We start from the raw sequence: 57671 nt of genomic DNA, 5'->3' as shown, positions 1-57671 counted from the left end.
ACCTCTGCTTTACGCATTTTTACCCCGCCTGCCCGAGTCGCCCGGTGCTTTCAGTGAGGCTCAGCTCAGGTTTATCAACGGCCATTACCCGGAGGATTTTGCCGCAGTCTGCAGACAACAGCTAAAACAACTCTGACAGAAGAGCCTTTTAAATACCTTCCATTATCATGGTATTGACCCGGGGACGTTGAATCACTTTCTGGATACCAAGACGTTTCTTCGGGTTAATAATTATAGGCCCCCGAATATTGGCATTAAGACTGGAACTTCCGGTACGCCCGTCTTCTTTTTTGGAAAGAACCATAAAAATGCCGAGGTCGTCAACCGTATCGGCCTGCAGTGTTGCGGCCTCCTCGTCACTTAACTCCAGCTCATAGCTGAGGCCATATTGTTCTGGAGCCACAAGGGTAAAGGTAATTCCAGGGTCATCGCAGGATTCGAGCCAATACGCCCCCACCCCATTTTCTTGCTTGTGATAAACGACATAAGTAGTGTACTTTTCAAAACCCGGTATCCCATGAGGAAAAGTTACGATCTTATCGGCATTGACTGAAGGGCTGTCTTTAACATCTGCATCTCTTTTCATTCGATCCTCCCTAACCAGAATTTTATTACTTTCTGGTAGCTTATCAAACTTTCCTGCAGAGATACAAGTGATTATTAGATAAACTATGCAGTAACCCTTGCATACAAGAGAACATTCCCTGCAAGCACAACCCACGGAGTAGATAATGGACACAAAAGGTTATTTTGGAAATTGGGGGGGCGCATTCATCCCCGAAATCCTCCACGAAACGTTTGAACAACTTAAAATCAGCTATGCTGCCGCCAGAAAAGATCCCGCATTCTGGCAAGAATATGTGGATATCATGTGTTCCTATTCCTGCAGGCCAACCCCTCTTACCTATGCTGAAAACCTCACCAGACATTTTGGTGGCGCAAAAATCTTCATCAAACGTGAGGACCTCAACCACACAGGCGCCCATAAGGCAAACAACGTCATGGGCCAGGGCCTGCTTGTAAAAAAAATGGGAAAGAAACGGGTTATAGCAGAAACAGGTGCCGGGCAACACGGGGTGGCCACAGCCACCATGGCCGCCAAATTCGGCTTTGACTGTACGGTTTACATGGGGGAAGTAGACGTAAAAAGACAGCGCCCCAATGTATTCTGGATGGAGAAAATGGGTGCCACCGTCATCCCCGTAAAAGATGGTTCAAGAACCCTCAAAGACGCAATAAACGAAGCCTTTCGGGACTGGGTAACCAATATCGACTCCACCCACTACGTGTTCGGTACCGCTTGTGGTCCCGCACCATTTCCCGAGATGGTTTCCTGGTTTCAATCAATCATAGGCCAGGAGGCCAGAAAACAGATTGTGGCAAGCCACGGAAAACTGCCGGCTAAGGTTTACGCCTGCGTCGGCGGAGGTTCCAATGCCATGGGAATTTTTCAGGGATTCTTAGATGAGCAGGCGGTTGAACTCATTGGCGTTGAGGCCGGAGGCAAAGGCCTGCAGTCCGGTCTGCATGCCTCACGACTCTGCGGCACCGATGCAACCCCAGGAGTGGCCCAAGGGTACAAGACCATGTTTTTGCAAAATGATGAAGGCCAGATGCTTGAGACCCATTCGGTATCCGCCGGGCTCGATTACGTGGGGGTAAGCCCGATCCTTGCCGATCTCTGGGAAAAAAAGAAAGTCCGGTTTGAATCAGCAACCGACGACGAGGTCATGGAAACTCTCGATCTCACTATGAAAATGGAGGGTATCATCCCAGCTCTCGAATCTACCCATGCCTTTGTCCAGGCCTTTAAAGAGGTTCCTCACCTGAGCCCCGACGATGCCATTATCATCAACCAGTCAGGACGGGGAGATAAAGATATTTTCACCATCGCCCATGCTTTTAAAGACCCCTCATGGCAGGAATTTATCATCGAACGGGCTAAAGAATACGAAAAATAGTTCAAAGGTTGTTTTAATAGATAAACGACAAAACCTGTTACAAATCAGGAAAAGATCCTATGCAACTTGAAGAAACACTACGCCACAAGCGTCAAGAAAAAGATATCCTGCTCATGACCCACATCGTGCTCGGTTACCCCTCCTTTGAAACCAACAGAAAGGTAGTCTCTCAAATGGTTGAAAACGGCGTCGACTGCATTGAAATGCAGATTCCATTTTCCGAGCCCATGGCGGACGGTCCCGTCATCTTAAAAGCAAATCAGGACAGCCTTGCCTTTGGCACAACGGTTAAGGAATGCATGGCCTTTGGTGCCGAAATGGCGGCTACCCACAACATTCCTTTTCTGTTTATGACTTATTACAACATTATATATAAATATGGTGAGGAAAGGTTTTTTAAGGACTGCAGGGCCGCAAAGATTCAAGGACTCATTGTCCCTGATCTCTCGCCTGAGATGGGAGAAAACTTCTTTACACTTGCAACCACCTATCAGGTTGCACCGATTCTCATCTACGCGCCGACCTCAACAGACAAACGGATGGAGACACTCAATAATTTTGCCGATGGCTTTATCTACTGCGTTGCAAGGCGGGGCGTTACCGGTAAAAAATCATCTTTTGATCAGGACTTTGATTCCTATCTCGCCCGCTGCACCTCAGCGACTTCCCTGCCGATAGCAGTGGGCTTTGGAATCCAGGATGCTGAAGATGTAGCCTGCCTGAAAGGCAAAGCGGACATAGCGGTAATTGGCTCTCAAACCATTCGTCTTGTTGACGAGAAAGGACCTGAGGCAGTCGGCCCATTTATTGCCAGCCTGCGCTGAACTTATAACAAAGAATATCGGATTTCACATGCAATGGAGACTGTAATGACGGAGACAAATCCACTCAATGAGCAACTCGGCACAACAGATATTACCTGGAATCTCGGGGACCTGTTCAGTGGGCCGAAAGATCCGGCAATCGATGTTGATATCACCTGGTGTGAGACGGAGGCCGTTTCCATTCGCCGACAATACTATCAAAAAATGGAAACACTTCATCCTGTTGATTTTCTGGACCTTGTCACCAGGATTGAAGCGCTGGACTGTAAGATTTCAAAACTTGCAACCTATTCCTTTCTCAACTTCACCACCCAGATGGCAAACGCCGAGGCCGGAGCCCTTGACCAGAGAATCAGGGAAGTGGATTCTAAATGCGGAACGGAGACCGTTTTTTTTGAGCTTGAGTGGAATATGCTGACAGACGAAAAGGCTGATTTCTTTCTTGCCGACAGTCTGCTTGCAAAATACAAGCACTACCTTCTCGCCCTGAGAAAACATCGCCCCCATCAACTCAGCGAAGCCGAAGAAAAAATACTCCTTGAAAAAGAGGTCTCAGGACGAAGATCATGGACGACACTTTTTAACAAGGTGCTCAGCAGTTACAAATTTGGCGAAAATCAACGGACAGAAGAAGAAGTGCTCACAGACCTCTACAGTGAGTCACGGGATACCCGAAAAACGGCAGCAGATGAGCTGACTGAAGGGCTCAAAGCCAACAGCCATATCTTAACCCATATTTTCAACACCCTCGCCGCAGACAAAATGGTGACAGATAAACTCCGTCACCATAGCAGCTGGGTGAGCTCCATGAATCTTGACAATGAACTTCAGGATGATACGGTTGCAACCTTAGTTGATGCGGTAACATCCCGCTACGACATCGTCCAGCGATACTACAGGGTGAAAAAGGATATTCTCGGCGTCGATATGCTGGAGGATTTTGACCGTTACGCTCCGCTGCCCTCGTTGCCATCCACCAAAATTGGCTGGGATCCCTGCAAGGATATCGTTTTATCATCGTTTGCAGCTTTTTCACCTGATATGGCAGAGATTGCTGCTGATTTTTTCAACAAAAACTGGATACACGCGCCAATTGGCCAGGGAAAACGTGGCGGTGCCTTTGCCCATCCCTGTGTCCCCGACGTTCACCCTTATGTCCTGGTCAATTACACTGGAAACTTGCGGGATGTCTCAACTGTAGCCCATGAACTCGGCCATGGTATACACCAGGTGCTCGCTTCCGCCAAAGGCCACTTCAACAGCAACACACCACTTCCTCTTGCTGAAACTGCATCTGTTTTTGCTGAACTTCTGGTCTTCAACAGCCAGCTGAATCTTCTACAAAACAAAGACGAACGTCGCGCCTTTATCTGTCAGAAACTGGAATCAATCTTTGCCACAGTTTTCCGACAGACAGCAATGAATCGCTTTGAAGAGTTGATGCACAATGGCCGCCGCACCCAGGGTGAGTTGAGTTGTGACCAGCTCAGTGAATACTGGCTGTCCACTCAGAGGGCCATGTTTGGCGACTCGGTTCTGCTGCGGGAAGATTATGGAATCTGGTGGTCTTACATTCCACATTTCCTCTCAACCCCAGGATATGTCTATTCATACGCCTTTGGCGAATTACTCGTCCTGGCACTCTATGGTATTTACAAAAAAGAGGGTGAAGCTTTTGTTAAAAAGTATCTGGATCTGCTGGCAGCTGGAGGTTCTCTGTCACCGTACACACTGATGCAACCATTTGGTATAGATCTTGATCAATCTGAATTCTGGCAGGGTGGGCTTGATGTTATTGAACAGCTTCTCATCGAGGTGGAATAAGTTCATGAGAGTTGGCTGAGAGCTTCTGAGATATCCGATGAGGCCGGTGACTTGGCTGGCATGAAAACCAGCCAAAGTTTTTTGTATGACAACCCCAGACAGAAAACTTAGACGGAACGCTTATTACGCCGCCAGTGCGGATGGGTTATCCCAAGCTTATTGATTTTATAATTCAACGCTCTGGGACTTACACCAAGCTTTAAAGCGGCATTCTTCTGCACCCAAAGACACTCCTCCAGAACACGTAAGATGAGTTCCTTTTCCTGGCCGGCAAGAGAACCATCAAGCGCTCCTTCCTGCAGTTCCCCGTTATCCGCATCCACATTACTGTTTGCAGAGCCTTTGGATCTGGCAACTGTTACCGGCAGAGCAAGATTTTCGGCGTGGATGTACTTACCATCCTCAAGGATCACAGCACGTTCTATGGTGTTTGCCAGTTGGCGGATATTACCCGGCCAGTCATACTCCTGGATTTTCTTTGTTGAATTTTCGGTAAAGCCTACAATCTCACGGTGCATTGAGGTACAACATTTATTGAGCAGCAATTCCGCAAGGGGCAGTAGACAATCCTGACGTTCCTTGAGTGACGGCAAGGTCACGGGTAGAACGTTAATGCGGTAATAAAGATCTTCTCTAAAAAGGCCATCGGCCACCTGCTGCACCAGATCTTTATTGGTGGCCGCTATGATTCGCACATCCGAGTATATGGTTTTGTTTCCACCTACTCTCTCAAAAGATTTTTCTTCGAGTACCCGGAGCAATTTTGTTTGAAGGCTCAGGTTCATTTCACCAATTTCATCAAGAAAAATGGTTCCCCCGCTTGCCTGCTCAAAACGACCGATTCTCTGCTTATCTGCGCCCGTAAAGGCCCCTTTTTCATGGCCAAACAGCTCAGACTCGAGAAGATCTTCAGGAATATTGGCACAGTTGATTTTAACGAATGGTTTTTTGCGTCTTGGTGAATTGAAATGAACCGTCCCCGAGAGAAAGGATTTGCCTGTACCGGTATCTCCGGTAATAAGGATGGTTGAATCGGTTTTGGCAAACCGCTCGAGACTCACAAGAATAGCCTTCATCTTTGGACTGAAGGCTACAACATCCTTAAAATCATAAACGACATCCTGCTTTCTTCTATGGTAGGCAATCTCAAAGCGTTGATCACGTATCTCAATAGCTTTGTCAAAAGATATATTTACCCTGGTAGGAGAAATCGGATGGACGAGATAATCGCTGGCCCCGCTGTTCATGGCCTGCACAATCATCTCCGCTTTTTCCGTCTCACTTGTCATGATAATTGGCAGGTAAGGGTCTTTTGAGCGCATGTTTTCAAGAATTTTCACCGCCCGACCGTTGATTGAGTCATTATCGAGAAAAATCAAATCGAACTGTTTAGATTTTATCTCTTCCTGAAACTCAGTTTCAGTCGCAATACTGGTAAAATTAGCACGATCTTCCAAGGCAGAAGTCAGCGTTGGTCTGGTTTTACCGGTACGGTCAAATATGAGTATTTTATACATAGGCTTCGTATTACAAGACGGTAAATGTTATTTCAATATTGTAACTAGCTACCTCTGTTATACGAAAAATTCACATCTATTACAAACAAATATCGACACAAGACATAAATGGATATTGAGATACTTTACGCACTTTCACTTCTAATATATGCTCATTACAGGCAGAAAAACCCCCTTAGATCCAGAAAAATATTGAGATTACAATTACTTCCTGTAATTATTTTTCTTTCACGGTAAGGCAATCGGTTTTTGAAAAGCTCCGGCACCCAGGCCATAAATGATGACCCTAAAGAGTATTCCCCGAGCATGCCTGTTCCTTTCCGCTGAATACTGAGGTATAAAAGGACACAGGGAGCCCTTAAAAAAGCAAACAGCACCAGGTGTGACGTGAAGAAGCAGATCCACAGTATAAATAAAGCAAAATTTTCTTTTTACAGCACCAGAGATGACAACACCCATAGACAACATACAAGAGACAGTTTCTGTAAATGATGAACAATGGATGGCCCAGGCCCTTGAGCTTGCAAGGCTTGCTGCCCAGAAAGGTGAGGTCCCGGTTGGAGCTGTTATAGTAAAAGACAATTCTCTTATCGGTGCAGGCGGCAATAGCCCAATTGGCCACAACGACCCAACAGCCCATGCGGAAATCAACGCGCTGAGAAGGGCGGCTGACTCACAGAAAAATTACCGGCTCCCCGGAACAACACTTTACGTCACCCTTGAGCCATGTTTGATGTGCATTGGAGCGATTATACACGCACGCATCCAACGCCTTGTCATAGGGGCAAGCGACCCTAAGAGTGGTGCTGTATACTCGATATATAATATTGGTAACGACAACCTCCTCAACCACTCTCTGCAGATTGAAAAAGGCGTTCTCGCTCAAGAATGCCAGGATTTACTCAAAAGCTTTTTCAAGAAGAGGCGAGCAGAGCACAAGGTAAACATTTAAAAGAAAATGGCATTTTTTTCAGCTATGCTTATTTTTTTGATTGCTTTATGGTCGGTGAAGGTTTACATAGTACCTCACATTTTTTAGAGCATACCTGCGGAGAGGTGGCCGAGTGGCTTAAGGCGCACGCTTGGAAAGCGTGTGTACGCAAGTACCGTGAGTTCGAATCTCACCTTCTCCGCCAGTTATTGAGTTCGACTTTGATAGCCGGGCCCTGTGCAACAAGGAATCGCGAACCCCGCCAGGTCCGGAAGGAAGCAACGGTAGCGACACTCTTTGTGTGCCAGGTAACCCGGCTATCATTTTTTCTCCAGTTCGTTAGACATTTTTCTCACTTCCAGCCCCGGTGCAGCATGTCTTACCTCGTTCTAGCCAGGAAATCCCGGCCCCAGACATTTGATCAGGTCGTCGGTCAGCGTCCTGTTGTCAAAACCCTGCGAAACAGCATCATACGAGACCGGGTGGCCCATGCGATTCTTTTCTCCGGCGTCAGAGGTGTAGGTAAAACGACCCTTGCCCGAATCATGGCAAAAGCCATCAACTGCTCTGATGAAACTGCCCATCGGCCCTGTGACAAGTGCCCATCCTGCAAAGAGATAAGCAGCGGCTCATCGCTTGACCTCTATGAAATAGATGGCGCCTCCAACAGAGGCATACAGGAAATCCGCGAACTCAAAGAAAAAATTCGTTTCCTGCCCAGTTCTGCAAAATATAAAGTTATCATCATTGATGAAGTTCACATGCTCACCACAGAAGCCTTTAACGCGCTGTTAAAGACTCTCGAAGAACCACCAGCGCATGTCTATTTCATGTTTGCAACAACTGAAATCCACAAAATTCCCATCACCATTCTTTCTCGCTGCCAGCAGTACGAGTTACAAAGAATCTCAGCGAAAGAACTGTACGACCACTTTGCCAAGCTGGCTACCAGCGAAGGCTTTCAGATCGAGCCTTCGGCACTTGCCCTGATAGTTCGGGAAGCTGCCGGTTCCGTTCGTGATGGCCTCAGTCTTTTAGATCAGATGTTTTCTTTTGGTGATACAACCATTAAGGCATCTGACGTGGCCGAAGTTCTGGGGCTTGTTGACCGCGAGGTACTTGGTACACTCACCAGGGGGCTTCTTGAAGGTGACAAAACCGCCGTATTTACTTCACTGGAAACGGTTTTCAGCTTTGGAATGGATATCAAGAGATTTACAGCAGATCTCCTGAACCAATTCCGCAACCTCCTCCTTTGTAAGATAGACGGTTGCACCGAGCTGTTAGACCTTCCCGAAGAAGAACTTCGACAAATCCAGTCAATGGCTGCAGACTACACCAGCGAGACGATTCACCTAAAACTCTCACTGCTCATGCAGATGACCGAGCAGCTCAAACAGTCCAGCCAGGCACGAATCGCCATTGAGACCTCTTTTTTAAAAATTATTGAAGCAACCAACGTTGTGCCCCTTTCTTCGCTTCTGGGGCATCTACAGGAGATTATGCCAGGCCTGCCGGTTACCGCTACTCTTCAGAAACAGGCCGTTGCACCGCAGTCTACAGAAAGTAAAAAAAAAACTGATATTGCCGTAAAGACCGCCCCGAACCAAAACCTCAAACCAGCGCTGCCTCAAACACAAGGTGGCCCAGCAGACCCACATAACCCAAGCAACAATAAGGTGAAACAGGATTCAACTCAATCTCCTGCACCCTCTTATTTACAAGAACAAGCCCCTCTTCCTCCTGAGCCTGAGGAATTAACAAGAGCAACCCCCCCCGCTAACAGTTCTCCTGCAGATAAGTCCGGCAAAAACTGGACGGGTTTTATCGACTATATTAAAGAAGACACGGTTTGGATGGCCACTAACCTGCAGCGAGCAGATTCCGTCTACGAGGAGATAGATGGTGTCATCACGGTTATCTTTTCTGATGGTATGAACTGTTCTCTCCTCTGCCAGAAGGAAAACCAGCAGCACCTTGATGAATTTGCATTAGCATTTTTTAAAAGACCAATAAAAATAAAAATAGTAGTACCGGAGATTGATGACAATCCGGATACAAATAGCGGCGAATCTCCACAGAAGAAACGGCAACAGCTCATCAACGACCCTCTGGTTACCATGGCCGCCGAGATCTTCAATGGCCAGATCGGCGATGTACGCATAATCTCGAAATAACAAAAATCTTTACAAATACACACAAGACAATGGATATTAACAACATAATGCAGCAGGCCAAGTCCATGCAGGAAAAAATGGCAAAGATTCAGGAAGATTTGAGCAAGAAAACCCTCACAGGAAGCGCCGGTGGAGGCATGGTAGAAGTGACCGTAAACGGCCAGGGAGAAGTGCTCAAAGTCTCTATTGAAAAAATAGTTATTGATCCCAGTGAAGCAGAAATGCTTCAGGACCTTATTGTCGCTGCAACCAACGATGCCATCAGACGGGCAAAAGAACTCAGCCAGCAGGAACTGGGGCAGCTCACCGGTGGCCTGAATATACCCGGGCTCACCAATTTAATGAGGCCTTAATCTATAATGCAAGTCATCCCACCGGCTCTTGAGAAACTCATAGAACAACTTTCCCGCTTACCAGGTATTGGGAAAAAGACAGCTACAAGACTGGCCCTGAGTATCCTGCGCAAACCTCGCGGCCTTGCTCAGGATTTAGGTACGGCCCTTCTTGACCTTCACGCTGCGATTCAGCTTTGCTCCTGCTGCTTCACCTTTTCCGACTCAGACCCATGTGCCATATGCGCTGATCCGAAACGTAACGGTGAAATTGTTTGTGTGGTTGAACAATCAGGCGACCTCATGGCAATTGAGAAAACAGCATCATTCAGAGGCCATTATCACGTACTTCATGGAGTACTATCCCCCATTGATGGCATTGGTCCTGATGAAATTAAAGTTGCTGAACTCATGGCCCGGGTGAGAAGTGGTCGGGTTTCAGAAGTCATCATTGCCACTAGTTCGACGGTTCCGGGTGAAGCCACAGCCTCCTATCTTGCCGACCGGATTAAAAAAGAAAACATTATTCTTACCCGCCTAGCCTGCGGAATTCCAATGGGGATGGACATCAAATACGCTGATAAGTACACCCTTGCAAAGGCAATTGAAGCCCGATACATAACCAAATAATTTTTATTTACCCTTGAAACCGTCGGTCAACGAATTAAGATAACCACTGAGACGCTGATAAGGTTCAAAGAAAAAGAACCATTTTTCGCAATAAAATCATTAAAAAATTATTGCACTGCGTTTCAAATCGTGTTAATAAATGTCTCTTGCGAACAGCGGACATGTTCTTTTACATGGTCCTTAAGGTTCGTTTTTACTATAGTATTTTCAGGCGCGTAGCTCAGTGGGAGAGCGCCACCTTGACGTGGTGGATGTCGTCGGTTCAATCCCGTCCGTGCCTACCAAGATAAGAGGCTAAAGTTAAACACTTTTACCAAAGTGTTGGTTCTTTAGCCTTTATTTTTATATAGAAGAACAACATGGCCGACATAACCGTATCCGTAAAAGACGGAGAATCTGTCCAAGTATCTGCGGGAAGCAGCGTTCAGGAAGCTCTTCTCCAACTTCTTTCCAACAAGCAGAGAAAACAGACTGTTGCCGCCAGAATCGGTGACAGGCTCGTGGATTTCACGACCACACTCAACGAGGACACCGTTCTTGTACCCGTTCAGATCGGTTCCGATGATGCATTAGATGTGCTGCGTCATTCTACAGCCCACATTATGGCCCTTGCTGTACGTGATGTGTTCGGCACCAATGTCAAGGTTGCCATCGGTCCTTCTATTGAAAACGGTTTCTATTATGATTTCCTAAGAGATGAAGCATTTACCCCTGAGGATTTTGAAAAAATAGAGGCCCGCATGAGCGAACTGGTTCGTGCTGCCCTGCCATTTAACCGAACTGAGATGTCAAGCGGCGACGCCATCGAAAAGTTCAAGGCAGAAAACGAAAAATTCAAGGTTGAACTGATCGAAGACCTTGGAGCAGAGACCGTATCTTTTTATCATGTTGGTGAGTTCACCGACCTCTGTCGGGGCCCTCACCTGCCAAACAGCTCTTTTATCAAATCCTTCAAACTTCTGCGTGTCGCCGGAGCATACTGGCGAGGTGATGAGAAAAGAGACGTTCTACAGAGAATTTACGGGACTGCTTTTTACGATCAGAAAGATCTGAAGAAATATCTTAACAGTCTTGAAGAAGCCAAAAAAAGAGATCATCGCAAACTAGGCAAAGAGCTCGAACTGTTCACCATAAAAGATGAAATCGGCCCTGGACTTATTCTCTGGCAGCCAAAGGGTGCTCAACTCAGAAGACTGATTGAAGACTTCTGGAAAGATGAGCACTATCGTCATGACTATGAATTGCTGTACACTCCACATATAGCACGGCAGGATCTGTGGAAGACTTCGGGTCATCTCGATTTTTATAGCGAAAACATGTACTCATCAATGGCAATTGATGAGGTGGAATACCAACTCAAGCCAATGAACTGTCCTTTTCATATTGGGGTGTTCAACAGCTTAAAGCGGAGCTATAAAGATCTTCCAATCCGTTGGTGTGAACTCGGAACTGTATACCGCTACGAACGTGCAGGCGCACTTCACGGATTATTTCGGGTACGCGGATTTACCCAGGACGATGCGCATATTTTCTGCATGCCCGAACAGCTTGAAGAAGAGATTTTTAACATTCTTGACCTCAATCTTCACATTCTCAAAACTTTTGGGTTTGACGATTATGACATCTATCTGTCTACCAGGCCTGAAAAGTCTGTAGGTACGGATGACCACTGGAATAAATCAACCGAAGCCCTCAAGCTTGCTCTTGAGAAAAAGGGTCTGGGTTATGTGATTGATCCGGGTGAAGGCGTCTTCTACGGTCCCAAAATTGATATCAAGATCAAAGACCAGATTGGCCGGTCCTGGCAGTGCTCCACCATACAGGTCGATTTCAACCTTCCCGAAAGGTTTGAGATGGAGTATACAGGTACGGACAACAGTGAACATCAACCAATCATGATCCACAGGGCTCTCATGGGATCCCTTGAACGGTTCATCGGGGTTCTGATTGAGCACTATGCTGGTGCCTTTCCGCTTTGGTTTGCTCCGGTCCAGGCGCGTATTCTGAACATCACTGATGATCAGGCTGGTTACGCTGAAGAGGTGTTTAAACAGCTCCGCATGCTTGGTCTTCGCATAGAAAAAGATCTTCGTAACGAAAAGCTGAACTACAAAATCAGAGAAGCTCAGGTGGCTAAAATCCCCTATATGCTTATTATTGGTGACAAAGAAAAAGACGATGGTACAGTTACGGTCCGTCTTAGAAATGGAAAAAACCTGCCACCGATGTCCATAAAAGATTTCGCCGACATGATTGACGCTGAAGTCAAAGAAGGTCGTGGTTACTAAAGAGTTATTTACATTTTTATCCCTGTCTGATATAGACCGGAATTAAAAACACATTAAGCTCGTAGAAACGAGGAGGTAAAGCTATTAACAGAAGAGGAAGAGGTGCTCCGGTACAACGCGAAGTAAAGGCACTAACGAATGAGGCTATTCGTTTCCCCAAGGTCAGATTAATCGATCATGAAGGGGAACAGAGAGGCGTAGTTTCCACTGAAGAGGCTCGCCGCATCGCCGATGACGCTGGACTTGATCTGGTCGTCGTCTCTGAAAATGCAGATCCTCCTGTTTGTCGGGTTATGAACTACGACAAGTTCCGCTACGAGCAGAAAAAAAAGACGCAGGAAGCAAAAAAGAAACAAACCATTGTTGAGACCAAAGAAATTAAATTTCGTCCAAAAACAGACGATCACGATCTCGACTTCAAAATTAAGAATGTTAAGAAATTTCTCGCTCAAAAGCACAAGGTGAAACTCACGATGCGCTTTCGTGGACGGGAAATTGTTTACTGTGAGACTATAGGTCTTGAGGCAATGAATAAAATCGCAGCCACCCTTGAAACTGATGCGATAATATTGCAGCCACCAAAAATGGAAGGTCGTCAGTTGGTTATGTTTGTCGGCCCGAAAGCATAATTAGTTTTTTTGTAGTTAGAGCCCCGTTAAGCTCATTTTTTATATAGATAATCGCTGTTGAATGGTGTACCCCTTCTCCAGCTGATACTTGAAACCACTTGAAAAAAGTGGATGATATTGAAGGTAAAGGAGTACCACCATGCCAAAAATGAAAACAAACAGAGGTGCTGCAAAGCGCTTTAAGCTTACTGGTTCCGGTAAAATTAAAAGAAGCAAAGCTTTTACAAGCCATATTCTTACCAAGAAATCCACCAAGCGCAAGCGTGGTTTACGACAGACTGGTACTGTGGATGCAAGCGATGTTAAGGGAATCAAGCGTATCTTACCTTACGCTTAATAAGATAAAGTATATTACTGTACATCTCTTAGTCTGATAGAACATAAATCCTGCTGAAACCACAAGCAGGCTGTAAAGGAGTTTACGATGCCACGCGTTACCAGAGGCTTTAAAGCCCGTAGAAGAAGAAATAAAGTTCTGAAACTTGCAAAAGGTTTCAGAGGAGGACGTTCACGTCTTTACAAAACTGCTACTGAAGCAGTTGACCGCGCCTTAGTTTACGGTTACCGGGATAGACGGACAAAGAAAAGAGATTTTCGTCGATTGTGGATTGCCAGAATCAGTGCTGGTGCCAAAATGAACGAGATCAACTACAGCCAATTGATGGGTGGCCTCAAAAAAGCTAATATCGATCTCGATCGCAAGGTGCTCTCTAACCTTGCTATTCTTGATGCCGGTGCTTTTACCAAAGTAGTTCAGATGGCAAAAGCAGCAAACGCATAACTGGTCGACCTCTCAATATTTTTTTTATCATCGTGCCGGTTTTGGTTCTTGTAACCAACAACCGGCATGCTGTTTCTTACTGTATATACTTTCGCATACGACATGGAAAAAGAGTTAGAAAAGCTGGAAGCTGAGGCTAAAGAATTTCTCTCAAACCTCGAAGAGACCAGTCAAATTGAGGATTTCAGAGTTCGATTTCTTGGCCGTAAGGGACAATTCAGTACCATTATGCGATCCCTCGGCTCTGTACCTGCTGAGGACAAGCCTCGGCTTGGCCAACTTGCCAATACTATAAAAGCAGAAATTGAACAGCTTTTTGAGGAGAAAACAAAAGATCTCCAATCACAAAGTGCTCATCTCGGCAAGAAAAACCTGCCCGATCTCACCCTGCCTGGACGACGTCCAGCCCAAGGAACCTTGCACCCTGTAACTCAGGTCATGCAGGAGACATGTTCCATATTTGAAAGTCTTGGTTTTTCTGTAGCGGAAGGCCCTGACGTCGAAGTGGATTATTACAATTTTGAAGCCCTCAATATCCCTGCCCATCATCCAGCAAGGGACATGCATGATACTTTTTATGTCAGCGACTCCGTTCTTCTCAGAACCCACACCTCACCCATGCAGGCAAGAGTCATGGAGGCTCAGGACCCACCGCTGCGAGTTATTGCTCCCGGAAAAGTCTATCGGTGTGACTCTGATATCACTCATACTCCCATGTTCCACCAGGTGGAAGGAGTACTTGTAGATAAAAACATCTCATTTGCTGATTTAAAAGGCATCTTAACCGTCTTTACTCAGAAAATGTTTGAGAAAGATCTGCCACTTCGATTTCGTCCATCCTTCTTCCCATTTACAGAACCCAGCGCCGAAGTAGATATTGCCTGTGTCATGTGCAATGGTGTCGGCTGTCGTGTCTGTAAAAAGACGGGATGGCTTGAGATCCTCGGATCTGGCATGATTGATCCGGAGGTTTTTAAAATGGTTGGCTATGATCCCAAGGTGTATAGCGGTTTTGCCTTTGGCCTTGGTATCGAGCGTATTGCCATGCTAAAATACGGAATTGATGACATCAGACTTTTTTACGAAAACGATCAACGTTTTCTTTCTCAATTTTAGATCTACCCTACACATAAATACATGTTATGAAGTTTACACTCAACTGGTTAAAAAACTACATAGACACAGGTGATCTTACTCCGGAACAACTCTCTGATGAGCTCACCATGCTCGGGCTTGAGGTTGACTCCGTCACCCCACTCTTCCAGGATCTCGCAGCCCTGAAAACCGGTCTTGTGGTCTCACGGGAAAATCATCCTGATGCAGACAAACTCAGTCTTTGCCAGGTTCAGATTGGGGAAGAAACTCACCAGATCGTCTGTGGCGCTCCCAATGTCCGTGAAGGCCTTTGCGTGGTTGTTGCCCTTCCGGGTGCAGTCCTTCCTGGCAACTTTAAGATTGGCAAGTCAAAGATTCGGGGAGTTCAATCCTTTGGGATGATCTGCTCGGAGCGAGAACTGGGCCTCAGCAACGAACATGATGGTATCATGGAACTTCCAGAGGGTACCCGGCACGGTCAAAGTTTTATCGATTCCATGGAACTCAGTGATATCTGTGTTGATGTGGACCTTACCCCTAACCGGCCAGATTGCGCCTCTGTCATCGGTGTAGCCCGGGAACTCGCAAGTGTCGTCAAAAACCCCCTTTCGTTGCCTGTATCCGGGGCTACAATTCCAACAAACAGTTCACAGTTCAGTGTGGAAATTTTAAACCCGGATCTTTGTCCACGATATGCCGGTAAACTCATCCGCAAGGTTAAGATCGGGCCATCACCATGGTGGTTGCGTAAACTTCTGATCAGCGTCGGTCAGCGTCCCATCAATAATGTCGTTGATATCACCAACTTTGTCATGCTTGAGTTTGGGCAGCCTCTTCATGCTTTTGACTTTGACAATCTTGATGGTGGCAAAATCATTGTTCGCACTCCCCGTGAAAATGAACTCAAGTTCTCCACTCTGGACGAGACAGAACGTAATCTCGATCCAGAGATGCTCATGATCTGTGATGGAAAGCAACCCGTTGCTGTCGCTGGCGTCATGGGTGGATTAAACTCAGAGGTGTCTCCTGAGACCACGACTGTTCTACTCGAAAGTGCCTGTTTTAACCCGGTATCTGTTCGAAAAACCGCCCGTAAACTCAATCTCTCAACAGATGCTTCTTACAGATTCGAACGTGGCGTTGATCCCGAGGGAACCATTAATGCCTTGAACCGTGCAGCCCAACTGATCTGCGAACTTGCAGGCGGCGAAATAGTCGATGACGGCATTGACTGTTATCCAGGAAAAGTAGAGGTCCCCGCGATTACCTTAAGTGTTGACCGAACCAACACCCTGCTTGGTTTAGAATTGACCAGTAAACAGGTCTCCGCTCTACTCGAATCTATCGGTATTTTGTGTGCGGCATCTGACAACAATAGTTTGATCGTCACCATACCTTCGTTTCGTGTCGACATTGAAAGAGAGGCGGATCTCGTCGAAGAGGTTGCACGGCTGTACGGATATAATAATATCCCCACCACGCTTCCAGCAGTTAACCTCAGTTATCCCGAACAGGACCCAAGCCGCCTCAAGCGTTTAGCCATATGCAAAAAGTTGACGACACTTGGTTACACCGAGGCTATCAACTACAGTTTTATAGCAGATAAACACATTGCAATGCTTGGCATCCAGGAAGGTGATAAACGTTTTGCGTCACTGCCCCTTCTCAATCCTCTCAGTGAAGACCAGGCTGTCATGCGCACAAGCCTACTGCCCGGACTACTTGAGAATGTTAAACGAAATATCAATTTTCAACGCCCCGCGGTCAAACTCTTTGAACTCGGCAAGGTATTCTTCCCTCAAGGCGAGAACGAACAACCCGTTGAAGAAAACAGGCTTGCTGGGGTACTTTCGGGTAATCTTTATGGTGAAGGGGCTCCTCTTTACTATAAACATACCCCGGTTGATATTTTCGACGCTAAAGGTTGTGTCGAATTTATTATTGCTGAAATGAATCTTGGTAAAGTATCTGTTGATTGTGAGCTCCATTTCAGGGTTCCGGAAGCTGGGCAGGGAGATGTCTACGCGTCTGAAGGATACTCACTTGACCTCTTTTATAATGATACCAAAGTCGGATCTCTTGGTAGCCTTAAAAACGAGGTCCTGCGTACATTTGCCATAAAAAACAAAGTCTACTATTTTGATCTTGATTTTGATGCACTTTGCGGGTTACAAACAAAAAATATAAAATTCAGCTCGCTTCCGGTGTACCCATCTGTTAAAAGAGACATCGCGCTCGTTGTTGGAGAACAGGTTTCCGCCGGACAACTATTGACCGCAGTACAAACCAGTAATGATCAACTCATTGAAAAATCAGAAATATTCGACGTTTTTCAAGGTGAAAAAATTCCAGCTGGGTACAAGAGCGTAGCTTTGACAATTACTTATAGATCACAATCAAAAACGCTTACGGAAAAGAATGTGGAGAAGTCACACTCGAAAATAGTACGTATGCTTACAGAGAAATTCGGGGGTAGCTTCCGCAATGCATAACAACAATAACAATCTTACCAGAAAAGAGCTCACTGAAACCCTTGCCAACCAGCTCGGTTTTTCCCAGTCCAGCTGTTCGCTCATTGTCGATTGTTTTCTGGATAATATGAAACAGTCCATGATGGAAGGCGAGTCGATTAAACTAGTACATTTTGGAACCTTTACCGTCCGCAATAAATCTCCCCGTCGAGGTAGAAACCCTCGTACTGGTGAGACTATTACCATAAAAAAACGTCAGGCTGTTAGTTTCAGGCCGAGTAAAAAGCTCAGAGAGCAGGTCAACGTCTAACAGTCTGGCACATCACTGAAAGGGGGTAAGGCTGGCATATGACGATCACAATACCAGATAAACTCTACTTCAAAATCGGTGAAGTTGCCCAAATGGCCGAGGTACCTACTCATGTTCTCCGCTACTGGGAATCTGAATTTTCAGCAATTAAGCCCAAGAGAGCGAGTTCAAAACAACGGCTCTACAGACGTCAGGATGTAGAGCTCATTTTAAAGATTAAAGTCCTTCTGCATGAAAAGGGTTACACAATTGCAGGAGCAAGAAAACTGCTCCAGAGTGGCGCAGCAATGCCCGTCAGAGGGCAGAAGAAAAAAAAGCATTTACAAAAAACGGTGAATAGTCCTCTTACTAAAATTAAAGAAGAACTCATTCATCTACAAAATCTTTTAAACGCCAAAAAAGATTAACACATGCTGCCAGAGACGTTGACAGCATTTTCAACAAATGGTAGATAGACATCACATGTCGGAATGTAGCGCAGCTTGGTAGCGCACTTGTCTGGGGGACAAGGGGTCGTAGGTTCAAATCCTATCATTCCGACCATTGATTTTAAAAGGGTTACGGTGCTTCCGTAACCCTTTTTTTGTGCTCAATATTCATCGGAATACGAATTATGTAATCACAATTGACAAAAATTACTTTTTTGTCTAACTTGGTTTGTATACGAAGGATAACGCTATGTCTCAGATCAACCCAAACATACCTGATTGCACCATATTCCTCCTTGCCAAGGCGTATCAAAAAGCGCACGGCCAGTTCAAGGCCAAATTGCGCCCTTACAACCTGACTAATCTGCAACACCTTGTTCTGGAAGGGTTATGGCTCGAAGAAGGCGTAACTGCAGCAGACCTTGGAAAGTTGCTTATCATGGATAAAGCTACCATTTCAGGAGTATTAGATCGTCTGCTCGACTCTGAATGGATCAGAAAAGAAACTGATCCTGAAGATGGCAGGGTATTGCGTCTTTATACCACTAAAAAGGCGGCAGCACTGAAAGAAGAACTGATAGCTCTCAGAGTTTCTGCCAATGAGGAGTTACTCAGTAGCTTTAGTCACGAAGAACAGGTACTCTTCAAGCGACTTTTGCGAGATCTTGCTTGAACATATGAGAGCAGCAAACCGCCAGTCTGCCTGGCAATATTTTACGTTGAATTGTGAATTTTTAGTTTTTAGCTGTTAGTGTGCGAACCATGCAATGACATATAGTTTACACATCAATGGCTATAGTAGGTGGTTCCCTGTTGTTTGCAGATAGGCTTTAGAAGCCGCGGCCTCAGTTGAAATTGTTTTTAATGTTTTTGACAGTTTTTATTCATACCTGATACGCGTTACATATCACCATTCACACTCTTAGGATGGAGAGAGCTCATGTTCACTTATGACAAGCCAGACAATCTCGTTGAAATGTTTGAACTCAGCCTTGCACGCCACGCTGAACGGCCGCTGTTTGGCACCCCTGATCAAAATGGAACCTATACCTGGGCAAGCTATAAAGACATAGGGAAAAGAATCGATAATCTCCGAGCAGCTCTGGCACAGCAAGGCGTGACAGCGGGTGATGCCGTGGGTATCATTGCCAACAACCGAACGGAGTGGGCTGTGGCCGCCTTTGCCACCTTTGGTCTTGGGGCCAGGTTTGTCCCCATGTATGAAAAGGAATTACCCAAGATCTGGAAGCATATCATAAAAGATAGCAGCCTGAAGGTTCTCTTTGTCGCAAACAACTCCATATATAAGGCAATAACAGAGATTCGTGCGGAAGTTCCAGAACTTCTTCATCTTTTTGTAATCGACGGAGACGGCGAAACCAGCATGAAATATCTGGAACAGCAGGGAGAAAAGTCTCCAGTCACAGCAATCACTCCCCAACCGACTGATACTGCTGTTCTTATTTACACTTCCGGCACAACCGGTGACCCTAAAGGTGTATTGTTATCCCACGGAAATTTTACCAGCAATGTCATAGCCGGAGGCAAACTTTTTCCTGAATTTAGTCATGAAGACCGAAGTCTTTCCATTTTGCCATGGGCACACTCCTATGGCCAGACTGCAGAATTGTATAACTTCATTTATTTTGGTGGTTCCATGGGGTTTATCCGCGAGGTAAGCACCATTGTTCAGGATATGAAAAATGTCGCACCAACCTTCCTCATAGCCGTTCCCCGGGTGTTCAATAAGATCTATGATGGAATCTGGTCTAAAATGAAGGAGACGGGAGGCCTGGCGTTAAAAATCTTCACCATGGGGCTTGAAAGTGCCGCATCCCTTAGAAATTGCGCCACTCAAGGAAAACCACCACTGCTGGCCCAGGTTAAATATGCAATTGCTGATGGTATTGTTTTCAAAAAAATACGCCAGGGTTTTGGTGGGCATCTGTCAGGCGCCTTGACCGCAAGTGCCATGATGAATCAAGAAGTTGCGCAATTTTTCGTCGATATTGGCATCCCGGTCTTCGATGCCTATGGTCTCAGTGAGACAAGCCCGGCGGTCACCATGAACTGCAGAAATGCCAACAAGCCTGGCAGCGTAGGCCGGCCACTCGACAAGGTTCGGGTTGTCATTGATCGTGAATTCATGGAAGACGACGAGAAAGGTGCAGGTGAAATTGTGGTGTATGGCCCCAATGTCATGCAGGGGTATCACAACAAACCCGAGGCAACCAAGGCCGTCATGACAGATGACGGTGGCTTTCGCACGGGGGATCTGGGCTATATAGACGAAGATGGCTTTCTCTTTATCACCGGTCGCATCAAGGAACAATACAAGCTGGAAAACGGCAAGTATGTCTTTCCCGCATCCATAGAGGAAGAAATCCAGCTATCTCCATGGGTTGAGAATGTTTTTGTCTACGGTGAGGGCCGAAGTCACAATATCTGTATCATTGCCCCTGATTTTAAAAAATTATCGGCCTGGGCAGCAGAAAAGGGTCTTGAGGCGGCAAGCTCAACTGAACTTGTTGCACTTCCGGAAACCGAAGCAATGATCAGGGAATCGATTACTGCGCAGTTAAAAGGAAAATTTGGTGGATACGAAATTCCCCGACAATTTATCCTGGTTGAAGAACCTTTCAGTGTCGATAACGGTATGCTCACCCACACCATGAAGCTCAAACGCCGTAAGGTGCTGGATCGTTATAAAGAAAATGTCGATCTTGCATACGGACTGTGATGAAAATAAGGCCTGTTTAAATTGGCCTTTACCCCTTTTTTGCCTTTACTACAGGAGTATATTTCCAAAGTTTTTTTTGCGGTAACTCACTAATTGTATTTAATAACAGCTCAAAAGACATATTCACGTATAACCACACAAGTCCCTGAATGACCGTGGGATCAGGTTCAAACCTCTGCCGTTTCAATTCTTAATATTTAGCACCTGCAGGTGGTACTGCAGGTGCTTTTTTGTTTCAACTCCTCATAGCAAGGGCTACGATATAAAAGAACGTATCTCTGAATCTTTCTTTGCCCAAAAGCCCGGATAATTTCGACAAAAAGATTATGAACCAAAAAATCAAACGCACAGCCACAAAGTCGGTAACAGGCGTACTGCTCTCTATTATTATCTTTTCTTTTTCTGGTGTTCATCTCCCTGTTCTCGACTCGACAGCGGACTCTTATTTTAAAGAGTCTATAACTAAGGCCGGGGTAAGTTATGGGGTTTGCCGGATTATTAACGCCACTGTTTCTGTCATTAAAGAATCAAGCCTGGAAGTTGAACCTGCCGGAATTGGGTTGTCGCTTGCTATCGGTCAAATTGTTGACCCTATAAATGATATGGTTGAGCGCCTCTCAAATGTACTGGTCATGTCGATTACATCACTGGGTGTACAAGAGTTGGTCTACGAAATCAGTGTCACCCTGGTGCCATCAATTATGGCTGTTGTTCTCCTTCTCTTATCACTCCTCGTGTGGCTGGAAAATGACAGACTTGTGAAGGTCCAGAATGTACTCATCAATATCCTGATCATTGCTTCAATTGCACGCTTCTGCCTTCCAATATCCTCTATTGCCAATCAATTTCTCCAAGAACATTTCTTTGAAGATAAAATAGTAAAGGCGAACGCTGAACTGGCTCGAGGAACGGTGGATCTTGGTCAGCTAAACGATGTTCAGCTGCCAAAATACGATGGAATTATAGGAACAATTGAAAACGGCACTTCGTACCTGAAACAAAAAACAATAGACTTCAAAAAAGCCATAGAAATCACCATTGAAAACAATGGTCTCATAATAGAGACTCTGCTGCGATTGACTTTTCTTTACCTTGGAATTTTTATAATTCAAGTGCTTGTCTTACCGCTGCTCATCTTCTGGTTCATGATAAAAATTGTGAACATTCTCTTTACCTCAGCGGCTCTGACAGCCGTATGAGATGGCAGATACAGTACAAAGCAATCCACTTACAGCCAACAGCTGGTGTTGCCCTGGGGATATTACACCACAAACATCAGAGATATTACCTGCTGGGCACCCCACTATAGGCCTGGAATACCCAAGGCCTGGATTGAAAGTGCGTTTTTACCCTCCGCATAGGGCAGAAGCCTCCCCTCTTTTCGATATATCCTGAAGGCAAGGGCGTAGGAGAGAACACGCGTCGGATAGTGACGGGGCAGCTGTAAGAGATAGGGCTGAATGGTGGTAAAATCAGTCACACCATATTTTTGCATGATAAATCGTAGCCCCCCATTGGCGGGACCAATATTATATGCAAGAAGGCCGAGGAAAAGGTCATCATTCATCTCGGCAAGATAATAACGAAGGGTAGCCGCCCCGAGAAACGCATTGTAACGTGGTTCACTGAGATCACGGCTTTTTGTCGGAAATCGTTTACTTATTTCTTCCGTCACCGAAGTCGGAACTCTGGTTATCTGAAAGAGACCATGCCCACCATCAGCACTTTTACGAGGCAGGTAAGAAGATTCTGTGGCGGCCAGTCCTTTGAGGAGGTCAGGATCGAGTTCATAGGCCGCTGCGGCTGCATCGATTGCCGTTGAAAACGGTTCAGCCCGAGCAATCATCTTCTCCAATGGAGCCGTATCGAGACGCCGATAGGCGGCATATACCTGATGAGCAAGAACCACGCGACCGGCCTCCTCCTTGCCACCAACCAGTGTACGATAATAGCCAAAGGCCCGGGTGAAATATTGATGAGGAATGAATCCGCAAACCATAAGAGTTAAACCAAGCACAATGGATACGGGCAAATATTGCGATCTCCCCTGCAGCCACCTCCGCACTCTCTTCCAGACACTCAACAGAATTGAAACAAGAACCACAATGGCGAAGATACCCCCGGCAAATGGCAGAAGGCTGTGGATAAAATCGGTACCGGAAAAACGGTTGCTCACATAGCCAAGTAACAGGATAATAAAGGCTATGACCATTATCGTAAGCCCGAGACCCTCGAGGCAAAAGAGCGAGAAATCACGCAGAAGGTTTTTCTGCGGTTTCTTCTTCCGGCTCGTCTTCTTCCTCTTGCCGGAGGAAGATGATTTGGGACGTTTCGGGGCTGGTCGTCGTTTTACGGATGATTGTTGCAATGGCAATAAAGGACTGTCCAACGGGTGAAATAAATAGGAGTACCTTACAGCATACACACAGAAGGTGTTCCGAAAATCAGACAAACAAAGAAGTGCACCATATATGACGATGGTTTTATGGTCAATTATAATCTTTTATGGAGCGTCATATCTTTGTGATATATTTTCACTATTGTTCGCTAAAACATGCAACATTTTAGCACATTCAGTTTATGGGTGGGACGGATACAATACTTCAATTCTCATGGCCGAGGTTTTATTCCTACTACAAGCCTTCTATTGTTGGAGATTTTATTCATATTGGCGACCAGTTCGCTAGAGTATCTGAGCGTGGGGTATTTGAAACTGAGATTTTCAGATAAAACTACTTTTTCCCCAAAATACAGTTTCTGAGACGCCAATCTCCTCCTTGAAGGACTCTGCTCTACATCCTGAGACGAAAGGGTTGACACTTAACAATTAACACTCTTCAATGATACAGAATCTATCGATACATTTTTCTAAACATCTGAGTCTTTCTTACGTTTTGAGTATATTCGTTGAAAGATCTGCTTAATTACTGGTAATTTTTCAAATTCTTCCCCGGAAATTCTACGCAGCACCACATCGGTATTCGCAATAATTGTTGCATTTCTTCTTCGCCGATCAGAAAAATAGGCCATTTCACCAAAAACATTACCCGCAGTAAGCGTAGTGATAAGGTTTCCTTCTCTATCCAAAGCATTAACACTGCCACTATCAATGTAGTAGATGCCGTCAGGTGGATCATTTCTTTTGACAATAACTTCATTCTTTTTCTTCCACACCAGCTTGAAAAGACTCTCCCACTCAGTATTAACGACAAGGGTTTGATAACAATCTACATCCATGGCTTTGAGCAGTTCATTGGAGAGATGCAGCAGGTGGATTCCCAACGACTCTGATGTAGTTTGTCTGATTTTCATGCCAACAGCCTGGAAATCTTCACTGGGATACGAAAATTGACGTATATATTCCAGTAATCTCTCAGTGGGAACATCCTTTTTACCTGTCATACGAATAAAAAGATCCTGGCTTTTATTGAGCTTTTCCCGGGCCGTTGGATAATCAGGCTGGATACCCTGCAATCTGTTACCACAAAACAGTTCTACTGCCCTGTTTTTCTCTTCGATAAACTGAGAGAGCAGTTCTCTGTCCACATCTTTGGGGCATTGATTAATACCTGGCTTGTATATTGAGAAAACATGAATGGGATGAGTAATGTTTTTCGGCGTAATCTTGCCAATGGAGACTAGGTATTCTTTTTCCTCCTTTTGCCACAAAGCGACCTCCCGATCCATTAAAAAACTCACACCAAAATAACCGCAGAGTTCTTCCAACCTGCTTGCAACCGAAAAACATGAGCCAAACTGCATCGTTCTTTTGCCGATCTGAGCCTCAATGATGTCGCCTGCAAAAAGTCCTATTCGTGTCTGCGGTATAATTTGATTTTCAACGGCAATACTAATATTTACAGCGGCTCTTATGGCTCTGTCACACAGTTCCGTCTTTCCTTCCCTTTTTTGTTTTTCAAAAACAGCTAAAGCACCATCCCCAGCAGACGGTTCAATCTCTTGAAAGATTTTACTGTCCGCATTGATAATTTCCTGGAGATTTTTATGGTAAGCCACAATAAAGTCTCTGACCTCAACAGGACGCATGTCAGCTGTTTTTTGGGAATAACCAACCATATCAGAGAGCAGAATAATCACCTTTTTTTCGGTATTCTCTGCCCCCGAAATATCCTGATCTACAATAGAGCGAACCATTTTTGTACTCACTGTCTGTTGAAATTATCTGATTTTAAAAAAAGTGATCTGTTCAATAGAGTATACAGTTATCTTTGCTTAAATAGTAGGCCATGAATTAAACTGTCCTCCATGAAATGTTTCGATCCTGGGGCTATTCTTTTCATTCCTGGCAGTTGAGACGATGTAAAGTTGCTCAAAAGTTACTACAGTTGATGATCAAGATACAAACTGATTTAAGAAAGAAGATAAGCCAAATGTCTTTCCCAGCAACTCTTCAACGTTAAGTTTCTGATACAAGTTAAAATGAACATATGAATCTAAAGATATTTTTTCTTACACTGGCTTTCTTGTCTCATAGCTCGTGGGTTTTCTCTACAGATAAGGTTGTGAAAATTGCAACCTTAGAAGATTATGCTCCATATTGCCTTACCGTTGAGGGCTATGAGACAGACGGAATATTCCCCCCAAACAGTGATTCCATGGGGCTTAGAGGATATAGTTGGGACGTTGTACGGGAAAGCTTTCATGAAATGGGTTACACAATAGACCTAACAGTAAGCCCCTGGGCAAGGGCCATGTTGTATCTGAAAAATGGACAGACAGATTTGCTCTTTCCAACCGGTAAGAACACGCAACGTCAGAAAACTTTCTACTACTCACAAGAACCGGTCAACCACGCAGATTTCTTAATCTACGTCTTAAAAGACAGTCCTATTGAATGGAATGGCCTGGAATCACTCAAAGGATTGAAAATTGGGCTCAAACGTGGATTTAATTACGGGGACAAATGGGCAGCGGCAGCGAATATTATCAAGCTTGATATCGGTACAATTTCTAATGGCTTCAAAATGCTCGATTTACGGCGTATTGACGGGTTTGTAGGATATGAAATAAATTGGGATTACTTCTTACAGAAAGCTGGCTGGGAAACAAAATACAGAAAACTTCCTGTTTTTGACTCAACAATGGAACATGTCGTCGCCCTCAAGAGCAATCCTCGCGCCCTTGAATTATTAAATTCATTTGACGCAGGAAAAAGAAAAATAATTCAGAATGGCACGTTACAAAAAATCAAGGAGAAATGGTTAGGAAATAAACCCGAGTAAAGGCATCACAAACCAGATCTCACGCCTGCTGCAAACCAACCCTGCAAGCCACTTTAAATTAAGTAAAACACACCTCGTAATAAAAAATAATCCATTTATTTCGATTGTTTAATGACTGGCATGTCACAGTCCGTGCTATTACCCCTCCCGGATTGTCTTTCTTAACCCTTCTATTTGAAAGTCCCTTAACTTCCCAGCCAACCGTAGCGTGTCAAAATTTCGACAAATCAAATATTACCTTTCATGGCCAGGGGCGCATAATTCTCCTTTCAATCAGACTTTAAACCTCGAAGTATAAAGAAGACTGGTCTTTCTGCCGATATTAATATGATGCTACAATTTCAGTTGGTCCAATTATTGCTATTCTTAAAGAAATTGGTCTTTAATTTAGAATATTCCACATGAGCATATGAATACCATAATATCCTCTACCTTCAGCCAGCTCAAAGAGATTGCTCACCCTACCGTTTCAAAATCGGATGCCACCGGATCTTTTCATGACCTCATGAGGCAATATACTGACACAGACAACTCCACAGGCCCTGACACTCCTGCATCGACCGAACCCCTGCTGGTAGGTGAAATCACTGCTCAAAATCCTACAGTTTCAGAATTACTGATGCAGCACGATGAACTCCGCTCATCTACCTGGAACATTCTCGAAGCTGAGCAAAATAAAAATCGGGATTATACCAAGATACAACCCGGTACCCGCATCTACTATAATCAGGAAGATGGTGAGCTTTCCTGGTCAAACGACACAACTGAGACAGCTGTTGCAAGCCAGATCAGCCCGCAACCGGTCCTTGCTGCTCCCTACCCACCATATCAACCGGCTGATCTAACTCAACAGCAACCAGAGGAAGGGACACAGTTCACCCTTGGAAGAACCAGCGAACGTTTTCCTACCGTCTCCCATCTTCTCAAAAATCACCCAGAGCTTCGCGATAAAACCTGGGAACTCATTGCAAATGACGTGAATGCAGATAAACCGTTTCACGCCATTCCATCAGGAACTGAAATTTATTTCAATAATGACACCATGGAAATTAGCTGGAAAGGTGAACAGACAACAGTGGCTGCAACCTCTTCCCAGCCCAATACCGAATCAGCAACCTCTCTGTCTCCCCCTTCTGCACCCCAGAACCATACCACCCCTGCAACGGACCTGAGCCAAGCAGTCCAGCAATACCTTGGAACTCCATATGAAAAAATTAACTGCTATGAGTTGATCGTAAAAGGCTTAGGCCAGATGAACATTCCCTATTCCGGAAAAGGCGGCCTCTACACTGAACTGACTAAAATGGCCAAAGACCATGGAATGGCCTCCAATGCTTACCTGAACGGTGAAGGCATTGTCAAAGCGGCAGGGACTCTTGTGTTATCACAAAAATATTCAGGAAAAGGTAACTGGGAGGATGAGGCAGCTTCCCTTATCAGTACCGTTGAACCTCTTCTGGATAACGGCCAGATTCTCTCTTTTTCCACAAGAAAAAGAGGACATACCGGTATCGTATCCCGGCAAAACGATCAGTGGACTTTTATTAATTCGGGACGATTAGACAATTCTGTCACCACGGACAGTGTCGGTAAAGGCGTCGGGGAAGAGGTTCTCAAGGAAGAAATCCGTAACTGGTTTAAGCTGGCACACGCTAACAATGAGAGCCTGAGTGTGACCCTTGGACAACTGGAACATGAAAAAATTCGCACCACCCTTCATGTCCCAGACACTTTTCAAAATCCAAAACGGACCTGAACCAGCTCAACCCGATGCATTTACCTCTATAATACTGCAACATAAAAGAGAGGCTTTGCCTCGCTACCATACGTGTACTCCCACGCACCAGTCAATATATTCCTCTGAAATTGCTGAGTTAATCGGAAATGGTTACCAGCACCCCACTGATCATCCTGTCTCTATCATACGGTTGGTCACAACACTCTCCAATTGATAGTTTTTATTAGTACTAATCTACTAAGTCGCCTCCATTGATTATCACCGGCAAGATCCTATTTTTTAAAAACAAGCCAGTCACTTACTTCACATTGCAAGAAAAATTGAGCCCGTAACTCTAATGGAGGAGATGTGATGAAAAGATTTAACAAATTACTCTACATCATTGATAGAACCACTATCAGACAAAGGAGTACCGCTGAAAAAGTTGCAACCCTTGCTCGACTCAACGATGCTGATCTGACCGTAATGCTTGCCGATGAGACTTCAATTTTTGATGAATTCAGCCTTAAAATCAGTGGTCGGTACAAGGCTATACAACAGGAAATCCAGGAACAGAAGGCAAAAGAACTGGAAAGCTTTCTCCGTGATAGCCATTGGAACGGTATTAAAATTGTAGCAGACCAGTCACAGCATACCGATTTTATTTCAATTATTCGAAAGGTACAGCAAAACAACTATGACCTCGTGATAAAAGAGGAGGCACTTACTGAGGGACTCGATCAGCTGGCTATGCGTCTTGTTCGAAAATGCCCCTGTCCTGTGTGGGTGCTGAAAAGTGGGGCTGGAGATTTTAAACGCATCCTTGCTGCAATTGATGTCGGCACAGATAATCGTGAATCTCAGGCTCTCAATCAGAAAATTATTGAGCTCACTTATTCTCTTGCTCAGCGTGAAAAAGGTGAAGCTCACTACCTGCACGTCTGGAGATTAGAGCACGAAGTGATGATGCGAGGCCCTCGATTTAATGTAACAGATGAAGAAATCACTTCTATAAAACAGGAACTCTACAATAAGCGATTATCGCAACTGCAGGATCTGCTGGATTCCCGTCATATCTCCTATCAGACAGCTCATATACACATGAAAGAGGGCAAGACAGAGGAAGTCATCAAAAAAGTGATCAGTGATTTTGGAATTGATGTTGTTGTGATGGGATCCGTCGCCAGATCAGGTATTCCAGGCCTGTTGATCGGCAATAAAGCAGAAAAAATATTAACAACAATTAGCTGTACAGTACTTACCGTAAAACCTGATGGTTTTATCTCACCAATTACCCTCACTTAAATATTATGAAACTTGTAAATAAAGAAGAAAATCATTTTCTCTGGCTACTCAAAAAAACCATACATCTCTGTCTCAAGTCGCTGGCTGTACTAATGGTACTCGTTATACTGTTTGGTGTGGTTGATGTTGGCTGGACTATCTACCAGCGCCTTATGTCGGCACCGCATTTTATCCTGACCATGAATGACATTCTTCTTACATTTGGTGCATTTATGGTTGTGCTGATTGCAATAGAGATTTTCCAGAATATTATTCTCTATCTTCGCGATGATGTCATACATGTGAAAATCGTTTTAGCCACAGCCCTGATGGCCATCGCACGAAAAGTCATTATTCTTGATTACGACGAGCTGGCACCTCTGTATATTGCTGCAACCGGTTTTGTACTGGTAGCAACGGGCATTGCCTACTATCTGGTGCACAAACTGCCTGATGAGTATCAACTCGACTCCTCAGATTAATCTCCTTGCGAAACCCGATCCCAACCTTACCCCATCGAAACGACGGGCTCTCTCGTTAGAATTTTTGTAATTATCAGTGTCTATTGGCTCTCCTCTCCTGAGATGATCCGCCCTCTCCTTCTGATGTTCATTAAATACCCCGTGCTCACCTCCTCGCTTAAGAACAGCCCTGCTGGGTAAAATAATCTTTCAATCTGGAGAATTAGACATTTTGTCCCCCTACAAATGCAACAAATACAAAGTGTATATGGTATAAGGAAGGATTGGTTGAAAAACAGCAGTGAAGCAGGATAACCAAGAGGTGTGAAAATGGAGTCTGACATCAACCCCAGAGAAAGATCAAGTAAACTTGATAAAAACGCAGTTCCCGGACAACTCGGCACCTTTGCAGGAGTTTTCACTCCGAGTATCCTGACGATCCTTGGCATCATTCTTTTTCTTCGACTCGGTTATGTCACAGGCAGCGGAGGTATTGCCAAAGCCCTCATCATTTTAGCAATTGCAAATCTTGTAACCATTATAACCAGCCAGTCACTTGCAGCAGTAGCCACAAACCTCACAGTAAAAGGTGGAGGCGATTATTATCTCATTTCGAGAACCCTTGGTTACAAATTCGGCGGAGCTATCGGGGTTGTGCTTTACCTCGCCCAATCTGTATCCGTTGCTTTTTACTGCATTGGCTTTGCCGAAGCACTGGCGCAAATACTTGGGACGTCTTTTCCACCATCAATTATTGCGGCCATGGCGATCTCCGCCCTTTTTCTGCTCGCCTGGCTGGGCGCCGACTGGGCCACAAAATTCCAGTATATTGTCATGATCCTGCTGGTTCTTGCCTTGGGCTCTTTTTATCTTGGTGGTATCAGCCATTGGCAAGAATCCGTTTTTATAGCGAACTGGCAGGCCCCTGATGGGGCACCACCCTTCTGGATTCTCTTTGCCATCTTTTTCCCGGCAGTAACAGGCTTTACTCAGGGTGTGAGCATGTCCGGGGATTTGAAGGATCCCGGGAAAAGTCTGCCAATGGGCACCTTTGCAGCCGTTGGTGTCTCCATCGCTGTCTATGTCTCGGTTATCCTTATCTTTGCGGGCTCACTGCCCAATAAAGATTTGATGACCGATTACCAGGCCATGCAGCGTATAGCCAAATACGGTTTTCTCATTGATGCCGGTGTGATAGCCGCAACCCTGTCTTCTGCCATGGCCTCTTTTATGGGTGGCCCGCGCATTCTCCAGTCCCTTGCCCTTGACCGGATTTTTCCACTACTGACCTTCTTTGCCAAAGGTTCCGGAGCGTCTAATAATCCACGACGGGGGGCAGTCCTTACCGGACTTATTGCACTGTTCACCATAAATCTTGGTCAACTCAATCTTATCGCCCAGGTCGTTTCGATGTTCTTTCTCATCTCCTACGGTCTGCTCAACTACGCCACCTACTTTGAGGCAGACACAGGGTCCACCTCGTTTCGCCCCCGCTTTCGATTTTTCAACAAATATGTAAGCCTTGCTGGCGCCCTGCTCTGTATTGCTATCCTCCTGGCCCTGGATGTCTACAACGGAATCATCGCCCTTGCCATTATGTTTGGCATTTACCTCTATCTTAAACACAGCTCCAAACCTTCAAGATGGGCTGACTCAAGCAGGTCCCACGCATTTAGCCGGGTTCGGAAGAATCTGCAGCAGATGGCGGCAATACCTGAGCACCAGAACGACTGGTATCCTCACATTCTCGCGTTTACCAACCACCGTGAGTCGAGGGAAAAGCTCCTGCGCCTGGGAGACTGGATCTCTGACGACTCAGGTCTCATGACCGCAGTTCAAATCGTTAAAGGAGTAGACAAGCCGTGGAGGGCAGCAAATAAAATAATCAGAAAGGAACTCGCAGAAGATATAGCTGAGATGGATATTTTCTGTTTTGCCAAAGTCATTCACGGTGAAGATTTCCCGACTGTCCTGCCAATTTTCCTTGAAGCTCAAGGGCTTGGACCACTTTCTGCCAATACCATCCTCGTGAACTGGTACAACAAACCGGATCAACACACACTTGGTATGGAACGTCTCAAATACGGACATAACCTCCGCATCTGTTACAAAAAGGGCTACAACCTGGTTGTCTTTCATTGTGACAAATCCAAATGGCAGAATACAGTCAAAGAAGATGGTAAAAGAGACCGGATTGATATCTGGTGGCAGGGCGAGAACAACAACAGCAGACTTATGCTGCTCTTTTCTTACCTTGTGACCAAAAACAAAACATGGAAAAAAGCGGAGATACGTGTACTCACCAAGAGTGATGAATCATATTTTTCCAGGGCCAAGGTGGAATTGATGCAATTCTTTGATGAGGCCAGAATACCTGCAGAACCTCAACTGGTAGAAGATTTTAAGCCGGAAACGGTTCTTGCACACTCAAAGGAAAGTAGTCTCGTTTTTCTGCCGTTTAAAATACAGCAGTCCCGTTTGACTGATATTACAGGATACAGCCTTGAACGTATCCTTCCTCAACTCCCTCCTACTGCACTGGTAATGGCAGCTGAAGAGATAGACCTTGATGCGGAACCAGAGGAAGGGATGGCAGGAGAACTGGCTCAGGCCATAGATGATTTAAGTGAACATGAAAAACTTCTGCGCCTTGCCGAACGTCAGGAGAAAAAAGCAAAGGAGGAAGTGGAGGATATTCGCGAGCAGCTGAGAAAGGAAGCGGGGGTTCAGGTGGATGGTGAGTCAATTTCAGATGAAATAGTACGGCTGCAAAAAATCCTTTATGAGGCAGAGCTGGCCGCAGAAGAGGCATTTAGAAAAACAGCGAAGAACAGAACAAAATACAAGACTGCTCTAGAGGATGTTGTAGCCCTTGGTGGCAACATTGAGGATGAAACCAGAAAAATCTAGTTGGTCATATCTGTACGTGCCGTTAAACACAGAAATAAAGGCATTTTTCGAGGACTATAATTGCGGAAACTTGTCGGCCAAATCTCTCTGGGATTCATAAACCAGTCTTTTCCAGAGTTTGTCTTTATGGTCTGCATCAATATCGTCAAATTCCACCCCGAATCTGTCATCTTCCACCCAGCTCACCTTGGCTTTCAACTCAAAACGGTCAGGAATGTCTTCATGCGCGTTAAAGGTTACAGTCAAACTTATTCGTGCACCTTCCTGAGGCAATAACGTCGCAGAATGTATATCACACCCGTTCACCGACAAACAGGTAATCACACCTTCTCCGGGCTGGCCGCGATCGGTGTACGCAACAGACCGTTCGTAGAGTCTGATGGGCAGGGCAACCTTGTCTTCGGTGGCAGAGAGAAATTCCTCCGCCTCCTCAAGACTATTCAATGTTTCAGCTTTATACCCCTGGCTTCTGGCCGTATAGTTAAAAAACTGTTTTTGAATGACTTTCGTCTCATCAATGACTCTTACAACCCGACCAACCTTACTCGCAATAAGGTGATTGGAGATTTTTCTAAAGGTGGGAAGGCCGCTCAGTACTCCAATTGTGCAGGCGGAAAAATCGGTAATCACATCAAAACCAGGTTGCAGGTCCACCACACAAAATCGAATCTCGGTGTAGAGACTGTCAATTTCCTTCTTCGACAATCTATCAGCGACCGTGATATAGAGCCTGTTTTTCTTGATATTTGCGACAACCTTTGACTTTTTTACTGACATATTCACGAGGTAACTATAAATAAATGTGCCCAATTTCGAAATCGACTGTTTTGCAATGGTATCATGAAAAATTCTATAAACAAAAGGAAATTACAATCCGCCTACCTCGAATCCATTCCTGAAAGAACTGCCCAAGTATAATATTTTATTGATAATATCCGCATTTTTCCAGAAAAAACGATATCTGTTATGCACCCATTGCCCTCACCTCCTTATATCTATAACAACCAACAAGATGATCGTTAACCATGCCAATGGATTGCATGAGAGCATAGCAAATCGTAGGTCCGACAAATTTAAAGCCTCTTTTTTTCAAATCCCTGCTCATCTGCTCTGAAACTGCAGTGGACGATGGCAGCTCTGAAGTCATTGTCCAACTGTTTTGTATGGGAGTCCCGTCCACATATTTCCATAAAAAACTCTCAAGACTCTCCCCTTGTTCGTACAACTCGAGCAAAGATTGGGCATTTTTAATCACCGACTCAATTTTCAATCTGTTCCGGACTATTCGTATATCATTTTTCAGCCGCTCTATATCGGTTTCAGTATAGCCTGCGATTTTTACTGTATCGAAATTATCAAATGCCTCCCGGTAACCATCTCTCTTTTTCAAAATAGTAATCCAGCTCAAACCGGCCTGTGCTCCCTCAAGACAAAGCAACTCAAAAAGCCTGCGCTCATCATGCAGAGGAACACCCCATTCTCTGTCGTGATAATTGATATAGATGGGCTCATCACCACACCAGGTGCATCTGTTCGTCATATTTTTCTCCAAATCACGCTTACCTTCAGTCAATGGGCCTTACTTATTTCGACCCCACCATTTTTTCAGATCTATCGTATCTTCCTTGTGTAGCAAATTTTCATCCATGCACCCCCAGCTATTTCCGCTTGCATATATTTGCCAGGAAAACGAATTCTATGCGCATTTTTGATTATTGATTATAGTTTACTGAGCAATATCAGCAATACGAAGGTGTTTACTGACCACGTCCATTACCAGAGGAGTCACATGCAATCACAGCTAAAAATTACTCTTTTGGATACACTGTTAAACAGCGCCAATGACGATATTTTTATTAAGCAAGTTCATGCATTAAGCAAGACATATGGGCCCACCTCAATTCAGCAGACTTTCGAGATGCTCGCAGGTATTATTCTGCCCCTTGATACATGTGCCTCCCACTGGGAAAACCTGATCAAATACCGCGCTCAGATGATGGAAAAACTGGATCGTCCCATTGGCCTGACTACAGCTCTATGTGACTACCTGCAAAATGAAACGAACTATCTAAAAACCCCCCGAATTGTCGAGACAGCGGAGTATGAAAACACCCTGGAAAAAAGTCACTATGACAAACTGACAGGGCTGTTCAACAGGTGCTATTTTGATGAGGCCTACAATCAACAGGTGGCCCTGGCCAAAAGATATAAAGAAGATTTCACAGTACTGTTTTTCGACATCGACAATTTCAAGCGGGTTAACGATACCCACGGTCACAAAGCAGGAGACAAGGTTCTGCAAAACATTGCAAATGTGATTCTGTCTGAAAAGCGTGACAGTGACATAGCAGCCCGTTTTGGAGGTGAAGAGTTTATTCTTCTTCTCACCCACTCAGACAATGTAAGTTCTTATTTTTTTGCTGAACGGCTGCGTCAGAAAATTGCCGACCTCGAATTTACCTTCCTGGGTAAACCATGCCGTGTAACCATCAGCGGTGGTATTGCCTCCTACCCATTTAACAGTGAAAATCCGCAGGATTTAGTAGAAATGGCCGACAGCGCCATGTACCTTGCCAAAGGCGCCGGGAAAAACAGAATTTCTCACTATAAAAAAGAAAAGCGCCGCTACCTCAGGGTCAAGATTGACGAGCAGATACGTACAAAAGAGTTAAACTTCTCAGATGGCCCCACACTCGATGCAACCAGCAAGGATATCTGTGTCGGAGGCATCCTGTTTGAAAATGACAGTTCACTTCCACTTGGCTCTCTTATTTCCGTACAGATACAGCTTGCATCGGGCAAGAAACCTGTCATCCTTATCGGTTACGTCGTTCGTGTTGAGCTCCTTGAGTCCGGCCGGTATGATATTGGTATGACCACCTCATTTAAAGAGCTTGATGAGATCGTCAACAAAGAGATTGCCTCCATCATCCTAGCTCAAAAATAACTGTGCCATATACACCTCGATAATTTTGCATACTCGTGCAGAAAACAGTGCATTGAAAGCGAGGTAGTAGCCAGGTTGTTTCTGACTGTTTTGCAGCGTTGAAATACGGCAAACAGATAGGTCCGGACCAGCCGACGAGGACTCCATCCCCCTGGATACGGCTGTCTCCGGACTCTGTTGCACTTTTTATTTCAACAAGGTATAAATCTCGACATTTTTACAATCAAGAAATCATACAGCGGTTTTAGACCATATCAGACTTCAACTGCCAGTTTCTTTTTCTGTGAGCATTTATCACCGGTAATATCTTTTTCAAAGAGTGAAAAGCCTCGTTCCATGGCACAGAAATCACCGCACATCGTACATGTGGACTCGTTTTCAGGTTTTCTGCTATTACGCACCTCTGTCATCTTTTCCGGAAACATTGAAAGCCGGAAGTACTCTTCGAAGTTGCTGTCCCGACGGGCGATGGCGGCTCTCTTTTCCACCTCTCTTTTTTCCGGATATTTAGCAATATCACCAATGCGGGCAGCGAGCCTTGTCGCCCTCACCCCTTCACGGACATCATCTTCAGTGGGCAGGGCGAGATGCTCTGCCGGGGTGATATAACAGATAAGGTCAGCTCCATGCCAGGCGGACTGGGCAGCGCCAATTGCTGCGGTAATATGGTCATAACCTGCCCCGGTGTCGGCGGGCAACGGCCCAAGCACATAATAGGGAGCACCGCCACTCATCGCCTTTTCCAGCATGATATTACCCTGGATTTCATCCATGGGGACGTGCCCCGGACCCTCAACCATCATCTGGCAGCCCATATTTCTGCCAAGCTCTGCAAGTTCACAGTTAATGATCATCTCCGCCATCTGAGCCCGGTCATGGCTGTCATGAATCGCACCGGCACGGATACCATTGCCAAGAGACAACACCGCGTCGTATTGTTTCATCAGGTCGCAGACCCTGTCAAACTGCTCATAGAGTGGATTTTCCTGGTTGTTGTACTCCATCCATGAGACCATAAAAGTGCCGCCTTTAGAGACAAGGCCACCATAACGGAATCCCTGCTTGCGCAGCCGTTCGATGGAAAACCTGTTGATACCACAGTGGATCGCCATAAAACTGATACCATCCTGCAGTTGACGCTCTATGAGCTCAAAGAGATATTCAGGGTCGAGTTTATTGGGATTTCTATACTTTCTGGTGGCTTCTGCAAAGGCCTGATACAAAGGGACATTCCCCACAGGCAAGGAGCAACTGGCGAGCACTGCTCTGCGGATGGCATCAAGATCCCCGCCTGTTGAAAGCTCCATCAGGGTGTCGACCTTTTCATGCTCGGCAATTTTCGCCTTTCGTATTTCAAGTTCAACATCAGATATGTCTGACGATGTACCTATTGATGCGTTTATTTTTGTCCTTAACCCCTTACCGATTCCTACAACTTTTTGCTGGGGGCGGACCTGAGAACCCGGGATGACAATATGCCCTTTGGCAACCCGCATTCTGATCTCTTCTCCGGTATACCCTTCATCGTCTGCTACCTGCTGCATTTGAGAGGTGACCATTCCTTCATTTGCCCATTCAATCTGTGTTTTCATTTCATTCTCCATTGTATTCACCTGCCCACGGGCAATAAAAAAGTCCGCATCACGGCCAAGCGTGATACGGACTTTTTTACGGACAGGAAAGTCTATTTCTTACAGGCAGGTCTTCTGACTTACGGATCATTCTCAGACGGCACCTTCCCGTTCCAAAACAACCGGAACAGTGGTATCTTGCTGTCGTTGTCCCCGCTTACAGCGCTGGCCCCACGTTACGGATTTTCACCGCATTCCCTTTTCAGTAACGGAGTATACGTTACCACCTGTGAGTTATGTCGTGTTACTGGAGAAAAATTACAAGAGATTTCTGCTATTGTAAATCCCTAATCTCTTTTTTGTCGGAAGTGCTCTTTTCGAAAATATGCTGTAACGTATTCCCGTAGCACGATAGATCTTCAAGGTGGCCTTCGTGAACCGATCTTGATCCAAGGCTCGATTCGCACAGCAGACGATACTGACTGACCCATTAACACTAAAGCAGCACAAGCCAATAAAAACCAATATACAATACGTTACCAAGAAAACATAACACACCTTCAAGATAAAATGTTCCCACAGTCAATTCTCTCCTCCGCCCCTCACAGTCCCGGGGTATATATCATGCAGGACACAAAATCCACCGTACTCTATGTGGGTAAGGCCAAGGATCTTCACAAACGCCTCTCATCCTACGCCAGGTTCTCAGCAGCGGAACACAACAAGACAAGCATCCTGCTGCAAAAGATCAGCAAGGTTGACATATTACTCACCAATACAGAAAAAGAGGCGTTAATTCTCGAAGCGTCACTCATCAAAAAACACAAACCAAAATACAATATCATCCTGCGTGATGATAAAAACTATCCCTACATCAGAGTAACCACCCAGGAAGAATGGCCAAGAGTTCACATGGCACGAAGAAAGACAAGAGACAAGGCGAGATACTTTGGACCCTACTCGTCATCAAGTGCCATGTGGTCAACCCTGAGGCTCATTTCTTCACTGTTTCCCCTCAGAAACTGCAAAGGAAGCCAGCTCAAAAAAAGAGACCGCCCCTGCCTGAACCGCCAGATCGGCAAATGCCTTGCCCCCTGTGCCGGAAATGCTGACCGCCAACTGTACATGGAACATGTAAAGAAAATCATTATGCTCCTTGAGGGGCGTAACCGGGATTTGATCCAATCCCTGCAGAGCCAGATGCAGGAGGCTGCCGACATTCTTGACTTTGAAAAGGCGGCATCTTTGAGAGATCAAGTATCGGCCCTTTCCAGAACCCTCGAAAAACAGGTTATTTCCGCCAGCCACACTAAAGACCAGGACGTTTTTGGCTTTGCCCGAAAGGATGCCGCGGTGGCAGTGGCCCTGCTTTTCATACGGGATGGTCTTATCAATGGTAGCCGCTCCTTTTTTTTAGCAGATACCTATGGCGACGACGCCTCAATCCTATCCCAGGTCCTGACTCAGTTTTATACCGATGAAGTCGTTGTTCCCTCGGAGATACTCCTCCCCTTTGAACCTGCTGATCTGGAGTTGCAAAGCGACTTTCTCAGCGACAAATCAACGACAAAGGTTGAACTTCACATCCCTAAGCGTGGTGAGAAAATGCAGCTGGTGGCCATGGCCAATGCCAATGCGCAGCAGAGCTTTGAAGAAAAAGAAAAGAAAAAGAGTTCCTGGGAACATTTAAGTAAATCGATGTGCAGAACCCTGCACCTTGACCGCGCACCCGACCGCATTGAATGTCTGGATATTTCCAATATCAGTGGTCAGCAGGCGGTTGGCTCGCTTGTCTGTTTTACCAAGGGTGAAAAGGACTCTGCAAACTTCAGACACTACAAAATAAAGACCGTAGATGGACCAAACGATTACGCCATGATGAAGGAGGTTCTTGAACGACGACTCTCCCGCGGCCTTGAAGAAGATACACTGCCTGATATGTTTGTGGTGGATGGTGGTAAGGGGCAGCTCGGGATGGCCATGGCGGTCGCCAAAGAACTTGGGATAACAGAAGATATCGACTGGATCGGTATTGCCAAAGAAAAGGAGTCTGAGGGGGAAAAGCTCTATAAACCCGAACGGAAAAACCCCATAATCCTCCCCGCACACAACCCCATCATTCTCTACCTCATGCGTATCAGGGATGAGTCTCACCGCTATGGTGTCACCTTCCACAGAAAACTACGTAACAAAGCCACCCTGACATCTGAACTGGATGGTATTCCCGGTATTGGCGCAGAAAAAAAGAAACAGCTCCTCAAACACATGGGAAGTCTGAAGCGGGTAAAAACTGCAACTGTTGACGATCTGTGTGAAGTGCAGGGGATCGGCCCGGAAATCGCCCAAAAAATATTCAATTTCTTCAATAATACAACGACATAATAAATATAGTTAAATTATTACACAAATGTTGCTCATACCGGCAATTAATCCGGTGGGGAGTAACAAACAGACTTGACTCAAACAGAGACCAGTACGATATTTACATAACAATTAAAACAATTTAAACGGACCGAGGGCCAAATGAATTTTCTTGACGAACTGTATCTGGAAAAAGTGATGTCAGGTGCCTCCACTGGTACCAAATGGCTGGGGAATAATGGCAGAAAAAAACTGCCCGTCACCTCACCTGTCGATGGCGAGACCTTTGCCCACGTCACCAAAGCCACGCAAAAAGACTGCGAAGAGATCATCGTGCAGGCAGAGAAGACTTTTTTGACCTGGAGGGCCATGCCGGCACCACAACGTGGAGAAATTGTCCGGCAAATTGGCCTGCGGGTCCGCGATTTCAAACTTCCCCTTGGCACGCTCATATCTTACGAAACCGGGAAACCCCTCCAGGAAGGTCTTGGGGAGGTTCAGGAATTAATTGACATCTGCGATTATTGCGTTGGTCAATCCCGAATGCTCTATGGCATGACCACAGTTTCAGAACGCCCCGACCACAGGCTGTTTGAGCAATACCATCCTCTTGGCATCGTCGGCATCGTCACCGCCTTTAACTTTCCCATGGCCGTCTATGGCTGGAATGCCATGATTGCGGCAATCTGCGGGGATGTCACCATCTGGAAACCATCCTCCAAGGCCCCCGTTTCTGCCATTGCTCTGCACAAAATCATTGGCAGGGTCCTCGATCAAAACAACCTCCCCGAGGGCATTTTTTCTCTTATTGTCGGGGATCGTGAAAGTGTCGGTAAAAAGATAATCGAAGACAAACGAATTCCCCTTATCTCTTTCACCGGCTCTGTACCATCAGGTAAAATCGCTGCCAAAACGGTTGCCGACAGGCTTGGAAAAACAATTCTCGAGCTGGGTGGCAATAACGGTATCATTTTAACCGAACACGCTGATCTGAAACTTGCTATTCCCGCGGCAGTCTTTGGAGCCGTTGGCACGACAGGACAGAGATGTACCTCGACCAGGCGGCTGATTGTCCACAACACGCGTATGGCTGAAGTAACAGAACACCTCCTTGCTGCCTATAAAAGTGTAAAAATTGGCAACCCACTGCTTGATATCAACCACATGGGACCGCTCATAGATAAAGACGCCGTAAAAGCCTACCAGAAAGCCATCAAGACCATTGTAAAACAAGGTGGAGAAATCCTCTTTGGTGGCAACCAGCTCAAAGGGGAAGGCTACGAATCCCATTGTTATGTCGAGCCGACAATTGTCAAAATTGCCAGCAGTGCCGCCATTGTCAGTGAAGAGACATTTGCCCCTATTGTGTATCTTCTTGAATACGAAGGACCAGTCGAAAACGCAATAGCCATAAACAATGGGGTCAGTCAGGGGCTCTCTTCTGCCATCTTCAGTACAAATAACAATCAGATCGAACGCTTTTTGAGTAGTCGTGGTTCAGACTGCGGTATTGCCAATGTAAACATCGGGACCTCCGGTGCCGAAATAGGCGGAGCCTTTGGTGGTGAAAAAGAGACAGGTGGGGGCCGAGAATCCGGCTCCGACGCCTGGAAAGCCTATATGCGCAGACAGACCGTGACCATCAACTACGGGAATAACCTGCCTCTCGCTCAGGGGATTCGCTTTAATATTGATTAATGCAAAGGAGAAATCGTGGTAAAAGCAACCGAGGTTAAAAGCATTCTCCGAAGGCATCTCCAGGCAGATGGAATGGATATCATTGTCGACCTGGATGCCTCACATGGGAGCTGGCTTGTCGACAAGAGAAACGGGGATCGCTATCTTGACTGCTTTTCCATGTTTGCCTCTATGGCCGTTGGCTTTAACCATCCAGCCCTGCTGGAAATTTCTGATATGCTGGGTAAAACAGCCATACAAAAACCTGCTAACTCCGATATCTACACCGAACCGATGGCGGACTTTCTCGAGACGTTCGAACAAATCGCCATCCCCAGCTACCTTCCCCATGCCTTTTTCATAGAAGGAGGTGCCCTCGCGGTTGAAAACGGCCTGAAAGCCGCCTTTGACTGGAAGGTGAAACTCAACTTCAAAAATGGCCACACCAGCGAATGTGGCCATCAGGTTATCCATTTCAAACAGGCATTCCACGGGCGCTCCGGCTACACCCTTTCACTCACCAACACTGCAGACCCTCGTAAGACAAGATATTTCCCCAAATTCAACTGGCCTCGAGTCACCAACCCCAAGCTCTCTTTTCCTCTTACACAACAAACAATTGAAGAAACCATAAAGCTTGAAAAAATGGCTCTTGGTGAAATTAAAGATGCAATAACCCAGCACGGACCAGATATAGCAGCACTCATCATAGAACCGATCCAGGGGGAAGGCGGCGACAACCACTTCAGAAATGAATTTTTCATCGAGTTAAGAAGAATTTGCGACGAAAACGACATCCTCTTTGTCATGGATGAGGTCCAGAGTGGAGTCGGACTTACAGGTAAATTCTGGGCCCATGAACACTTCAGCATACAGCCTGATATTATCAGCTTTGGCAAAAAAACCCAGGTGTGCGGAATACTTGCATCCAGGCGTCTTGACAAGATCGATAGCAACGTTTTCACGGAACCCAGTCGAATTAATTCGACCTTTGGGGGCAACCTCATCGACATGGTAAGATGTTCTGCAATTCTTAAAATCATTGAGAAAGAAAAGCTGGTCGATAATGCTTGCAGGCGAGGTGTAGAGTTGCTAGAGGGATTAGAACAACTTGCCGGAAATTATCCGGATATCATCTCGAATCCCCGTGGAAAAGGTCTGATGTGCGCCTTTGACCTCAAAGACAAAGCAACAAGAGACAGTTTTCTGGCATCACTTGTAAAGGAAAAACTTTTGCTCGTTGGCTGCGGTGAAAAAAGTATCCGTTTTCGCCCCCATCTTGTCATAACAAAGGATGAAGTTGATACCGTGATCCAGATCATACAACGGGTAGTAACACAACAATAGACCGTACCCGCTGACCTTGCCGCAAACTTTACACCAAAAAGGAAGCAACAATGAGTGGAACTGTGGATTTTACTGACTACATGCATCTGCGTGACTTGCTCAGTGATGAAGAAAAACTGGTACAGCAGACAGCCAGAGAATTTGTTAACGCTGAGGTCATCCCTTTTATAGATGACTACGCCCAGAAAGAAGAGTTCCCTCTTCACCTGGTAAAAAAGATGGGTGGCCTTGGATTTCTTGGCCCTAATCTTCCTGAAGAATACGGCTGCGCCGAACTTTCCAATGTAGCTTACGGCATCCTGATGTATGAGCTGGAACGTGGCGACTCTGCAATACGAAGTTTCGCCTCTGTCCAGGGTTCCCTTGTCATGTACCCCATTTTTACCTACGGCAGTGACGACCAGAAACAGTACTGGCTGCCGAAAATGGCCGCAGGTGATGCCATCGGCTGCTTTGGCCTGACGGAACCTGATTTTGGTTCAAATCCTTCGGGCATGAGAACAAAGGCGGTTGCAAACGGGGATGGCACATGGACCTTAAATGGAGCCAAGATGTGGATCACCAACGGCTCCATCGCCGATGTGGCTATTGTCTGGGCCAGTACGGAAAACGGCATCCGTGGCTTTCTCGTGGAAAAGGACAGCCCGGGCTTTAGCACAGTGCGCATGAAAGGCAAATGGAGCCTTCGAGCCTCTGTCACCTCAGAACTTGTCCTCGATAATGTCATTGTTGATGAAAAAAAATGTATGCTCCCTAAAGCAAAAAGCCTCAAGGCACCTCTGAGCTGCCTTACCCAGGCAAGGTATGGCATCGCCTGGGGCGCACTGGGAGCCGCTGATAACTGTTATCAGACAGCCCTTGAATACGCATTGCAGCGGGTCCAGTTTGATAAAAAGATTGCCTCCTTTCAGCTCCAGCAAAAAAAGCTGGCCGACATGGTAACCGAGCTGACTAAAGGCCAGCTCCTCGTCCTCCAGCTTGGCAGACTCAAAGATAAAGGAACCTACACCCCGGCACAGGTATCCATGGCAAAAAGGAACAACGTGAAAGTTGCAATGGACATCGCCAAAACAGCAAGGACCATTCTGGGCGCAAACGGTATCATGGGAGAATACCCCATCATGCGCCATTCAGCCAATCTGGAGTCCGTTTATACCTACGAAGGCACCCATGACATGCACACCCTCATCATCGGTGAGGCGGTGACCGGGATCCCCGCCTACCGCTCGTAAGCACCAACATCCGCCCCTACTCTACCCGAAAAACGGGTAGAGAGTACCTACGAAAACAACACAAAAGAAGAACGATACACGTTTTTTCTCATGTAATTTCACGTTTTATATACTCGGCAAAATCGTTCTGTTTCACCTTGTATTCCGACTCGACGAGTGGGAGAGAAATTACGAAATCCCCGTGAAACGATTACACGCTGTGAGAATGGTACAGAATACTGCCAAACGCAGAAGAGCTCTCACATCGACACATGGGGCTGGGGCTGCATCGAATCCCAGAAAAAGATCAGAATATCCACCTTGCCTTCTGCGATTAGGCCCCATTTCAGGTGAATCAAACGGAAACAAAGACAGCACTTTTCAGTTTGCCAACAGACAGGAGCGCGCTGCATAAAGGTGACCTTCACACGGCACGTTTCAAACCATAAAAATTATCCCACCTTAACCTTGACAGGCTCTCCACAAAGCACACTGCCATCCAGAACCACGCTTTTATCTGCAGCCGCGGTAAAGAGGACATCCGTAGAACTGTTCAAACCAGTTTCCGCTGAATCTTGAATAACTCCGATAATAAACCCGACGGCGACCACCTGCATCGCGATCTCATTGGGAACTCCAAAAAGACCACAGGCAAGAGGTATAAGCAAGAGAGACCCACCAGCTACTCCTGATGCACCGCACGCTGACAAGCTAGCAACAAGGCTGAGCAACAACGCAGTTGCCATATCTACTTCAATTCCAAGAGTATGAGCCGCGGCAAGCGACAGAACAGTTATGGTAATCGCTGCACCGGCCATATTAATTGTTGCCCCGAGGGGGATTGAAACGGAATAGGTATCTTCATGAAGTTTCAACCTTTTGCAAAGCTCCATATTAACCGGAATATTTGCAGCTGAGCTTCTGGTGAAAAAAGCAGTCACTCCGCTCTCACGAAGACAGGTAAAGACCAGAGGATAAGGATTTTTTCTGGTCATGACGAAAACAATGATGGGGTTTACAATCAGGGCAATGATCAGCATTGAACCTAAAAGAACCTCCAGAAGCTGACCATATCCTGCAAAAGCTGAAAAACCCGTCGTTGCAATTGTCTGTGAAACGAGGCCAAATATTCCGACTGGTGCAAATCGAATAACAAGTTTAACCACTCCTGACACTGCACCTGAGATATCATTTAAAAGGCTTTTGACATGCTCGCCACTGTTTTTGAAGAAAAACCCAAGGGCAAGTGCCCAGGCGAGAATCCCAATAAAATTACCTGTCGACAAAGCATTAACAGGGTTATCTATGATCTTAAACAGCAGGGTATGCAACACCTGTCCAATCCCCTTAGGAGGAGAGATACTGATGTCTGTTGCAACCAGAGTCAACGTGGTTGGCATAAGAAAACTCATGCCAACAGCCGTAAGGGCCGCCATAAACGTTCCAACCAGATAAAGCAGTATAATAGTACGCATATTGGTGTTGTCACCAGTCTTCTGATTTGCAATTGAAGCTAGAACAATCACAAAAACAAGAATTGGCGCAACCGCTTTCAATGCAGCAACAAAAATCTCTCCCAATAACCCTGCAGAAACAGCGGCATCAGGTGCAACGAGTGCTAGACCAACTCCCGCAACAATGCCTGCCAAGATCTGTTTAACCAGACTTCCTCCCACTATTTTCTTAAGTACTCCAGATACTTGATCCATGCTCCACCTTTATTTCGTATTATCAAATCACCACCTACGGTATCACTAAAAAATACCACTTGGTCCAACCAGGATCATATAGAGCGAAAATGTATGCAATTGTCAATAATTGCTTCAATGTTTTAGGAAATAATAATTTTTACAGTTTTTTTTTGACGTTATCACCACTACAGCAACAAAGAAAGCGATCCTGTTTAAAAAAACAGTGCCTTAAAAACCGGCCCATCAATACGACGACAATTACAAAGAGGGTCAACGATAGTTCGAAACTTTTCACCTATCTCAGACAGCGCCTTTTCCCAGGAAATTTCTACACATCCGCCGGCCGTCTTTTTGAGCGGCACAGTCATGCGTTCTTTATGATGTTGAAATTTTGCGATTTTCTGACCTTTCCGACACCGATAGCCTTTGCTCCTCGGATTATCAGGTTCTCCTTTCACCTTGACAATCAGATTATTCTCCACCTGCACCAGGATTCCGCAATTCTGAGCACACAGGACACAGCTCGTCGGTCGCCATTCACTCATTTTTCACCTCACAACCCAGATCAATGCACATCAGCCATTTACGGCTCAAACCTTCGGGATCATGGAGCTATGAAAAATCTTATTCTTTTCGATCTGCGCCCCAAAAGTTCTGACTACGTCAGTCACCAGTATCCAACAAGAAACACAATTGCTTTGGTCTGTAGCGGAGCTTTTGATCCTGCAGTACAGGGGCTGTTCGGTGGAAGATGCACAGACATTTACCAGGAGGCTTTTACTATAGAATTGGTTTTCAGGAGCTGCGTAGAAGGAGTTATCTTCGCGGTGGTCTATACCGTGGTGTTCAAAAATATCAGAGGCCCGGACAAAAACGTAACCCAGGCCTGATGATTGAAATACTGGAATTTATGCCCGGAGCCTTTTAGCCCAAGCCTGTAAGGCCTGTAATTGCTGGATGATCAATTCCTGTATTTTGGGATCAACGAGGTTACCCTGTTCATCAAAGCTGCCACTAAAAGCGTTGCTGAAAATCTCCGGCTTATTCAGAGGATGAAGATCCAGGTACACACATACTTGTCTGAGATGATACTGAGCCCTTGCTGTGCCCACCCCACCTCCCGCTCCCATTATCGCAACAGGTTTTCCGGCAAGCAGGTAGTTATCAGGTACACGCGAAGCCCAATCGAGTGCGTTCTTCAGGGCTGGTGCAAGGGAATAGTTATATTCCGGGCAGCCAAACAACAGGGCTTCAGCCCTGTCAAAACTATTTTTCAGTCTCTGTACAGATACTGGAACCTCCTGAATATCTGCATTGTAAAAAGGCACATCCTTTAGATCAGCCAGCTCAATTTTCAGACCTTCGGGAGCATTCACCTGAGCGTATCTCAGCAGGCCGAGATTAGTTGAATTCCGGCGTAGACTGCCACATATCCCTAAAATGTGTAATGGTTTCATTTTTTCTCCTTAACTTTCATATTTGTTACTGGGTTAATGGAACTTCAATTGCCAGGATTTCTGCACTGGTTGCTGCAAGAACCGTATGAACTTCACGCCCATGCAGACCGAGCCCATCCCGCCGATTCAACGCGTTCCCATCTATACTGACGTTACCTTCAATAATAAAGAAGTAGACACCGTATTCTTTGTTATGTTTCTCATACCTCACCTGTTGTCCAACGTCTATATCTGCTCGCGAAAACCAGGCGTCCTGATTAATCCAAATTGTTTTCTCAGAGGCTCGGGGTGACACAAGTACCTGGAACCTGTTCCGTCTCTCAGATAGGTCAAATAATTTTTGACCATACCGCGGAGCAATATCCCTGTTTCTGGGCAGCACCCATATTTGCAGAAAATTCACATCTTCTACAGGAGAATTATTGTATTCCGAATGGGTCAACCCGCTTCCAGCTGACATGATCTGTACTTCACCCGTTGAGATGATGTGTTTGTTCTCCATACTGTCCTGATGCCGCAGAGAACCGGAGAGTGGAATAGATACTATCTCCATATTGTCATGGGGATGCGTGGCAAAACCCATTGCTGGTTTTACAATGTCATCATTGAGTACTCGCAACAGACCAAAATTCATACGCTCCGGATTATAATAATCCGCAAAACTGAAAGTGTGCCTGCTTACAAGCCAGCCGTGATCAGCAAGTCCCCTCGATTCATTTTTGTGGTAATCGCTCTTCATTGCACACTCCTGATCCCTGTAGAATTTTTAAAACAGGCCCGTACCTGCCTTGATATCAAATCCATTGAACCAAAAAATTTATTTAAATTTCTTCAAGATCTTTGCAAGAGCAGTTTTATCTTCAACAGTTAAAAAATTAAACTCCCGTGCAACTATCTCTGCATGACGGGGAAAGACTCTGGCAATAAGTTTTCTGCCAGCCTCTGTAAGATTGACAGTAACCCTGCGACGATCATCACCAAATCTTTCGCGCACGACTAATGATTTTTTTTCCAGACTGTCGACCACGGTCGTCAGATTTGCGTTGCTCTTTAATATCTTCAAACCCAATTCTCCCTGGGAAAGTGGCCCTAAGTGATATAAAGCCTCAAGTACCCCGAACTGGCTGATGGTCAGGTTATCGTCTTTGAGATGCCCATGAATTCGAGTTGTCACCCTATTGCTTGCTCGCATGAGCTTGACATATACATTCAGCGCGTCTCGTTGATCTTCCTGCGGATTATTGTGTTTCAATTTCTCCCCCATTATTTCGACATCGAATAATTTAACATCAAAATAGATATACGATACGGCGAAGTCAAGGGAAAGCGATGAACAACTGTCCCCGAGTTAATTTCAAAACTCTCTGAATGAACTTGAATATTTTATAGAGATAAAATGTCTAAGACAGAAAAGAAACAGCGAGAAAGAACATCTTGTACTATCAGTTTATAGTGAACGAATGAACCTCCAACAATCTGAACCTATTGTTCTAAACGCACTCCTTCAACATATCTTGCAAGGATATTGCGATCATCTCCAGTGTAGATAAATTTTTCAAGCCGGTCTTCAACGGAATACTTTTCAGCAACCATCGGTTCATCTTCAACAACCAGGGCGTCGAACATATAGCCTTTTTCAAAACTACCTGTTCTTTCAAAAAAGCTACCCCCAGCCTTGGTCCCCATATAAAAAACTTCCGCAAGAGTTAAGGGGGCTAATTCGTCATTGTCGAGATTAATCAGTTTTGACATTTGTACTGCACGAACCATTGCTTCATTCAGACCAATTTTATGGCCTCCGGCAATATCACTTCCCAGACCAACCTTAATTCCTCTATTCAAATACTCTCTCACTGGCATGATTCCGCTGCGGACATTTAGGTTGGAGTCAGGACAATGCACCAGAACAGGACCATTTTCCAAGGCCAGTATTTTCTCATCTTCACTCAAATAGATTGCATGGGCCATAAGTGTCTTGGTCTGTCCAAATAGGTTGTTTTTAAAATACACATCCGAGTAATGCTCTGCTGAGGTAAAGAGACGCTGAACCCATTGTACTTCATCAATATTCTCAGAGAGATGTGACTGAACAGGTACATTATACCGGAGTGCAATATCCCCGAGACCCTTTAATAATTCGTCAGAACATGTCGGTGCAAACCGTGGGGTTATAATTGGTTTTACCAATCGTTCATTTTGGTATTTTTCTATGAGATATATGGTTCCCTTTAAAGAATCCTCAGTGGTCTCTGTGATACAGGCAGGAGCATTTCGGTCCATGTTAACCTTTCCAACATATGCACCAATTCCTGTATTTTTTAGAATTTCAAAGAGCAGTTCGGTTCCTGTCGTTGATGAGGAGGCAAAAACACAGGCCCTGAGTGTGCCGCTGGCTAAAAGTTTTCGGGCAAAACAAGAGTACGCGCTTTTGGCAAAATCTTCGTCTCTAAACTCTTTTTCAAGATCAAATGTATAATCTTCCAACCAATCTAAAAGTTGTTTGGTCATCCCAATCCCGCACTGTAGAAACTGGGCAGCATGGAGATGAAGGTCGACAAAGCCGGGAATGATAAGCCTGTTTCCGTAATCCTGAACATGTTTTTCCTTAAACCTCTCGGGTAAAACCGGATAAATGCCTTCCACCTGACCATCTACGGCGACGAGAAAACTGTCTTTGTGAACTGTAAATTTCTCAGCGGTTCTGGTGTACAGAAAATGACCTTTAACTATCAAAACCTTAGACATGATTTCCCCTGCAATCTTAAGTAAAATTCATCCGCTTAAAGTGTACTTTGTCTTCTGAATTGTCATTTCCAGGCCACCCAATTAAAAACCCATCTCCCGGTCTGCGTCAACCCCGCCCTCAGGCAATAGCCCTTTCTCCAGTTGCTTGTCGACTGCAAAAACACGCTCCAGGGGCTGACTTCACCTCACTTTGGCTGCAAGATATCCCTTGCGACTAAGGAAAATCAACAGGCGGTTTTAAGAGCTTTTCGGCTCTTTATGTAACGTGTTAATATACAGTTGAGTTCAAGTATCTGAAGTTTTCTCATTGAACTTTTCGATTCTACAAAAATAACCAAATTCAACAACGGTATCTTCACCGTTAGAGCAAACAGTTCACAGCCCCCTGCTCTTACATTATAACGTTGAGATTTAACGAAACTATACCAAGCCACCGAATATAATATAACTTTTACAGTTCAAGTTAGGCCCATTGGGAAAAAGGGTATCACCACTACCTATAGAACAATTAAAATGAGGTCAATGATCTCAGATCTTTTCATCAAGTATTCGCACTAAGGAGAACACAATGGATCTGAACCGTCGGAAATTTCTCGGAACCACGGCCGCAGCAGGCTTAGGGATAGCCGCCGGACTTGGCTTACCGAGAAGTGGTAATGCAATGATAAGCACTCCCATGGTAAAAGCTGGCATTATCACCGACACGCACCACGCCACAAAAGCTGACACCGCGACCCGTAAATATTCTGCTTCTCTGGGGAAAATGGAAAAATTTGTTACTACCATGAAGCAGGAAAAACCTGATTTTGTCATCGAAATGGGCGACTTTGTTGACACCATCACCGAAGGCACTGACCCTGTACAAAATCTTGAAGAAATCGAAAAACTTTTCAGTTCCTTTGGACCACATTATCATGTTCTTGGTAATCACGAATTCGACAATCTTACCCGTGATTTTTTCCTCGAATCAATCGAAAACACAGGAATACCTCAGGGCCAGACCTGGTACTCCTGGGACAAAGGCGGGGTTCATTTTGTCGTACTTGATGCCGGCTACACTCCCACATTCCCCCATCGCCCCTATGATACGAACACCCCTGAAGATTCTTTCTGGACCTGGAAGGACACATTCATACCACCGCAGGAACTGGAATGGTTGAAAAAAGATCTTGCTGCCACCTCTCTGCCATCCGTGATTTTCACCCATCAGACTCTGGACCGTGTCGATGAACAGGACCATAACATCAAAAACGCTTCTGACGTGCGTAAAATCCTGGAAGACTCCGGCAGAGTCCTAGCGGTACTCTCAGGACATGACCACGCCGGAGGCTATGCAAACATTAAAGGAATCCACTACATTGTCATGAACGGAAACGTTGGGGTAAGTGACCAACGCCCCTGGAAAGACACCAGCACAAAAGAGGGATTTGACGCTGATTATGACAACCAGTTTGCCATGCTGGAAATATACCTAGACGATGGGGCTAAATATCGCATAAGACTGAAAGGTTATGGTCGTCAGGCTTCTTATGATCTGATTCGGATTATCTCCAACAATTATTGATTTTATCTTGCAACAGATCGGACAATATTTTTTCGTTTCAACCTTTGTATCGAGGATTTCTCCGGGCCTCCCACGGGTTACTCTGTTGACCTGGAGGTTGAATTTAATTCCCCCTCACAGAGCCTTTCTATTAATAAGAAAGTGAAACAAAATCAGTCTCGTACTTATTGTCGCGCCTCATCTCCACGACACATTTTAGCCAGAATGGTATCTGGACCTCCCGGCTAATTCGAGACACTGTAAAATTCTAGCGGTTACCGCATCGACCTTAGTTTCTGAATTCATCATTGCAATTCATCAAACTCTACGCATAGGATTAACCTATATATTAGATAGGAAATATCGAAAAGCATTTCTTGACTCCTGATCAACCCGTTGATACTTTAATTGTCTCATAGCTGTGAACTCAACGTTATTTTTCCGTGAGTTTACAGCAACTCTGTCCATTAACATGTGTCTTAAACGGTCTACCCTTGAAAATGGTTATTGAAGCCCCTTAGCGGGGATCCGCATCTCTGGACTAAATATTCTTCCCTAACGCAGAAGAGATAAACTCAGAGCCCAAAATATCCTACTAGGTACGACAAAAATCAAATGTAAAGGAAACAACATGCTGGAAGTTACCACTCTCGCAAGCGAGAAACTCGTTGAATATATGCAGGTCAATAATATCTCCTCATCACTCAGAGTCGCCTTGATGCAGGGCGGCTGTTCAGGCCCCTCACTTGGACTGGCGCTTGATGAAGAAAAAGCAACAGATGAGCTGTTTGCCAAGGAGAAATTAACCTTCCTTATCGCCAAGGACCTCCTGGAACAATGTGGTAGTATTACCGTTGATTATGCCGATGCGGGAAGTCGTTCAGGTTTTACCATCACTTCAGCAAATCCATTGCCGAACGTGGGAGGAGGTTGCAGTTCCGGCTCCTGCGGCTCTGGAGGATGTGGTTGCTGACATAAACTTCTCACAGGCGAGAAACAGTCCTGTCACAGTCAACCGCTGTGGCAGGATAAGACAAGCGCCATATAGTTCAGGGAAGAATCATGGGTAAAGCACAGTGAATCGACTCAGCAAAACGTCAGACTCTTCTCGATAAAGTATGTCAGGAGTTACCAGAAGGCGGCAACCTGAATCTTTGTTTAACCTGTGGAGCCTGTACGGCAGGATGTCCGGCAACAGGTCTTTTGGATATGGATCCCCGAAAATTCCTGCGCATGGCCGCCATGGGCATGGATGATGCGTTGAGCGCAAACAAGTGGGTCTGGTTATGTTCCATGTGTATGCGTTGCACCTATGTCTGCCCAATGGAAATCAACATTGCCGGTCTCATACTGCATAACCCCCTGCCAAAACTGCCATGCCCAGATTCACGATCTCTCCCATCATTTTGATGGTAATTTTTATGTGAGTAATCTATGGACCTTCCTCGCACTTTCCCTCGGAGTTCTGGCAGAAAATGAACGGGAGGACCTTCGTGACGAATTAAGGGGAATCTGGCTACCCGGCCACCCAGGAACACCGAATCCACTACATTAATAGACCTTTATGTAATTTCCTTCTCACGATTTTTTTCAGGTGTTTTCTCCCAATGCTGTTATCTGTGAATGAAGTGCAACAACAGCTGTGTCCACTTTCAGGATTCTGTTACCAATGGAACAGCAGGCAAACTGCTGTTCCTGAAATTTATCCACTTCATAATCAACCCAACCACCTTCAGGACCTATTGCAAGAAGCACCCGATCCATGCCTCGGCTAATGACTTCTGTTAAACGTCTGTTTCCAAGAGGGTGAGCACAAATTAAACTGCCATATTCTCCTATCACTTGAGGCAGAAAATCTTCAACAAACGGCTTAAACTTTGTATGGATCTGGACTTCTGGCACACGGGTGTCTACGGCCTGCTCCAACCCCTGGAGCAGGTGCAAATTATACTCAAGAGGATCAAGGATTGAGGCTTCCCAAAAGCTTTTTTCTACTCTTTTGGCGTTTACAAGATGTATCGTGCCCACCCCAAGTGCAGTTACCTGACTGAGAATGCGTTTGAGCATGATGGGCCTTGGAAGAGCAAGGATGAGATCAAGGTGCGGCTTTGCCCGCATGGGCTCAACAAGACAAATTTCTAATTCTGCTTCAAAGGGGAATTTTTTCTTGATTGAAACAATAGTGGCATATCCCAGAGGCCCGTTAATACAACCAAGCTTTACCTTCTCCCCGGCCTCTGCCCGAAGAACTTTGACGATATGCTCAGCTCGATGGTCTCTCAGCTTTACACAGTTTCCCTGTATTTCTTCTTCCTGTACGAGTATTATGTTCATCCTGTGATGTAACCTAGCCCCACTGTGCAGTAATGCGATGCACGTGTAAATAAAAAATTGATTTTTCCCAAGGGAAATGCTCCCAGTAATTGGTTGAATGCTTTATGCTTATTCTCTATAATATGCTGCAGGTTGTCTTTCTAGTCGTTTTTTTTCCTATTCTGCTCATTGTGGCGGTCAGCAATTCTAAATATAGGTCCAGGATTCTTTCACGTCTGGGCTTTGGTCTGAGAAAAAAAATTGCTTCCATCTCACCTTCAACTGACAAAGCTCCAACAATCTGGATACATGCACTCTCGGTCGGAGAGACAACCTCGGCGGAGCCCCTCATTCTCGGTCTTCGTAACCGCTACAATAACTGCCGGATTATTTTTTCCGTCACCACCAAAAGTGGCAAGGCCGTGGCAGACTCAATTATGACCAGCCAGGTTGATCTCGTTCTGGACGGCCCACTCGATCTTTTGCCCGTTGTAAGCTATTTTCATGCAAAAATCCAACCCAGTCTTTTCATTCTCGTTGAAACTGATTTCTGGCCAAACAACCTGCTGCTTTTACAAAAAAAGAAAATTCCCTCCATTCTGGTGAACGGCAGGGTCTCGGCAAAATCTATTTCCGGCTACAGAAGAATGGCCTTTTTCTTCCGTCCTATATTCCAGAGTTTTTCAGCTCTCAGCATGCAGACCTGTGAGGATAAGGAAAAAATGCAGTCGCTGGGAATTGAACCAGCAAGAGCCCTGACCCTTGGCAACCTCAAATTTGACACGCCAGAGATTCGTGGAGACAAAGGTGTCGCAGAATTACAGGCAACTCTTCCTGCAAATAAGACAATATTTATTTGCGGCTCCACCCACCCTGGAGAAGAGGAACTTTTAATTGAAAGTTACCTCGAGATACGACAGGAATTCCCTGATATTTTTCTCGTTATAGCGCCCCGTAACCTCAAACGGGTCAAAGAGATCATTGAAATCGCCAAAAGCCAGTCGCTTAGCATCTGCCTGAGAACCGATAATACAAGGCAGGACTGTGATATATTCATCCTCGATACTATTGGTGAACTTGCCTCCTGCTACAGCCTCGCGGAGATTACTTTTGTGGGGGGAAGCCTGGTCAGTAAAGGAGGACATAACCCCATTGAGCCTGCCGCCATGGGAAAACCCGTTCTATTTGGCCCGCACATGGAAGACTTCAGTGAAATTGCCCAATCTCTTCAGCAATGCGGTGGTGCACGTCTGGTCAAAAATCGTCAAGAAATCTCCGCAACTCTGCGAGAGTTACTGCAATCTGAGACCTTACGTAAACAACAAGGTCTGGCTGCGAAAAACTTTGTGGTAAATCACAGGGGAGTAATTGATAGGCACCTTACACTCATCCAGCAATTACTTTGAAAACACTTGCCCAATACATTTCAACTCACCTTCTCGCAATCCTTGCACTCACCTTTACTGCAGGAATTGCCTGTTCACCCTCTTTTAGCCAATCTTATGATATTTCAACAACTTTTACCGTTGCAACAGCACTGCTCAGTGGTGTAACCCTCGTTCTTTATCTCCGCCACCGGGAAAAAGCAGTTCTCCTGCTTCTGCCCTTTATCACTCTGGCGACAGGCTACTTCCACGGCCTGTCAAGTCTGCAACCGCCTTCTTCAAGCCAGCATATCTATCAGCAGATTAGCAGGCCCACTGAGGCGGTTTTAACCGGCTATGTAGATGAAATGGTAACCTTTGACGGTAAGATGAGTAAAATTATCATTTCCCTCTTCTCCCTGCAGAAAAAAGATATGCAGTTTCAAAAACCGGCCCGTGGAAAGGTGAGGCTTGCTTTTCAAGGGAGGTGGCCGGCTACAATTTTACCCGGTGATCTGGTTATTGTGCGAGCAGATCTCAAGCGCCCCCGCAGTTTCTATACCCCAGGTGTCTTTGATTATGAAAGATTTCTGGCCCAGCAGGATATCTGGGTCACCGGTTTTATACGATCACCACTCTACATTGAAAGGTTGACTGACAATAGGACCACTATTCAGCATGTAAAATATTGGCCTGAACGGCTACGTACCCACATTGGTAACTATCTAGACCATAACCTCTCAGAAAAATTTTCATCAATCTATCGGGCGTTGCTGCTGGGTGACCGGAGCGGAGTATCACGATCCGATCTTGAACTGTTCAAGGCAAGCGGCACTTTTCATATACTTGCAATTTCTGGCCTGCATCTTGCCGTTATTGCAACACTTCTCTACATCATTTGCTACTGGTTACTCAGCAGGTCCGAGACCTTACTCCTGCGCTTTTCAGTACGAAAAATTGTAGCCGCACTCATCATCCCCATTCTCGTTGGTTACGCGCTTCTGGCCGGGCTGAACAGCCCGGTTACCAGAGCGGTAATTATGAGTACTATTGTACTTATTGCTCTCTGCACGAACAGAATTAAATCCCCGGCGCCACTCGTGGGTGCTACAGCCCTAATCATACTTATTTTTGATCCACAACAACTCTTTACGGTATCGTTTCAGCTCTCTTTTGCGGCAATACTCGGGATTCTTTTCATCTTCCCTATCTTACAAAAGTTACTTCCGGAAACCTTGCCCTCCTCAGGGAAACAAACGTCGACACGCCATAAGGTGCTCAGATATCTCAGCTCAGCCTTTCTGGTTTCTTTGGCAGCCACGCTTACCACCTCACCGTTTAGTATCGCGACATTCAATAGAATTTCTACAATCGGTCCTCTGGCAAATCTTATTATCGAACCACTAATATGCCTGTGGTGCCTGCCTGCGGGTATCCTCTCCCTTCCCTTTATGTGGTTCTCACCAGCAATTGCCAACCTTTTTCTTTCTTTTGGAACATTGGGAATCGATATCTCACTGAAAATTGCAGAATTCATGACACAATGGCCATGGGTTTCAATGTACCTTCCAAACCCTCCTCTTCGGCACAACATTCTCTATTTCCTGGTGTTGTATAGCTTCGTCACACTAGCCTTTAATCACTCAAAGTATAAAAAAACGATAATACTTAGCAGTTGTATCCTGGTCTTTTCTGTCTTTATTTTTGATCTGCTGCGGTCAACAGAAAGCAAACGGTTCCCCGTGATAACTTTTATTGATGTCGGTCAGGGGAGCGCTACAGTTATAGAGACCTCAAAGGCGGTGACACTTATCGATAGTGGAGGCTCATCCTGGTCAGATATCAGTGTTGGGGAATCCGTCGTTGCACCTTTTTTATGGTCCAAAGGCATCTACAGGATAGACAACATAGTAGTCACCCATCCTGATGCAGACCACTACAACGGAATACACTACATTATTGAACACTTTTCACCTGCCCATCTCTGGCTGCGGGATGTTCATGGCCATGATCGCCACTACAAATCACTCGTGAATTTTGCCAGGCAAAGAGGTGTTGCAATTAAAATTCCCAAATATGGTGACCAGCTTGAAGATGACGAAATGAGTCTGGAATGTCTTGCAAATCTCAAAGAAGACCCCAAACGAAACAACCAGCGAAACAAAACATCTAACAGCAGTTTAATCATAAAGACCTGCTTCGAAACGACCTGCTTTCTGTTTCCAGGAGATATTAACAGTTCCATGGAACAGTCTCTTCTGAGCAAAGCTATTAATCTGCATTCTACTGTCCTCCTCGCGGCCCATCATGGGTCTAAGACTTCAAATTCTATAGAATTTCTGGACATAGTCAAACCGGAATATGCAGTTGTCTCAGCGGCAGCATCTAATAAGGGGTACTTCCCTCATAAAAGCTTTTTACACAATTGCAAAATAAGGGATATTTCGGTTTTATCGACTGCACAAAATGGAACCATCGAATTTACAATAAAAAACAGTAACCTTTCTATCAGGACCGCTCAAAAACTGTCTAGCAACCCACTCTATCCTCTTGTTTTACAACCACTTTCTGGCCAAGACTAGTCTCAGTAAAAGTATTTGCAAAAAATGTAAAATTATAGACGTTACAGCTTCGACGGTTGTGTTGGAGGCACCACAGACAAAAGCCGGAGTGAAAATGCTTTTCCACTCCGGCCCATAAAAGATGTTAGAATTCTGAATTTTGCGGCAAGATCAGCAATCGTTTAATATCTTGAAAGTCGGATAAAGCGTACACTATTTAGTATCCACTCCCAAGTACTTCAAGAGCAGCCTGTCTCTGGCCACCGATTCGGTGGACCATCGATAGCTGCCCATGACAGTCTGGACTTTTGTGGTTTCAATGCAGTCGAA

At 45.4% G+C, this 57671-nt stretch carries 49 protein-coding genes, 3 tRNA genes, 1 other RNA gene, 1 pseudogene and 1 riboswitch (1 of these 55 running past the window's edge); of the genes and pseudogenes, 40 read left to right on the top strand and 14 right to left on the bottom strand.

Translation table 11 applies throughout. The features are described from left to right. Positions 1 to 136 carry the 3' portion of a hypothetical protein gene (locus FCL48_RS18155; protein ID WP_136874256.1) on the top strand. It extends 1484 nt beyond the left edge of the window, so only the last 136 of its 1620 coding nucleotides appear in the window; its start codon lies beyond the left edge, outside the window; the stop codon is at positions 134 to 136. Positions 137 to 148: 12 nt separating this feature from the next. Here FCL48_RS18155 and fliW read toward each other — a convergent pair whose 3' ends face one another. Then, positions 149 to 586, bottom strand: a complete 438-nt coding sequence (gene fliW, locus FCL48_RS18150; protein ID WP_136874254.1) for a flagellar assembly protein FliW — start codon at positions 584 to 586, stop codon at positions 149 to 151. A gap of 145 nt (positions 587 to 731) precedes the next feature. On the opposite strand from fliW, the gene trpB reads away from it, so the two are divergent. The 3 genes from trpB to FCL48_RS18135 are packed head-to-tail and all read left to right on the top strand — an operon-like array spanning position 732 to position 4609. Continuing rightward, on the top strand, positions 732 to 1961 hold the full coding sequence (gene trpB / locus FCL48_RS18145) for a tryptophan synthase subunit beta (RefSeq protein WP_136874252.1): 1230 nt from the start codon (positions 732 to 734) through the stop codon (positions 1959 to 1961). 59 nt (positions 1962 to 2020) lie between these two features. Then, entirely contained in the window at positions 2021 to 2785 is a 765-nt protein-coding gene (gene trpA, locus FCL48_RS18140) for a tryptophan synthase subunit alpha (RefSeq protein ID WP_136874249.1), read from the top strand. A gap of 45 nt (positions 2786 to 2830) precedes the next feature. Next, complete coding sequence (locus tag FCL48_RS18135) at positions 2831 to 4609, top strand: M3 family oligoendopeptidase (RefSeq protein ID WP_136874247.1); 1779 nt, start codon at positions 2831 to 2833, stop codon at positions 4607 to 4609. 107 nt (positions 4610 to 4716) lie between these two features. Here FCL48_RS18135 and FCL48_RS18130 read toward each other — a convergent pair whose 3' ends face one another. Beyond that, positions 4717 to 6126 (bottom strand): sigma-54 dependent transcriptional regulator, encoded by a 1410-nt coding sequence (locus FCL48_RS18130; protein ID WP_136874245.1) that lies wholly within the window; start codon positions 6124 to 6126, stop codon positions 4717 to 4719. Between the two features lie 445 nt (positions 6127 to 6571). On the opposite strand from FCL48_RS18130, the gene tadA reads away from it, so the two are divergent. The 19 genes from tadA to FCL48_RS18035 all read left to right on the top strand — a co-directional run bounded on the left by tadA (position 6572) and on the right by FCL48_RS18035 (position 22137). Continuing rightward, the gene (gene tadA / locus FCL48_RS18125) at positions 6572 to 7078 is read left to right on the top strand and encodes a tRNA adenosine(34) deaminase TadA (RefSeq protein WP_136874243.1); all 507 of its coding nucleotides are present in this window, start codon (positions 6572 to 6574) and stop codon (positions 7076 to 7078) included. Between the two features lie 98 nt (positions 7079 to 7176). Continuing rightward, a tRNA-Ser gene (locus FCL48_RS18120) sits at positions 7177 to 7262 on the top strand. A 21-nt stretch (positions 7263 to 7283) separates the two neighbouring features. Beyond that, an RNA gene (gene ffs, locus FCL48_RS18115) (signal recognition particle sRNA small type) lies at positions 7284 to 7379 on the top strand. 52 nt (positions 7380 to 7431) lie between these two features. Next, entirely contained in the window at positions 7432 to 9234 is a 1803-nt protein-coding gene (dnaX, locus tag FCL48_RS18110; RefSeq protein WP_136874241.1) for a DNA polymerase III subunit gamma/tau, read from the top strand. A 29-nt stretch (positions 9235 to 9263) separates the two neighbouring features. Continuing rightward, entirely contained in the window at positions 9264 to 9587 is a 324-nt protein-coding gene (locus FCL48_RS18105; RefSeq protein ID WP_136874239.1) for a YbaB/EbfC family nucleoid-associated protein, read from the top strand. A 6-nt stretch (positions 9588 to 9593) separates the two neighbouring features. After that, the gene (gene recR / locus FCL48_RS18100) at positions 9594 to 10196 is read left to right on the top strand and encodes a recombination mediator RecR (RefSeq protein WP_136874238.1); all 603 of its coding nucleotides are present in this window, start codon (positions 9594 to 9596) and stop codon (positions 10194 to 10196) included. Between the two features lie 209 nt (positions 10197 to 10405). Then, a tRNA-Val gene (locus FCL48_RS18095) sits at positions 10406 to 10480 on the top strand. Between the two features lie 75 nt (positions 10481 to 10555). Next, positions 10556 to 12484, top strand: coding sequence for a threonine--tRNA ligase (gene thrS / locus FCL48_RS18090; protein ID WP_136874236.1), 1929 nt, complete (start codon positions 10556 to 10558; stop codon positions 12482 to 12484). A gap of 83 nt (positions 12485 to 12567) precedes the next feature. Further along, entirely contained in the window at positions 12568 to 13113 is a 546-nt protein-coding gene (gene infC / locus FCL48_RS18085; protein WP_136874234.1) for a translation initiation factor IF-3, read from the top strand. A 139-nt stretch (positions 13114 to 13252) separates the two neighbouring features. Next, positions 13253 to 13450: a 50S ribosomal protein L35 gene (gene rpmI, locus FCL48_RS18080; protein ID WP_136874232.1), complete on the top strand. Its 198-nt coding sequence runs from the start codon at positions 13253 to 13255 to the stop codon at positions 13448 to 13450. 87 nt (positions 13451 to 13537) lie between these two features. Continuing rightward, positions 13538 to 13894 (top strand): 50S ribosomal protein L20, encoded by a 357-nt coding sequence (gene rplT / locus FCL48_RS18075; protein ID WP_136874230.1) that lies wholly within the window; start codon positions 13538 to 13540, stop codon positions 13892 to 13894. 102 nt (positions 13895 to 13996) lie between these two features. Beyond that, positions 13997 to 15010, top strand: coding sequence for a phenylalanine--tRNA ligase subunit alpha (gene pheS / locus FCL48_RS18070; protein ID WP_136874228.1), 1014 nt, complete (start codon positions 13997 to 13999; stop codon positions 15008 to 15010). A 26-nt stretch (positions 15011 to 15036) separates the two neighbouring features. Then, complete coding sequence (pheT, locus tag FCL48_RS18065; protein WP_136874226.1) at positions 15037 to 17481, top strand: phenylalanine--tRNA ligase subunit beta; 2445 nt, start codon at positions 15037 to 15039, stop codon at positions 17479 to 17481. Next, on the top strand, positions 17474 to 17770 hold the full coding sequence (locus FCL48_RS18060) for an integration host factor subunit alpha (RefSeq protein WP_136874224.1): 297 nt from the start codon (positions 17474 to 17476) through the stop codon (positions 17768 to 17770). Before pheT ends, FCL48_RS18060 begins: the two co-directional genes overlap by 8 nt. A gap of 38 nt (positions 17771 to 17808) precedes the next feature. Continuing rightward, a complete protein-coding gene (locus FCL48_RS18055) occupies positions 17809 to 18177 on the top strand; it encodes a MerR family transcriptional regulator (protein WP_136874222.1) in 369 nt (122 codons plus the stop codon). Positions 18178 to 18236: 59 nt separating this feature from the next. Next, positions 18237 to 18313 (top strand) — tRNA-Pro (locus tag FCL48_RS18050). A 135-nt stretch (positions 18314 to 18448) separates the two neighbouring features. Further along, positions 18449 to 18871: a MarR family winged helix-turn-helix transcriptional regulator gene (locus FCL48_RS18045; RefSeq protein ID WP_136874220.1), complete on the top strand. Its 423-nt coding sequence runs from the start codon at positions 18449 to 18451 to the stop codon at positions 18869 to 18871. A 267-nt stretch (positions 18872 to 19138) separates the two neighbouring features. Next, positions 19139 to 20938: a long-chain fatty acid--CoA ligase gene (locus tag FCL48_RS18040; RefSeq protein WP_136874218.1), complete on the top strand. Its 1800-nt coding sequence runs from the start codon at positions 19139 to 19141 to the stop codon at positions 20936 to 20938. Positions 20939 to 21264: 326 nt separating this feature from the next. Beyond that, on the top strand, positions 21265 to 22137 hold the full coding sequence (locus FCL48_RS18035; RefSeq protein ID WP_136874216.1) for a hypothetical protein: 873 nt from the start codon (positions 21265 to 21267) through the stop codon (positions 22135 to 22137). Between the two features lie 104 nt (positions 22138 to 22241). On the opposite strand, the gene FCL48_RS18030 is transcribed toward FCL48_RS18035, so the two are convergent. After that, on the bottom strand, positions 22242 to 23312 hold the full coding sequence (locus FCL48_RS18030) for a transglycosylase SLT domain-containing protein (RefSeq protein ID WP_205747754.1): 1071 nt from the start codon (positions 23310 to 23312) through the stop codon (positions 22242 to 22244). 494 nt (positions 23313 to 23806) lie between these two features. Continuing rightward, a complete protein-coding gene (locus tag FCL48_RS18025; protein WP_136874214.1) occupies positions 23807 to 25093 on the bottom strand; it encodes a cyclic nucleotide-binding domain-containing protein in 1287 nt (428 codons plus the stop codon). Positions 25094 to 25461: 368 nt separating this feature from the next. Between FCL48_RS18025 and FCL48_RS18020 the strand changes: the two genes are divergently transcribed. The 5 genes from FCL48_RS18020 to FCL48_RS18000 all read left to right on the top strand — a co-directional run bounded on the left by FCL48_RS18020 (position 25462) and on the right by FCL48_RS18000 (position 32553). Next, positions 25462 to 26181, top strand: a complete 720-nt coding sequence (locus tag FCL48_RS18020; RefSeq protein ID WP_205747753.1) for an ABC transporter substrate-binding protein — start codon at positions 25462 to 25464, stop codon at positions 26179 to 26181. Positions 26182 to 26590: 409 nt separating this feature from the next. Next, the gene (locus FCL48_RS18015; RefSeq protein WP_136874210.1) at positions 26591 to 27937 is read left to right on the top strand and encodes a hypothetical protein; all 1347 of its coding nucleotides are present in this window, start codon (positions 26591 to 26593) and stop codon (positions 27935 to 27937) included. 333 nt (positions 27938 to 28270) lie between these two features. Continuing rightward, positions 28271 to 29203 carry a universal stress protein gene (locus FCL48_RS18010; protein ID WP_136874208.1) on the top strand — a complete coding sequence of 311 codons (933 nt, stop codon included), beginning with the start codon at positions 28271 to 28273 and terminating at the stop codon, positions 29201 to 29203. Between the two features lie 5 nt (positions 29204 to 29208). Next, entirely contained in the window at positions 29209 to 29664 is a 456-nt protein-coding gene (locus FCL48_RS18005; RefSeq protein ID WP_136874206.1) for a phosphate-starvation-inducible PsiE family protein, read from the top strand. A gap of 309 nt (positions 29665 to 29973) precedes the next feature. After that, positions 29974 to 32553: an amino acid permease gene (locus FCL48_RS18000; RefSeq protein WP_136874204.1), complete on the top strand. Its 2580-nt coding sequence runs from the start codon at positions 29974 to 29976 to the stop codon at positions 32551 to 32553. A 54-nt stretch (positions 32554 to 32607) separates the two neighbouring features. Here the strand turns inward: FCL48_RS18000 and FCL48_RS17995 are convergent, their stop codons facing one another. Together FCL48_RS17995 and FCL48_RS17990 are read right to left on the bottom strand one after the other, a co-directional pair. After that, positions 32608 to 33330: a PilZ domain-containing protein gene (locus FCL48_RS17995; RefSeq protein ID WP_136874202.1), complete on the bottom strand. Its 723-nt coding sequence runs from the start codon at positions 33328 to 33330 to the stop codon at positions 32608 to 32610. A 187-nt stretch (positions 33331 to 33517) separates the two neighbouring features. Continuing rightward, positions 33518 to 34093, bottom strand: coding sequence for a DNA-3-methyladenine glycosylase I (locus tag FCL48_RS17990; RefSeq protein WP_136874200.1), 576 nt, complete (start codon positions 34091 to 34093; stop codon positions 33518 to 33520). Positions 34094 to 34342: 249 nt separating this feature from the next. Here FCL48_RS17990 and FCL48_RS17985 point away from each other — a divergent pair, with 249 nt between their 5' ends. Continuing rightward, entirely contained in the window at positions 34343 to 35500 is a 1158-nt protein-coding gene (locus FCL48_RS17985) for a GGDEF domain-containing protein (RefSeq protein WP_136874198.1), read from the top strand. A gap of 254 nt (positions 35501 to 35754) precedes the next feature. Here FCL48_RS17985 and thiC read toward each other — a convergent pair whose 3' ends face one another. Further along, positions 35755 to 37092: a phosphomethylpyrimidine synthase ThiC gene (thiC, locus tag FCL48_RS17980; RefSeq protein WP_136874196.1), complete on the bottom strand. Its 1338-nt coding sequence runs from the start codon at positions 37090 to 37092 to the stop codon at positions 35755 to 35757. 86 nt (positions 37093 to 37178) lie between these two features. Next, a riboswitch (cobalamin riboswitch) is annotated at positions 37179 to 37377 on the bottom strand. 264 nt (positions 37378 to 37641) lie between these two features. Between thiC and uvrC the strand changes: the two genes are divergently transcribed. The 4 genes from uvrC to FCL48_RS17960 all read left to right on the top strand — a co-directional run bounded on the left by uvrC (position 37642) and on the right by FCL48_RS17960 (position 43688). After that, entirely contained in the window at positions 37642 to 39453 is a 1812-nt protein-coding gene (gene uvrC, locus FCL48_RS17975) for an excinuclease ABC subunit UvrC (protein ID WP_136874194.1), read from the top strand. A gap of 141 nt (positions 39454 to 39594) precedes the next feature. Then, positions 39595 to 41130 (top strand): aldehyde dehydrogenase family protein, encoded by a 1536-nt coding sequence (locus FCL48_RS17970; protein WP_136874192.1) that lies wholly within the window; start codon positions 39595 to 39597, stop codon positions 41128 to 41130. A 15-nt stretch (positions 41131 to 41145) separates the two neighbouring features. Then, positions 41146 to 42456 carry an L-lysine 6-transaminase gene (lat, locus tag FCL48_RS17965; RefSeq protein ID WP_136874190.1) on the top strand — a complete coding sequence of 437 codons (1311 nt, stop codon included), beginning with the start codon at positions 41146 to 41148 and terminating at the stop codon, positions 42454 to 42456. Between the two features lie 50 nt (positions 42457 to 42506). Further along, positions 42507 to 43688, top strand: coding sequence for an acyl-CoA dehydrogenase family protein (locus FCL48_RS17960; protein WP_136874188.1), 1182 nt, complete (start codon positions 42507 to 42509; stop codon positions 43686 to 43688). 431 nt (positions 43689 to 44119) lie between these two features. Here FCL48_RS17960 and sstT read toward each other — a convergent pair whose 3' ends face one another. Together sstT and FCL48_RS17950 are read right to left on the bottom strand one after the other, a co-directional pair. Further along, positions 44120 to 45376, bottom strand: coding sequence for a serine/threonine transporter SstT (gene sstT, locus FCL48_RS17955; RefSeq protein ID WP_136874186.1), 1257 nt, complete (start codon positions 45374 to 45376; stop codon positions 44120 to 44122). A 194-nt stretch (positions 45377 to 45570) separates the two neighbouring features. Then, complete coding sequence (locus FCL48_RS17950) at positions 45571 to 45903, bottom strand: hypothetical protein (protein ID WP_136874184.1); 333 nt, start codon at positions 45901 to 45903, stop codon at positions 45571 to 45573. 69 nt (positions 45904 to 45972) lie between these two features. Between FCL48_RS17950 and FCL48_RS17945 the strand changes: the two genes are divergently transcribed. Then, entirely contained in the window at positions 45973 to 46248 is a 276-nt protein-coding gene (locus tag FCL48_RS17945; RefSeq protein ID WP_136874182.1) for a hypothetical protein, read from the top strand. An 18-nt stretch (positions 46249 to 46266) separates the two neighbouring features. Here FCL48_RS17945 and FCL48_RS17940 read toward each other — a convergent pair whose 3' ends face one another. From FCL48_RS17940 to FCL48_RS17925, 4 genes are all read right to left on the bottom strand, one after another. Beyond that, positions 46267 to 46815, bottom strand: coding sequence for an NADPH-dependent FMN reductase (locus FCL48_RS17940; protein WP_136874180.1), 549 nt, complete (start codon positions 46813 to 46815; stop codon positions 46267 to 46269). Positions 46816 to 46840: 25 nt separating this feature from the next. Next, positions 46841 to 47554, bottom strand: coding sequence for a pirin family protein (locus FCL48_RS17935; RefSeq protein ID WP_136874178.1), 714 nt, complete (start codon positions 47552 to 47554; stop codon positions 46841 to 46843). 78 nt (positions 47555 to 47632) lie between these two features. Further along, positions 47633 to 48067, bottom strand: coding sequence for a MarR family winged helix-turn-helix transcriptional regulator (locus FCL48_RS17930; RefSeq protein ID WP_205747752.1), 435 nt, complete (start codon positions 48065 to 48067; stop codon positions 47633 to 47635). 230 nt (positions 48068 to 48297) lie between these two features. Beyond that, on the bottom strand, positions 48298 to 49560 hold the full coding sequence (locus FCL48_RS17925) for an amidohydrolase family protein (RefSeq protein WP_169309274.1): 1263 nt from the start codon (positions 49558 to 49560) through the stop codon (positions 48298 to 48300). A 568-nt stretch (positions 49561 to 50128) separates the two neighbouring features. Between FCL48_RS17925 and FCL48_RS17920 the strand changes: the two genes are divergently transcribed. From FCL48_RS17920 to FCL48_RS17905, 4 genes and pseudogenes are all read left to right on the top strand, one after another. After that, positions 50129 to 51124: a metallophosphoesterase gene (locus FCL48_RS17920; RefSeq protein ID WP_136874172.1), complete on the top strand. Its 996-nt coding sequence runs from the start codon at positions 50129 to 50131 to the stop codon at positions 51122 to 51124. Between the two features lie 610 nt (positions 51125 to 51734). Then, the gene (locus FCL48_RS17915; RefSeq protein WP_136874170.1) at positions 51735 to 52076 is read left to right on the top strand and encodes an IscA/HesB family protein; all 342 of its coding nucleotides are present in this window, start codon (positions 51735 to 51737) and stop codon (positions 52074 to 52076) included. A gap of 107 nt (positions 52077 to 52183) precedes the next feature. Continuing rightward, positions 52184 to 52459, top strand: a pseudogene (locus tag FCL48_RS17910) (4Fe-4S dicluster domain-containing protein); the annotation flags it as partial. Next, positions 52416 to 52658, top strand: a complete 243-nt coding sequence (locus FCL48_RS17905) for a hypothetical protein (protein ID WP_136874168.1) — start codon at positions 52416 to 52418, stop codon at positions 52656 to 52658. The pseudogene FCL48_RS17910 and the gene FCL48_RS17905, both read left to right, overlap by 44 nt. 35 nt (positions 52659 to 52693) lie before the next feature. On the opposite strand, the gene FCL48_RS17900 is transcribed toward FCL48_RS17905, so the two are convergent. Then, positions 52694 to 53437, bottom strand: coding sequence for a 16S rRNA (uracil(1498)-N(3))-methyltransferase (locus FCL48_RS17900; RefSeq protein ID WP_136874166.1), 744 nt, complete (start codon positions 53435 to 53437; stop codon positions 52694 to 52696). Between the two features lie 104 nt (positions 53438 to 53541). Here FCL48_RS17900 and FCL48_RS17895 point away from each other — a divergent pair, with 104 nt between their 5' ends. Both FCL48_RS17895 and FCL48_RS17890 read left to right on the top strand, forming a co-directional pair. Next, the gene (locus tag FCL48_RS17895; RefSeq protein ID WP_136874164.1) at positions 53542 to 54822 is read left to right on the top strand and encodes a 3-deoxy-D-manno-octulosonic acid transferase; all 1281 of its coding nucleotides are present in this window, start codon (positions 53542 to 53544) and stop codon (positions 54820 to 54822) included. Beyond that, a complete protein-coding gene (locus FCL48_RS17890; RefSeq protein ID WP_169309273.1) occupies positions 54819 to 57362 on the top strand; it encodes a DNA internalization-related competence protein ComEC/Rec2 in 2544 nt (847 codons plus the stop codon). The genes FCL48_RS17895 and FCL48_RS17890 overlap by 4 nt, the downstream gene beginning before the upstream one ends. Positions 57363 to 57671 lie beyond the last annotated feature (309 nt).

This window comes from Desulforhopalus sp. IMCC35007 (assembly GCF_005116575.1).
GTDB lineage: Bacteria > Desulfobacterota > Desulfobulbia > Desulfobulbales > Desulfocapsaceae > Desulforhopalus_A.
Note: the sequence above shows the minus strand (reverse complement) of the source record. Positions and strands in the feature narration are given on the sequence as shown.

Coding starts and splice junctions, on each gene's coding strand:
- fliW (WP_136874254.1), bottom strand. CDS start 586: ATGAAAAGAGATGCAGATGTTAAAGACAGCCCTTCAGTCAATGCCGAT.
- trpB (WP_136874252.1), top strand. CDS start 732: ATGGACACAAAAGGTTATTTTGGAAATTGGGGGGGCGCATTCATCCCC.
- trpA (WP_136874249.1), top strand. CDS start 2,021: ATGCAACTTGAAGAAACACTACGCCACAAGCGTCAAGAAAAAGATATC.
- FCL48_RS18135 (WP_136874247.1), top strand. CDS start 2,831: ATGACGGAGACAAATCCACTCAATGAGCAACTCGGCACAACAGATATT.
- FCL48_RS18130 (WP_136874245.1), bottom strand. CDS start 6,126: ATGTATAAAATACTCATATTTGACCGTACCGGTAAAACCAGACCAACG.
- tadA (WP_136874243.1), top strand. CDS start 6,572: ATGACAACACCCATAGACAACATACAAGAGACAGTTTCTGTAAATGAT.
- dnaX (WP_136874241.1), top strand. CDS start 7,432: ATGTCTTACCTCGTTCTAGCCAGGAAATCCCGGCCCCAGACATTTGAT.
- FCL48_RS18105 (WP_136874239.1), top strand. CDS start 9,264: ATGGATATTAACAACATAATGCAGCAGGCCAAGTCCATGCAGGAAAAA.
- recR (WP_136874238.1), top strand. CDS start 9,594: ATGCAAGTCATCCCACCGGCTCTTGAGAAACTCATAGAACAACTTTCC.
- thrS (WP_136874236.1), top strand. CDS start 10,556: ATGGCCGACATAACCGTATCCGTAAAAGACGGAGAATCTGTCCAAGTA.
- rpmI (WP_136874232.1), top strand. CDS start 13,253: ATGCCAAAAATGAAAACAAACAGAGGTGCTGCAAAGCGCTTTAAGCTT.
- rplT (WP_136874230.1), top strand. CDS start 13,538: ATGCCACGCGTTACCAGAGGCTTTAAAGCCCGTAGAAGAAGAAATAAA.
- pheS (WP_136874228.1), top strand. CDS start 13,997: ATGGAAAAAGAGTTAGAAAAGCTGGAAGCTGAGGCTAAAGAATTTCTC.
- pheT (WP_136874226.1), top strand. CDS start 15,037: ATGAAGTTTACACTCAACTGGTTAAAAAACTACATAGACACAGGTGAT.
- FCL48_RS18060 (WP_136874224.1), top strand. CDS start 17,474: ATGCATAACAACAATAACAATCTTACCAGAAAAGAGCTCACTGAAACC.
- FCL48_RS18055 (WP_136874222.1), top strand. CDS start 17,809: ATGACGATCACAATACCAGATAAACTCTACTTCAAAATCGGTGAAGTT.
- FCL48_RS18045 (WP_136874220.1), top strand. CDS start 18,449: ATGTCTCAGATCAACCCAAACATACCTGATTGCACCATATTCCTCCTT.
- FCL48_RS18040 (WP_136874218.1), top strand. CDS start 19,139: ATGTTCACTTATGACAAGCCAGACAATCTCGTTGAAATGTTTGAACTC.
- FCL48_RS18035 (WP_136874216.1), top strand. CDS start 21,265: ATGAACCAAAAAATCAAACGCACAGCCACAAAGTCGGTAACAGGCGTA.
- FCL48_RS18025 (WP_136874214.1), bottom strand. CDS start 25,093: ATGGTTCGCTCTATTGTAGATCAGGATATTTCGGGGGCAGAGAATACC.
- FCL48_RS18015 (WP_136874210.1), top strand. CDS start 26,591: ATGAATACCATAATATCCTCTACCTTCAGCCAGCTCAAAGAGATTGCT.
- FCL48_RS18010 (WP_136874208.1), top strand. CDS start 28,271: ATGAAAAGATTTAACAAATTACTCTACATCATTGATAGAACCACTATC.
- FCL48_RS18005 (WP_136874206.1), top strand. CDS start 29,209: ATGAAACTTGTAAATAAAGAAGAAAATCATTTTCTCTGGCTACTCAAA.
- FCL48_RS18000 (WP_136874204.1), top strand. CDS start 29,974: ATGGAGTCTGACATCAACCCCAGAGAAAGATCAAGTAAACTTGATAAA.
- FCL48_RS17995 (WP_136874202.1), bottom strand. CDS start 33,330: ATGTCAGTAAAAAAGTCAAAGGTTGTCGCAAATATCAAGAAAAACAGG.
- FCL48_RS17990 (WP_136874200.1), bottom strand. CDS start 34,093: ATGACGAACAGATGCACCTGGTGTGGTGATGAGCCCATCTATATCAAT.
- FCL48_RS17985 (WP_136874198.1), top strand. CDS start 34,343: ATGCAATCACAGCTAAAAATTACTCTTTTGGATACACTGTTAAACAGC.
- thiC (WP_136874196.1), bottom strand. CDS start 37,092: ATGAAAACACAGATTGAATGGGCAAATGAAGGAATGGTCACCTCTCAA.
- uvrC (WP_136874194.1), top strand. CDS start 37,642: ATGTTCCCACAGTCAATTCTCTCCTCCGCCCCTCACAGTCCCGGGGTA.
- FCL48_RS17970 (WP_136874192.1), top strand. CDS start 39,595: ATGAATTTTCTTGACGAACTGTATCTGGAAAAAGTGATGTCAGGTGCC.
- FCL48_RS17960 (WP_136874188.1), top strand. CDS start 42,507: ATGAGTGGAACTGTGGATTTTACTGACTACATGCATCTGCGTGACTTG.
- sstT (WP_136874186.1), bottom strand. CDS start 45,376: ATGGATCAAGTATCTGGAGTACTTAAGAAAATAGTGGGAGGAAGTCTG.
- FCL48_RS17950 (WP_136874184.1), bottom strand. CDS start 45,903: ATGAGTGAATGGCGACCGACGAGCTGTGTCCTGTGTGCTCAGAATTGC.
- FCL48_RS17945 (WP_136874182.1), top strand. CDS start 45,973: ATGAAAAATCTTATTCTTTTCGATCTGCGCCCCAAAAGTTCTGACTAC.
- FCL48_RS17940 (WP_136874180.1), bottom strand. CDS start 46,815: ATGAAACCATTACACATTTTAGGGATATGTGGCAGTCTACGCCGGAAT.
- FCL48_RS17935 (WP_136874178.1), bottom strand. CDS start 47,554: ATGAAGAGCGATTACCACAAAAATGAATCGAGGGGACTTGCTGATCAC.
- FCL48_RS17925 (WP_169309274.1), bottom strand. CDS start 49,560: ATGTCTAAGGTTTTGATAGTTAAAGGTCATTTTCTGTACACCAGAACC.
- FCL48_RS17920 (WP_136874172.1), top strand. CDS start 50,129: ATGGATCTGAACCGTCGGAAATTTCTCGGAACCACGGCCGCAGCAGGC.
- FCL48_RS17915 (WP_136874170.1), top strand. CDS start 51,735: ATGCTGGAAGTTACCACTCTCGCAAGCGAGAAACTCGTTGAATATATG.
- FCL48_RS17905 (WP_136874168.1), top strand. CDS start 52,416: ATGTCTGCCCAATGGAAATCAACATTGCCGGTCTCATACTGCATAACC.
- FCL48_RS17900 (WP_136874166.1), bottom strand. CDS start 53,437: ATGAACATAATACTCGTACAGGAAGAAGAAATACAGGGAAACTGTGTA.
- FCL48_RS17895 (WP_136874164.1), top strand. CDS start 53,542: ATGCTTATTCTCTATAATATGCTGCAGGTTGTCTTTCTAGTCGTTTTT.